The organism is Bacillus massiliigorillae (genome assembly GCF_000380245.2).
GTDB lineage: Bacteria > Bacillota > Bacilli > Bacillales > DSM-1321 > Bacillus_AD > Bacillus_AD massiliigorillae.
This window is the reverse complement of sequence record NZ_HG428748.1, coordinates 1-57,671: the sequence shown is the minus strand read 5'-3', so window position 1 is coordinate 57,671 and position 57,671 is coordinate 1. Positions and strand designations below refer to the sequence as shown.

Genomic DNA, 57,671 nt, shown 5'->3' with positions numbered 1-57,671 from the left:
AATCACTAACTCAATGCTCTTTTTTTGCATAGGTTGGCTATTTAACATAAATCGCTTCATCATATATACTTCTAGTTTTGCTTGCTTTATTTTTTCTTCGATTTCTTCATAACTTTTGTCCGTTGTAAAATGAGCAACGAAATGGAGACCTGCCGGAATATCCTCGATTTGAATTTGTTCGCCAAACTGATTGGTTAGTTCGTTTATTAGTATTTTTCGTTTTGTTTCGTAGTAATGATTCATTCTTTTTACATGTCGATTGTACTCACCGTTTTCAATGAAATAATGTAAGGTCAATAGATTGAGAGTATTGCTAGATTGCATTAAATCGGAATAATGGTTGCGATATTCTCTTAATAAATTAGGCGGCAATATCATGTAACTTATGCGTAAACCAGGCAACATCGTTTTTGAAAAAGTACCTGTATAAATGACTCGATGATTTCGATCTAAACTTTGTAATGATGGAATATTATCAGTTTCGTATTTAAACTCACTATCGTAATCATCCTCGACAATATACATATTATTAGAGACAGTTGCTTGGTTTAACAGTTCAATCCGTCTAGAAATAGGCATGATTGTGCCAGTTGGAAATTGATGTGAAGGGGTAACAAAAACAAAGTTTGCTTTTAAAGACTGGAGATCATCTATACAGATTCCTTTTTCATCTACATTTACAGGATGAATCGGAAATCCCATCCCTTTAAGCAACTTATATAATCGAAGGTATCCAGGATTCTCCACTACAACTACTGAATTTTTATTCTGTATCCACATTAATTGGCGTATTAATGACATTGTACCTGCCCCAATTACAATCTGCTCAGGCTCACAAATAACTCCACGTGTTAAGGAGAGCAACCGGCAAATGGTTTTTCGTACAATATAAGGACCTTGTGGATGGGGCATTTCTGAGAGCTCTCGTTGATGCTGGTCAATGGCTTTCTTTTGACATCGCATCCATTCTTTAAAAGGGAAAAATGAGATATTGGATGTCATATGTGAGAGGGAAAGCCATCCTTCTTTATCTTCAGCACTTTCTTTAAGGTCACTAGGCAAGTGAAAATTCATCGAGTTTTCTTGATGGATAAACTGTGTTATTTTTTCTACGTAATAACCTTTTCTTTCAGTGGTATAGATGTATCCCTCTGCCAGCAATTGGTCATATGCATTCATAACGGAGTTAACGCTGACACCTAACTGAGATGCTAATATTCGTTTTGGTGGTAGCTTCTCATCCGGATTCAGCCTACCTTTTAAGATATTCTCCTTTATTCCTTCATAGATCTGTTGATATATAAAATTCGTTTTTACGTTTTTATCGATTTTTAAATAAATCATGTTTATCCCTCAAATCTCTGGTACCTTTAATTTCTTCTCTTTGGTACTTTTCATTGTACCAAAATGATGTAAAAATATCATTAAATTCTTATTATTCTAATAATAAAACAGTGTGGGGGAATAACAATGACAACATCATTTTTATCTACTAAAGAGTTACAAGAAAAAAGAGTAAAATATGTTCCTAAAGGTGTAAGTAACGGGAACTTAAATATTGCCCATAAGGCTTCAGGAGCAACAATTACTGATATCGATGGTAACGATTGGATCGATTTTGCAGGGGCGATTGGAACATTAAACGTGGGTCATAGCCATCCTAAAGTAACGGCAGCTGTAAAAGAACAAGTGGAAAGATTTTTACACCCTGGTTTCAATGTAATGATGTACGAAGGCTACATTACTCTTGCTGAAAAATTATGCCAAATAACACCTGGTGATTTTGAAAAACAAGCAATCTTCTTTAATTCAGGTGCTGAAGCAGTTGAAAATGCGATAAAAATTTCTCGTCGTTATACTGGTCGTCAAGCTGTTGTTTCATTCGTTCGTGGTTATCATGGAAGAACAAATTTAACGATGGGAATGACAAGCAAGGTTAAACCATATAAATTCGGATTTGGACCATTTGCTCCAGAAATTTATCAAGCACCTTTCCCTTATGTATATCAAAAACCAAGTGAAATGACTGATGAAGCGTATATTGACATGAAAATTGAAGAGTTCAAAGACTTCTTCATTGCTACAGTAGCTCCTGAATCAGTTGCTTGTATCGTTATGGAGCCTGTTCAAGGCGAAGGTGGATTTATTATTCCTCCGAAAAAATTTGTTCAAGCGGTTAGAGAATTCTGTACAGAAAACGGAATTGTGTTTGTAGCAGATGAAATTCAAACTGGATTTGGTCGTACAGGAAAATTATTTGCGATTGAACATTTTGATGTTACACCTGATTTAATGACGGTTTCAAAATCTTTAGCAGCTGGTTTACCATTGAGCGGTGTTGTTGGTAAAACTGAAATCTTAAATGAAGCAGGACCTGGTGAATTAGGTGGAACTTATTCAGGAAGTCCAGTTGCTTGTGCAGCTGCATTAGCTGTTATTGATATTATGGAAGAAGAAAAGCTAGTTGGAAAATCTGAAGTTATTGGACAGAAAATAGAAGCAAAATTGCAAGAGCTTGCTGAAAAGTATGACTATGTTGGAGAGATTCGCCGCTTAGGTTCTATGGTTGCAGTAGAAATTGTTGAAGATCGTTTAAGTAAAAAACCGAATAAGGCTAAAACATCTGAAATTGTGACATATGCAAATGATAACGGCCTACTGCTTCTTTCTGCTGGTTTAAAAGGTAATGTTATTCGTTTCTTAGCACCATTAGTAATCACTGATGAAGAATTAGAAAAAGGATTTGCTATTTTAGAAAAATCATTTCAATAAAGTGTAAATGAAATCAGAATTGAGGTGTGCCCGGAAATGACAAACTATTTTAAAGTAAACAACCCAGCCACAGGCAAATTAATCTCAGAAGTAAGAGTTAACACTTTGGATGAAATACAACAAGCGTTGGAGAATGGCCATGATAGCTTTAAGAAATGGTCTAAAGTGAACGCTCATGAACGTTCAAGATTATTAAGAAAATGGTCTGATAAAATCCAGGAACAAAAAGAAGAAATCGCAGAAGTGATGACGCTAGAAAACGGAAAACCTCTTAGTGAGTCCTTGGGTGAAGTTGATTATGCAACGAGCTATATTGACTGGTATGCGGAAGAAGCAAAACGGATTTATGGACGTACAATTCCAGCTGCTACTGAAACAAAACGAATTATCGTAAGTAGAGAACCAATTGGATTAGTAGCTGCGATTACACCATGGAATTTTCCAGCGGCAATGATGACAAGAAAAGCTGCACCTGCTTTAGCTGCTGGATGTACATTCATTGTGAAGCCTGCGGAAGATACACCATTAACGACTATTAAATTAGTTGAACTTGCACATGAAGTTGGGATTCCGAAAGATGCAATTCAATATGTTATTGGTGATGGAAAAGAGGTAGGAGAGTTGTTCACAAGTAGTGAATTTGTACGGAAAATCACGTTTACAGGTTCTACTCCTGTCGGAAAGGCATTAATCAAAAATAGTGCTGATACTGTAAAACATGTCACGATGGAATTAGGTGGTCATGCTCCACTTATTATTGCAGAAGATGCTGATTTGGATGTGGTTGTCAATCAAACAATTATATCGAAGTTTCGAAATGCTGGACAAACTTGTGTGTGTGCAAATCGTATCATTGTGCATGAAAATGTAATCGAAGAGTTCTCCGCTAAATTGGCGGCAGAAGTTATGAAATTAAAAGTTGGTAATGGGCTTGAAAAGGACACGCAAATCGGACCAGTCATTAATGAAAAAGGATATACAAAGATTGTTGAGCAAATTCAAGATGCCGTTGATAAAGGTGCAGAAGTTCTAGTTGGAAATGAATATGATGCGAATAAAGAAAAAGGTTATTTCTTCGTTTATCCTACGGTTTTAAAAAATGTTAATGAAGATATGAAGATTATGCAGGAAGAAACGTTTGGACCTGTAGCTCCGCTTATCAGTTTTAAAGAAATCGAAGATGCGGTAGAAATTGCAAATAGCACTCCATATGGACTTGCTGCTTACTTCTTCACAAACGATTATAAAACAGGTACGTACTTACATGAACATTTACAATTTGGTATTGTCGGATGGAACGATGGTGCTCCTTCAGGTGCTCATGTACCATTTGGTGGTATGAAAGAAAGCGGAATTGGACGTGAAGGTGGTCTTGAAGGCATTGAGCCTTACTTAGAAACAAAATATTTATCCATTGGAAACTTATAAATTCTTATTTACACCCCTTTAATAAGAAGTATATAGAATGTTAAAGAGCTAACAACCAGTAGGTTGTTAGCTCTTTTTGTTTGGCATGGGTTTCGTATTTGATCTAGAATACGTCTACTTTTAACTTTTTTGGATATTAGTTTTATGGTGGTTCAGTTTTGTAAGTACGATATCCGATATTTTATTGGGTAAAATTATTTAACTCAAAAAATACAAAAAAACTTTTGACTAAAATGGTTAAAATGTATAAAATTACCTTAACTTAAAATGGAAATTGACAAGGTGAGCACGGTGATTAAATTTAAAAAGATTATTGGAGGGGTATAACATGGAACAAATTGAAGTAACAATGCTTGGGACAGGAAGTCCTAGACCAGATTTGGAGCGTAAAGGTCCGTCACAGCTATTAACAGTTGATGGAACGCATGTGCTGGTTGATAGTGGTGAAGGTGTTACATATCAATTAATGAAAGCGGGAATTTGTCCTAGTAAGATTAATTATTTATTTATGACGCACTTACACTCTGATCATTTGTTTGGCTATGGAAACTTCTTGTTAGGTGGTTGGGGATTAGGAAGAAGGGAACTAACGGTAGTTGGTCCTAAAGGAATGAAGCATTTTCATGACACTCTGTTAGATTTGTTTAAAGATGATATCGCTTACAGAATGTCATTGGGCAGACCAGGAAACGGTGTATTGGATGTGAAGATTATTGAGATTGAACAACCAGGAACTGTTGAAAATTGTGGATTAGATGTAGAGATTACGGCTGCTGAAATGATACACAATGTACAAACATATGCTTACCGATTCCAAATTGGAGATAAGAGTGTTGTATTTTCTGGAGATACTGCACCAACTAAGGAGATTATTAAATTAGCAGAGAATGCCGATATTTTGGTGCTTGATGCGAGTTTAACTTCAAATGAAATATATGAAAATGCCACTGACCCTGAATTAATCAAAATATGGAATGAACTGCAAAAAGAGCACTGTACTCCTTCTCAGGCTGCTACAATTGCGCAAGAAGCAAATGTAGAAAAACTGATATTAACGCATTTTTTACCCGGTATTGATGAAGAAAAAACATATCGTGAAGCGTCAGCAAAATTCCAAGGTAAATTGTACGTAGGGAAGGATTTAGAGACAGTACAGGTATAATAAAAGATTACTATTATTAGCCCAACGGAAAAGAAACATATTCATCCTTAGAAGTACTTAACATGTTTAAATCGTTATTTAGAAATCGTTGGTAATTTGATTGAGAAAATCACTTTTGTAAAAGGAGGAATTTGATGCGTTGGGTGATTGTGCTGTTTTTATTCTTTATTTATATCATCAATTATGCAGATAAAGCGATTGTTGGTTATGCGGCAGTTCCGATTATGTCAGATTTAAATCTGACATATGCGGAGTGGGGATTAGTTGGAAGTTCGTTTTATTGGTTATTTTCAATAGGAGGAATCTTTGGTGCTGCGTTGATTGATAAATTCGGTACGAAGAAATTGCTTATCGTTATGGCTATTGCATGGACTGTTGCTCAGTTCAGTGCATTTGCCATTCAAGGATTAACACTTCTTGTTATAACAAGGGTTATACTTGGAGCTTTTGAAGGTCCTTATCTTGCCACAGCGGTAAACCAAATTAGTAAATGGTTTCCTCCTGAGCGCAGGGCATTTGCATTGTCTTTAGCTAACTGTGGAAGTATGGGGGCGAAAGTAATAGCTCCTCTTCTGATTCTGATTGTTCATACTTATAGCTGGAGAATTGCATTTGGTTTCTTAGGAACGTTAAGCCTAATTTGGGTTATTTTGTGGACTATATTCGGTAAAGAACAGCCTAAAAAACAAAAAATAAGCGAAGTATCTAAGAACGAGTTACCGAAAATAAAGTGGTCTGTACTAATCAAACGATTGATGAAGAAAGATTTCATTTTTACAATCTTAGCTTTTTTCTCAGCATTTTGGATTTTAAGCTGGTCTTTTGTTTGGATGCCTATTTATTTAACGGAAATCATTCATTTATCTCCAACGTATATGGGATATACGGTTGCTGGAATAGGGATTTTTACTTCTGTTGGTTCCGTATTGGCAGCAATGTTATCTGATTATGTACTAAGAAAAACGAAAAGTCATAGAAAGTCTAGAGTTTTTGTAGCAGGGTATGCTTTAATTTTAGCTTCCATTGCTTTATATCTCACTACAGTTGTTCACTCAATCGTTGGAGCTGTCATTGCATTAGCGTTTGGGGTCATGCTTGTTAATACAGTATTTTCTATTGCCCCACAAATTGCGAATCAATTACTTCCTGAAAGACCAGGATTAGCTTCTGGTACGTTAATTGGATTAGCCAATTTAGCAGGAATTATTGGACCGCTTGTCACAGGTTGGGTAGTGCAATTAGCAAATGGCAATACAACGTTAGGATTCAATTATTCGATTACTGTAGGTGCTTCTGTTGTATTCGTTTTTAGCTTGCTCTTTATCATCTTTACAAACCCTGATCGAACATCCGTGAAAGAAAATCATCTTATTATAAAACAACCTTCAATTAAAAAATTATCATCTCAAAAACAATAACTTCAAGAATATAATAATCATTTGTTTGGCGTATTGTATAATCCCATAATCTAACAAAAACATAGATTTCAGTTTACTTTTTGGAATATGGTTTTATCTTCTTAACTATTAAAACGAGTGGATTCAAAAGAAAAGTTAATAGTTTAAATATTGATTTACCTGAATAAAAGGGATTGATATGTTAAAGAAGGAAGCTTTTTGTGCTTCCTTCTTTGTTAAATATACAGTTTATTTAGTGTTCCGTTACTTGCTGAATCTGCTAAAAAATGCTCCAACACTATTCGACCAGCACCAATTGCCGTGGCATTTTCTCCAAGCTGTCCTCTACTAAAAATGATTCTTTGATTACTATACATTTTTTCACAACGTTTTGAAGCAGTTGAAGTTACTACATCATAAAACAATTCCATATTAGTATAAGTAGGACCACTTAATATAATAAGATCTGGGAATAGGACTTGTGCTAAATTTGCAAGTCCAACACCTGTATAATAAGCAGCATTTTGAACAATACGTGTTGAGAGAGGATCACCATCGTTAACAGCTTGGCAAATATCATTGAAATCAATATCTTCTATATTTGATACTTTATTTGTGATAAGTGATGGCGCACCTTGTTGGATGGCGTCGATAATATCATTTTTCATAGCTGATATAGAGGAATAGGCGTTTATACATCCATTACTTCCACAACTGCATTTTCTTCCATATAAATCAACAATCATATGACCTTGTCCCAGACTGCTCAGTTTGTCCGTTCCTAAAACTAATCTACCATCCATAATGATACCAGTGCGTGTTCCAGTACCTTTAATGACATGAATAACATTGCGAAATTGATTAAAAGGTTCTTGACTATATTCTGCAAGAAGGGCAGTATTGGCTCCATATTCCAGAATTGTATGTAGTTGAAGTACATCATTTAAGCGTTCGCAAATTTTAATATTTTCCCATCCATCCGAGGGGAAGTTATTCGGGTTAATAATAATCCCTTTTTCACGATTAAGAGGGCCTATTGTTCCGATTCCGATACCTAAAATATCATCTTTAGTTAATTGATACAATTTCATCATCTTATTTATATGGGAGATGATAAGATCAATTGTAACATCTGGTGTAGTCGTTTCATTCATTTTGAATTTTGCTTGAGCAATAATGCTAAAACTTAAATCCATTAATAAAATTTTTGTGTATGTTCTTGATATATCTATTCCAATAACGTAGTTAATATTTTTATTGATTTCGTACATTAGTGGTTTACGCCCACCGCTAGATTCACCGTAGCCGCATTCCTTGATTAGTCCTGAAACGAGTAATTCATCAATTAACCGCGTACAAGTTGTTTGTCTCATTCCAGTTAGTTTGATTAAATCCCCTTTAGAGACTGAACCATTTTCAAAAATTAATTTATATAATTCTTTCAAGCTTTTCTCTTTTTGAGATAGATTGCCAGTGAATTTTTTTAACATGATTTACCCTCCGTATGTATTAGTACTATTATAGCTTCTTTGAATAGTTAGATTAATAGGTGAATCATTTTTAGTAGAAGGTTTGCATGTTGAAATCTGCAGCTTTTTTGATTGGAATTAAAGTGACACATGGTCGGGGCTATATAGTATGAATCTACTTTTTACATCCTCTAGATGTTTAGTCCCGATGTAAAGTGTGGTAAAGGGGAAGACGTATTTTAGAGGATTGTATAAATTTTCACGTATATGAAATACTGCTGGTATGTTATTTTGCTTATATAGTAATTTATATGTTTTTGAGAATATGGATTATGATCTGTTCATACAATAGAAATATAGGTAAGAGAAAGGAAAATAAAATGGAAAGCCAAAAAAATACAACAGTGAAAAATATAGTTAGAATAATTTGGTGGGCAGTCTTTCTCATCATTACGGCATGGAGTGCCTATATGCTGTTTGATGGTCGAGGAACGAAAGCGTTCATGGGCTTGTTAACAATTGCTAGTTTGATTGTTATTGGTGTTTGGCAGCGAAAATCACGCTATGCATTTCCTGATTTATTTGCAGGAATGACGTATGTTTTTATTTTTATTGCTGTAGGATTAGGAACGTTTGGTGGATTTTATAGCATTCATCATTTTGATGATTTTCTTCACTTATCTTCAGGTATCTGGATTGGCTATGGTGCTTGGATTTTAATGGGGTTAATTGTAGGAGATAATCTTGTCAAACAGCTTCCTAAGTTCTTTATTGGTTTGTATATTATTGTGTTTGCATTAGCGGTAGCAGGCGCATGGGAGCTACTTGAATTTGCTGGTGATAAATTATTTCATTTTACAGCACAAGGCCGAGATCCTGATGATACGATGTTTGATATGATTGATGGTCTCATTGGTGGTATCATTGCATCCATTTTTATAGTAAGAAGTCATAGTAAACAAACGAATAAATAAATAAATTTACTAGTATATAAAAGAGAACCACTGCGCTTGCAGTGGTTCTTAAGTTTGTGCAGATTTCTTCGGTTCTTCGGATTCTTTTTCCTTATCTTTTTCATGATAAGATTTATAGATTCCAGCTGAAATATTATAAAGAAACCCAAACATAATTCCAATTCCAGCGAAGATATATACAATAGAAAAGATTTTTCCGAAGGTAGTTTGTACAATTAATCCACTATCACCCACAGTTGTTAAAGTTAAAACAGAATGATAGAGAGCATCTATGTACGAGAAGCCTTCAACGGAAGAATAGAAGAATGTACCGGATATTAATAACATCACGATTAAAAATGTTAAAATCTTTGACTCCTCAGATTTAAATGCGTGTGCTAAACCAGATAAAAATTTCTTTAGTGTTAATAAAAAAGAAATCATGATTTTTCCCTCCTCATTTCTCATTACATGAAAAGAATAAGCAATAAGTTAATACCCTGTTTACAAATAGAAGTAACGTTACCTATATATGAAATGCGAGTAGAACAGTATAGACACTCATTTTTTTACAAAAACAGTACAAACGAATGATAAAAACGTTCTTTGGGGATGTTCATATTTCGGAAGTCCTGATTGTTGTGTTGGAATGGAGGTGTATTATACCTAAACCAATTTCTATTTACGAGAGTATGGCTAGAAAGTGGAACGTAAAATCATGCTTAATACTCATACAAATTTCGACATGTGTTTGACGAGAATTTGATTCAATGATACATAATTAAAGGAAATATTGACATAATTGCAGTTGTTTTTATAAGTAATGATTGGAATGAAGGATGGGATAATGATGAAAAGAGTGAAAATGCTTGGGATGGCATTATCAGCAATGTTAGTTTTGGCTGCATGTGGTAATGATGAAAAAACGTCTACAGATGAAAAAAAGCCAAAGGAAGAGGCAACACAAAAGACTACTGAGGAACAAAAGCCTGAACCAAACCCTGCAGTTGAAAAAGAAGATTCTTCTGATGCAAAGCAGGCAACAGAATTATTGAATCCGAATCTTGAAAAAGAAACCGGTGGGAAGGTAGAAGTTTTATACTCTAATAATGATGCGAAGTTTGTGAAGGATTTTGACGGTTTTAAAGTGTCTGTTGATGCTTATCAACTAGTTAAGGTAACGGATATGGATCAAGATGTAGCGATGCGCTTTGATAATCAAACAGACGGTTATGTGTTAACTTCTAAAGTGACGATTACGAACGGTACAAATGAACCTAAGTATTATAACAATACACATAATATTAGAATGACAGATAAATATACGTATATTCCTAGTAATACAAGAAGTTTCCTTGCGGACAAGGATATCATCGCTTCTAAAACAGAAAAAGAAATTGGTAAATTTGCGGCTAATGAAACTGTAACGGGTCTTTTGACATTTAATATCTCTAATGAAGAGTTTGCAACGATGCAAACAGTAAAGCCGAAATACGTTATTGAAGGTGGAGTAGCTAAAGATACTACATTTAAAGGTGCCACACTTGGAGAAGGCATTTTTGATTTTGTTTATAATGATGAACAGAAACAAGCGATAGCTGCTGATGCTAAATTCTATCAAGATCAATTAACAACTGGAAATTTAGCTGATAAAAAGATGATTTTTGAAAAATCGGGAATTAATGATACAAAGCAATTAGGTGAAGCAAGTATTACATTAGACGGAGTGCAATATACTGAAATTACTCCAACAGAAACGAATAAAGATAGATTTAGAAATTTTGGTGATAGTGGAATTGTGGCATTAACAATGAAATTCAATATTGATAATAAATCACAGTCACCTATTAGTCTTTCAAGTCTTATCTCAATCTTAAAAATAGATGATAATCGTGCAAGAGTTATGTCAGAAGGAATGGTAGAACCAAGAGAGCCTGATGTTATAGAGCCAGGAGCAAAAGGTGAGAAATATCATGTGTTCTTAATGCGAAAAGATGAATTTGGCATATATAAAAAGTTCAAGCTAGAATTTGGTCCTTTGGTTGATTCGAATGGTCAGCGTTTATTTAAAAGCAAGCAAGTATTATTTAGTGTACCTAGATAGAGAGATTAATAGCCGAAAGCTAATCATATAAAGTCTGTCTTCTTCATATTTTTATGTATGAAGAAAACAGACTTTTTTATTTCAATTGGTCAGTATGAAAGCCTTTGTCAATCAACTTTTTATTTTATTGTTGTATAATGATTGTACAAAAAAATACTAAGGGGTAGCTCAAATGTTTGAATTATTACCATTAATGCTAGAAAGAGTGGGGTTATTAATCATTCTAGCTTTTTTATTATCACGGCTAAAATCCTTTCGACAGATGATTCACAACGAGCATGGGAAGAAAGAAAAAGCAATATTGATTTTGATTTTTGGTATTTTTGGCGTGATTAGTAATTATACTGGTATTCAAATAGAAAAAGGCTTTATTAATGCCCAAGTTTGGCAAGTGAACGTAGAGCTTGAAGGAGCATTAGCGAATACAAGAGTGATGGGGGTGGCAATTGGTGGTTTACTAGGGGGCCCGATTGTTGGACTAGGTGTTGGTTTAATAGCAGGCTTGCATCGTTTGACACTTGGTGGTTTTACAGCAGTAGCATGTGGCGTATCTACCATCATAGCGGGAATCATTACGGGACTCCTCGGGAAAAAATTAGGGATTAAGAAAAGTCTTTCTTATAAAAGAGCGGTTGTCATCGGTATCGTAATGGAAGTATTTCAAATGGCATTTATTTTACTTGTTGCAAAACCTTTCTCATCCGCAGTTCATCTTGTAGAGATTATTGCTATTCCAATGATTGTGATGAATGGGTTTGGAACATTAATGTTTATGCTGATTATTAAAACCATGGTGTCAGAGGAAGAACGTACACAAGCATTGCAGACGCATAAAGCGCTACATATTGCGCAATTAACGTTACCACACTTTCGTAAAGGCTTGAACGAGGAATCTTGTCAAAAGGTAGCTGAAATTATTTACGATGAGACGAAGGCAGATGCTATTTCTATAACAGATAATGATAAGGTACTCGCTCATATTGGTGCTGGAGGAGATCATCATAGTCAAAAACAGAATATTTTGACTAAATTAACCAAAAAAGTACTAGAACAAGGGCGAATCATTACAGCAAAAAATCGAATCGAAATTGGATGTAACCGTGCGGATTGCCCGTTACAAGCCGCGATTGTTTTACCGTTAAATGCACATCATCAAACGGTTGGCTCATTGAAGATGTATTTTACCAATTCAGCTCGTTTAACTACCGTTGAACAAGAGTTAGCAGAAGGGCTTAGTAAACTATTTTCTACACAGCTTGAATTAGCGGAGGCAGAGCTACAACGTAAGCTATTGAAGGATGCAGAGATTAAAGCACTTCACGCCCAAGTGCATCCTCACTTCTTATTTAATAGCTTAAATACGATATCAAGTCTTGTGAGAATAGATGCTGATAAAGCTCGTAATCTATTAATTCAATTAAGTACATTTTTTAGAAGTAATATTCACGGTGCGAGACAGATGCTAGTACCATTATCGAAGGAATTGGAGCATGTAGAAGCGTACTTGTCGATTGAGCAAGCAAGATTTCCTGATAAATATTTGATATGCATGGACATTGATCCAGCCTTGAAAGAAGTACTAATTCCACCGTTTACATTACAGCCATTAGTGGAAAATGCCATTCATCATGCGTTTGTAAGAACAAAGAAGGGCAATGTGATTGTGCGTGTCTTTTTAGAAGAAGAGCAAATGGTAGTAATTACGGAGGACAATGGCATTGGGATTTCTCCAGAACATGTAGGTAATCTAGGGAATACAGCAGTACATTCTCCAAAAGGAACGGGTACGGCTTTACGAAATATTAAGCAGCGAATTGAAGAGTTATATGGAGATGAAGCATCATTTGAAGTAGTTAGCCAAGTTGGTAGAGGAACAAAAATCATAATTCGCTTGCCGTTAAAACAGAGTAAATGGAGTGAAGAGGATGTTAAGAGCCTTTATAGTGGATGATGAGCCATTAGCTAGAGATGAACTCAGCTATTTATTGAATAGATGTAAAGTCATTGAAATTGCCGGAGAAACTGACAATGTGAAGGACGCTATTGAACAATTACCTTATATGGACGCCGATGTGATATTTCTTGATATTCAACTTGCAGAAGAAAGTGGTTTAGAATTAGCAGAGCGTATTCAAAATATGGTTGATCGACCGGAAATAGTGTTTGCAACAGCGTATGACGAATATGCATTGAAGGCATTTGAGCTAAGTGCATTTGATTATATCTTGAAACCATTTGAAGAAAATAGAGTGCATCAAACGATCTTGAAGTTACAAAAGTCCGTTGAAGCGAAAAAAGGACAACAATTTTCCGAGGATAAAGTAACAAAAAAAGAAGGAAATGCTATTGAGAAATTGGCTGTTACTTTAGAGGATCGAATCGCACTAGTAAAGGTGAACGATATTCTATACTTAACATCAGAAGAAGGAAAAACAATCATTGCCACAAGCACGATGAAATATGAAGCGGCAGAATCATTAGTAGCATTTGAACGTAAGTTAACGAATACATCGTTATTTAGGGTTCATAGAGCATTTCTAGTAAATTTAGATCAAGTAAAAGAATTACAACCGTGGTTTCATTCTACTTATAATCTCATTATGCAGGACGGAGCGTCAGTGCCCGTAAGTAGAACATATACGAAAGAATTAAAAAAACGAATAGGATTATAGAGTTAGTGATTAAATCGTCTTTGTACTTCATTATGTAGTGATAAGGCGATTTTTTTCTGTTTTACACTATCTTCATGGTATTTTGTTTTTGTTTTTTGCATTTCAACTGACCAATCATGCTTTTCATCGTTCGTTTTTGACGTTTTAAATTGAAATTGATGTTTTCAAAGAATAGTAGTATATGCTTTTACTAACGAATGAATAAGGGGGTTGACCAATAATGAATGCGATTACTATTGTTATTGCTTCTATGTGTATATTAATGATTGCTTACCGTTTGTATGGCACATTCATGGCAATGAAGGTCTTAAAGCTAGATGATTCAATTCCAACACCTGCACATGAATTAGCAGATGGAAAAGACTATGTTCCAACAAATAAATGGGTAACATTTGGACACCATTTTGCAGCGATTGCAGCAGCAGGACCACTGGTAGGTCCAATCCTTGCAGCACAGTTTGGATATTTACCAGGATTAATATGGTTATTAATTGGAGCGGTAATTGGGGGAGCTGTACACGACGCGGTTGTTTTATTTGCTTCTATGAAAAAGAAAGGGAAGTCTTTATCTGAAGTAGCAAAGGATGAATTAGGACCAGTTGCAGGCTTTTGTACAGGACTTGCTATGCTATTTATCATTACGATTACTATGGCCGGTCTTTCAATGGTTGTATTAAATGCCCTGCAAAATAATCCTTGGGGTACATTTGCTGTAGCCATTACAATTCCAATTGCGATGCTAGTAGGTATTGCTTATAAAAAGACAGGTAATTTAGGATTAACTTCGACTATTGGTTTTATTCTTTTAATGGTAGGTGTTTTCTTAGGACCAAAAATTCAAGGTACAGCACTTGGCGATTTATTAACGCTTGATACAAAGACATTAGCTATTATTTTACCTATTTATGCTTTCTTTGCGGCTGCTTTACCAGTTTGGTTATTACTTGCACCTCGCGATTACTTAAGTAGCTTTATGAAAATTGGCGTGTTTATTGCACTTATTATCGGCGTATTTGTTGTTAACCCTGTTATTCAAATGCCTGGATTCACGGAATTTGTTAGCGGTGGTGGTCCAATTAATGCTGGACCTGTTTGGCCGTTTGTTTCCATCACAATTGCTTGTGGAGCTATCTCAGGGTTCCATGCCTTTGTAGGATCAGGAACAACGCCCAAAATGCTTGACCGTTGGACTGATATTAAGGTTGTAGGATTTGGAGCAATGCTTGTCGAGTGTCTTGTTGGGATCATGGCATTAATTGCAGCAACAGCTCTACATCCATCTGATTATTTTGCAATTAACTCTACACCAGAAGTGTTTAAAACATTAGGTATGACTGTAGAAAACTTACCAGCTCTTAGTAAAGAGATTGGCATGGATTTAGAAGGACGAACAGGTGGAGCGGTAACACTTGCAGTAGGTATGACTTATATCTTTACGGGGATTAAATGGTTTAGTCATCTTGCTTCATACTTCTATCAATTCGTTATTATGTTTGAAGCGGTATTTATTTTAACAGCAATCGATGCTGGAACTCGCGTAGCACGATATTTAATTCAAGATTTCTTAGGTGATGTGTATAAACCATTGAAGAAGACTGACTGGATTCCGGGTTCCATCTTTGCTAGTGCATTAGCCTGCTTCTTATGGGGATACTTACTCTATTCAGGAGATATTGGCTCTATTTGGGCATTGTTTGGAGTTTCCAATCAGCTAATGGCTTCTATAGGCTTAATTATTGGCGCAACTGTTATTCTGAAAATCGCGGATAAACGTTGGTATATGCTAACTTGTCTTGTTCCTCTAGCTTACTTGTATGTAACAGTAAACTATGCAGGCTACTGGATGGTGAAGAATGTTTATTGGAATAAAGCAGCGGCTGGATATAGTGCTTTAAACGGTACATTATCAATCATCATGCTTGCATTAGGATTAGTTATTATGATTGCTGCGCTTAAGAAATGGAAAGAGTTATGGAGCAATCCACATGTCAAACTAGATGGACCGAAAGTGACAACACCTTAAAGTAGGAACAGCAAAAGCGACGTATGAAATAAATTTCATACGTCGCTTTTTTATGCGCACAAAACATGAAATATATATACCAAATTTAGTTTTATGCACATTAGCCAGAGAAAAACATGTAATATGTATAAGATTATTTAATTATGTTAGTAATTTCCAACAATTGAATAGTAGAAAAATGGTATTATTGGTAGTGATTTAAATTTTCTTAATATTCATACACAAGGGGGCATATTAGTGTACGAACAAAAAAATAGTGTTATTGAAGCCATTTTACAAAATATAGATGGGGTAATGATTGGGAAAAGAAATATTGCTGAATTAAGTTTAGTCGCTTTATTAGCAGAGGGGCATGTGCTATTAGAAGATGTTCCAGGGGTAGGAAAAACAATGATGGTACGTGCACTTGCTACATCGATTGACGCTAGTTTCAAACGAATTCAGTTTACACCTGATTTATTACCGTCAGACGTAACAGGGACAAGCATTTATAATCCAAAGAATCAGGAATTTGTATTCCGTCCAGGTCCTCTTATGGGAAATATTATTCTGGCTGATGAAATTAACCGTACTTCACCGAAAACACAATCTGCTCTCCTCGAAGGGATGGAGGAAGCGAGTGTAACGATTGATGGCGTAACACATAAGCTAGAGCAGCCTTTTCTTGTTATGGCTACGCAAAATCCAATTGAGCATGAAGGAACATATCCTTTACCAGAAGCTCAACTTGATAGATTTTTATTGAAGTTGGAAATGGGATATCCATATCCAAGTGAAGAAGTGGAAGTATTAGAACGCTCACAAGTCAATCATCCTATAGAAGACATACATCCTGTTGTAACCATTGAAGAAGTATGTCAATTACAACAGCAAGCGAAGCAGGTGCATGTGGAAAAGGCGATTAAAGAATATATTGTGCAGCTTGCGAATGAAACACGTCATCATAATAGTATTGAATTAGGCGTGAGTCCGCGTGGGTCAATCGCTTTAATGAAAGCCTCACAAGCATATGCATTAATGCAAGGAAGAGATTATGTGTTACCGGATGATATTCAATATTTAACGCCATTTGTTTTTGCTCATCGTATGATTTTGAAGCCGGAGATCAAATACGGAGGAGTAAGTCCAGAATCGATTATTGAAAGTATTTTAGCTAGTGTACCAGTTCCTGTTCAAAGGCTAGTAAAGAAATGATGAAAAAGTTAAGAATGATGATGGCTCCCTATGTGAAAATCGGGTTAGTTCTTTTTCTTGTTTTAGCCGCATTCATATATGCTATGTTTCAAGGTGGCTTTGTAAGCTGGTTTGTTTTTTATAGTTTTATACCATTTGCTTTATATCCAATTCTATTAAGTGTATACCCTTTAAAGGATATAGAAATAAGTCGTCGTTTTAATAAATCAGATTATCGCGCTGGAGAACGCATGGAAGTGGAGTTAACAATCAAGCGTAGTAATAGCTTTCCACTGCTTTATTTAACAGTGGAAGATCAACTACCTGAACGTTTTCTTAAAAATAGTACTAACTATCCAAAAGGCATATTGTTTCCGTTCTTTCGTAAGGAAATGAAGCTAACCTATACGATTCCTAAGGCTGTACGGGGAGATTATGATTTTAAGCAAGTCGTTATTAAAGCAGGTGATTTCTTAAGCTTATATGAGAAAGAAGCATCTATTGAGTGCCAACATCAGTTGTTGGTATATCCAAGTTATCAACAGTTATCTTTTCGTCAGCTTGAATCAATGTACGAGGAAGGACAACAATCAGCATTTGTTCGAAAACATCATGATGCAGCTATTGTATCAGGTGTTCGAGAGTATTCACCAGGAGATAAGCAATCATGGATTCATTGGAAGGCATCTGCTAGAAGAAATGAAATGATGACGAAAGATTTCGAAGAGCGACAGAGCCAAGATGTTGTTATTATTCTAGACCAAAGCCCGAGCTCTTTGTTTGAAGAAATGGTATCATTCGCAGCAACAATAACCAATACATTGATTCAAAATCAAATAGGAATTGCGTTTGCAAGTACTGCACAAATGCACCAAATCATAGGTGTTGGGAGAGGTGAACATCAGAGGCAAAAGGTGTTTTATGCCTTAGCAACAATAGAAGAGAATGCTATGCAACCTTTGGCTTTTAATAAGCGCTCTATTCCATCTAATGCATCCTGTGTTTTTATTTCATCACAAATAACGAAAGAGTTACTAGCTTATATTTCTTCAATCAAAGGTCAGTCTACTTCTACTCTTTTAGTTATGAAGGGTAAGCAAAAGCTTGATCAGAATGAAAATAAAATTCAAGTCGATGCTGCCGTTAAAGGAATCAATTGCAAATATATCGATTCAACTTCATTTGAAGGGGGAGTAGGCAAATGAGACAAGTATCCATGCATCGCCTTTCTCAATTTGTCTTTTATATCATGGGATATTTGCTTCTATTAGAATGGCTATATCCACTAAAGGCGTTAACAGATATAGATAATATGTATATCTTTTTTATATTTCTTGCTCTACCTTTTCTGTTACATTGCTTAAAACTTAAAACATCGCTAAAGACTGTCTTATTAGTTCTATACATCATTTGGGCAACTTACTTTCTATATTACTCTGCTTTTTCATTCTTTAATATTCAGTGGATAATAGCGTTCATTTCAGACGTAAGTCAAAGCATTGTTTCGTTATTTCAATTGGACATAAATAATATGTCGTTTAGCTTTCAAACTTTGCTATTGTTTTTCTTACTATGGGTCATGACATACTTAATTCATTATTGGGTGATGATTCAACGCAGCATTTTTCTTTTCTTCTTTTTAAGTGTGCTATACGTAACGATTCTTGATACATTTACTCCTTACAATGGTGATTGGGCAATTGTTCGTTTATTTATTATCGGGTTGTTATTACTAGGAAATTTAACATTCTTCCGGCTAATTCAAAGGGAAAGCTTATTTATCAGTCCAAAACAATATAGCATTTGGCTGTTACCATTAGTTTTCATGATTGTGCTAAGTAGTATGTTAGGATTTGCTTCACCTAAGTTTCCTGCACAATGGCCAGATCCAGTACCGTTTTTTGTTTCTTATTCAGAAAAGTTTAAAGATGACAAGCCGTCTGTCAACAAAGTAGGGTATGGTCTTGATGATTCTACTCTAGGCGGCGATTTTATTGGAGATGACACAACGGTATTTGTGGCAAAGACAAGTGAAAAGCACTATTGGAAAGTTGAATCAAAATCGATTTACTCAGGTAAAGGTTGGTATGCAGAAGGAAATACTAGAATCGAGTCTTTTGATAATGGACAAGCGATTCCAGAGGGTTGTTGTAGTCAAAATGTGAAACAAAGTAAGCTGCTTGTTGATGAAGTAGATGTGAAGCTTCCATATGTGCATATTCCTTATGCTGAACCGATGGCTGAAAGTACGATTATTTCGCAAGACTCAGAAAGAGGAGCGAATGTATCCTTTCTATATACACCGATGAATAATCGAGTTGTTAGCTTGGACCTAGAACAGCAACATATCAAACTAGATCGCTATAGAACGGTATATCGAATGCCTGTTTTTGATAAAGCTAAGTTGCAAGAAGTGAAGGGGATGCCAGAGACCGAATTATTTCGAACATATACAGAACTTCCTGACTTCACACCAAATGATGAAGAAGTACAGTCACGATTGCGACAATTAGCTGAATCGATAACAGAAGGTAAAACAAATTGGTATGACAAAGCGAAAGCGATTGAAGATTATTTTGATAAACCAGAGTTTATATACGATCATGAAAATATTCCTTATCCAAAGGAAAATCAAGATTTCGTAGAGCAATTTGTTTTTGATACGAAACGGGGATATTGCGATCATTTTTCAACCTCAATGGCTGTTCTATTACGCACCATTGGTATCCCAACTAGATGGGTTAAGGGTTATACAGAAGGTGAGTACAAGAAGTATGAGGATGGAAAAATCGTATATGAAATCACAAATAACAATGCCCATTCGTGGGTAGAAGTGTTTTTCCCGAATATTGGTTGGGTTCCATTTGAGCCGACAAAAGGGTATAACAATCCTACACGTTTTGAGAATACTAAGAGTAACACAGCCACTCAGGATAAAACGCCAGAACAGGAAAAAGAAGCAACAAAGAAACCTGAGCCGAAAGAAACTGAGAAAAATACACCTAAAACGCAGACTAGCTTTAACGACAAGGTAAAGGTATTTATTGAGAAATGGTCTGATAATTGGCAAATGGTTGTTGCAAGTATCGGTTTGATTGTACTAATTGTAATGGCTTTGTTTATGAGTAGAAGAAGATGGTTACCTTACATATGGTTCTGGTACTTTAGCAGAAAAGATACAGAAGAAACCTTTGTGAAGGCATATGAGGTACTGTTGAAGCAGTTACAACGTTCTGGATTGAAACGAATGCAAAATCAGACGCTGAGAGAATATGCGAATTTCGTTGATGAAACCTATCAAATAAATGAAATGAGTGAACTGACCTTCTATTATGAAAAGGTTGTGTATCGAGGTGAAAACTCCATGGAGAATTGGAAGCAGGCAAAAATATTATGGAAGAAAGTTATGAAAACAACAATAACTTGACCTCTTTTTTATACTATTGTTACAATAGGATTTGATTTTATATATAACTAAATATCATTTCCTTCGTATATCCTCGATAATATGGTTCGAAAGTTTCTACCGGGTCGCCGTAAATGACCTGACTATGAAGTGGAATAAGCGCTATTTTGCGCTTATTTCTCCTTGAGGAACGATTGGAAATAAGACTAGACTACATTTGTATACCATAGCTATGCAAATGTAGATTCTAGTTTTTTCTTTATGCTTTTGTTATTGCTTTGAAAATCGATGTTCAAGTGATAAGATAGGTTCAAACTTTGTAGCTATGAATCAATCTGCTTATACAGGTTGATATTAATTTTATAAAATACAATTTAGAGGTGACTTTTGTGGCATTGAAAACAGAAATGCAAAATCAAGAGATTATTGTAGTACTTGATTTTGGTAGTCAATACAACCAGTTAATTACAAGACGTATCAGAGAATTTGGCGTGTATTCTGAATTACATCCGCACACAATTACAGTTGAAGAGCTACAAGAGATGAATCCAAAAGGAATCATTCTTTCTGGCGGTCCTAACAGCGTATATGATGAAAATTCATTCCGTTGTGATGAGCGTATTTTTGATATGGGTATTCCAGTGTTCGGTATTTGTTATGGTATGCAATTAATGACTTCACACTTCGGTGGAAAAGTAGAGAAAGCAGATCACAGTGAGTACGGTAAAGCAGAAATTAATATTCAAAACGTATCTTCTCTTTATAAAGAACTTCCAACGGACCAAGTGGTTTGGATGAGTCATGGTGACTTAGTTACTGCAACTCCAGAAGGCTTCGTAGTAGATACTACAAGTGCTTCTTGCCCAATCGCAGGTATGAGCGACGAGTCTCGTAAGTTATATGCTGTACAATTCCACCCAGAAGTACAACATTCAGAATACGGCAATGATATTCTAAAGAACTTTGCATTCAACGTATGTGGATGTAAAGGCGACTGGTCAATGCATAACTTTATCGAAATCGAAATCGAGAAAATCCGTCAAACAGTTGGCGACAAGAAAGTACTATGCGCACTTAGTGGCGGTGTAGATTCTTCAGTTGTTGCGGTTTTAATTCATAAAGCAATTGGCGATCAACTAACTTGTATCTTCGTTGACCACGGCTTACTTCGTAAAGGCGAAGCAGAAGGCGTTATGAAAACTTTCACTGAGCAATTCCACATGAACGTTATTAAAGTGGATGCAAGGGAGCGCTTCATGAACAAACTTGCTGGCGTTTCTGATCCAGAACAAAAACGTAAAATCATCGGTAACGAATTCATCTATGTATTCGATGATGAAGCGGCTAAACTTGAAGGTATTGAGTTCCTAGCACAAGGTACACTTTACACAGACATCATCGAAAGTGGTACTGCAACAGCTCAAACAATCAAGTCTCACCACAACGTAGGTGGACTTCCAGAAGATATGGCATTCAAATTGATCGAGCCATTAAACACATTATTCAAAGACGAAGTTCGTGCATTAGGAACTGAGCTTGGCATGAGTGACGAAGTAGTATGGCGTCAACCATTCCCAGGTCCTGGTCTTGGTATCCGTGTACTTGGTGAAATCACGGAAGAGAAACTTGAAATCGTTCGTGAATCAGATTTCATTCTTCGTGACGAAATCAAAAAAGCAGGTCTTGAGCGCGACATCTGGCAATACTTCACAGTACTTCCTAACATCCGTAGCGTAGGTGTTATGGGTGATGCTCGTACGTACGATTACACAATCGGTATCCGTGCAGTAACATCAATCGACGGAATGACATCTGACTGGGCACGTATCCCTTGGGACGTTCTTCAAAAGATCTCAGTTCGTATCGTAAACGAAGTAGCACACATCAACCGCGTTGTGTATGATATTACTTCTAAGCCACCTGCTACTATTGAGTGGGAGTGACCTGAGTATTTCTAGAGACAAAATAGTCTCTTGAAGCTTGTCATATCAAGGTTTTGTGGCGTTTTGAGTAATAAAACTGTTACATCACCTACAACTATTGAACTTTCAAAATGACTCTCTTTTTTACTCTAATTATGAGTAAGAAAGGGGGTCTTTTTTGTGTCTAAAATTATTGAGATGATTGATGATTTTAGATTCAATCAAGAAATTTTGGGAAGAAAACCAAAATATATTGAGAGTTGTATGTATCGTCTGAAGATGTTTAAGGATTTCTTAGAGACTTTAGAAGTGTTTGAAGTGGAAGATGTTAAACCAATTCATGTTAAAAAGTTTATCAAAGAGAGACAGAACTTAGGAAGAGAGAACAACAGGACAATTAATAACACTCTTTCAACTATGAGAGTATTTTTTAATTATCTAGTGGAAGAAGAATTTATAGGTGAATTTGAAAATCCGATAAGGAAGATTAAAAACTTGAAAGAGGATAATAAAGTCATTGTTACATTTAATGATGATGAGGTCTCACGAATTATTAATGGTATCAAAGAGGACACTTATTCAAATATAAGAGACAAGCTAATTTTAATATTTCTTTTCGATACGGGAGTAAGGGTTTCTGAGCTTTGTGATATTAAACAGAGTGAGGTATCAACTCGTCATATCCTAATTCATGGAAAAGGCTCAAAACAGCGTCTTGTATATATTAGTCGCATTATGAGGAAGTACATGAGACTTTACGAGAAAGCCAGAAATGAACGCTTTAAAAATAAACAACCTGATGAGATTGAAGACTATTATTTTTTAGACCAATCAGCAATGAGGCTATCACGTTCTCGAATTAATACAATTCTTAGAGAGAATTGTATTAGAGCAAAAGTAAGAAAAGATGTTCGTTGTTCTCCTCATGATTGTCGTCATTACTTCGCTCAAAAGCAATTAAGAAATGGAATTGATGTTTACAGCTTGAGTCGTTTACTAGGACATTATGATACTCAAATAACGTCTAAATACCTTAGAGGAATGGAACAGGATGACATTTTATATTTAGGACGTGTTCATAGTCCTTTGAGAGATGTTCATGTAAAACGAAACAAGACACAAAAATAAAAAGTCCCCAGCTGGAACTGGAGACTCAAAACTTCAACGTTTAAAACTGAATAAAGAAATCCTTATCAGCTTCTTGGCTATTCTATCATTTTTAAAAATTAGCTTCAAGAGGTCTAGTTTCCTATTGTCTTTTTTAGGAAAGATGAGGCAAGGTTGCCCATTAACTTGTTAAATATGGTCAGGGTTTAGCGTTCCCACTGCAAACAAAACGCTCCTTCACTCTGAGTTAAATTTCAGCCGTTTCCTTGTTTATGGTGAGTGGAGGTAGGTGATTGCGACCATTAACAGTGTAGGTGGATTTCTGAGTCTCTAAGGAGGCTGGAACACATAACGATAACAGACATTTAGGGCAGAAATTAAATGAGTTATGTGGTGCTGAGAAGCAATAGCTAAACAAGGTTATACAAAGAACTTCAGCCATGAACGAACGTTCAGTAATAAGCTATTCCCTATTGTCATTGATATTTCTTTTTGTATCTCTGACAGTAGGGAATAACTATGTCCAACTGCTTAGACCATTTCACTCACATTCAGTATATGATAGAGATTTTCTTGTAAATAATAAATGGCATTTTTTAAGTGCTAAAATTTAGTGATTATTGAACTGACATGATGGGGTCTGTTTTTATTTACCAATTAATGTACAATGGATATAAACACATTGAAGAAGCAGTAATTTATAGTATAAATATATAAATTTATTAAAGGGGTATTGGAATGATAGTAATTGAAAAGCTTGATGATTATAATGAGGAATTACTTGAACAAATGCGATTAGAAATAGAAAGATATATCAATGATAATTTTGCTAAATCCTTAAATTTAACAAGGTTGGATTGTCTGTATTTCCCTAATGACTTTGATAAAGCTATTCTTGATTTCCAAATAGCACATGGACTTGAGGAACGAGGATATACGAACAATGAAATGGGAACAGCTTTTGGCAAGACAATGCAGCTAATGGTAGATGGAGATGAGAAAGATCGTATTTTTATTAGGAAAGAGATTTTAATTGCTTTGTTTCTTGGAGATGACGAAGGAAAACAACTATCTTTAAATCTTATTCATCATGAACTTTGCCATGTTCATGAAAATCACGATCTGGCAAGTATGACCGGGTTTCAAAAAGAAATGGAAGAAGATAACGAAGGTCTTAATCATGTTCTAAATCTTCATGCGATGAATATTTTTAGTGAGTATGTGGTTCCTAAAATGGCTGTTACAACAAAGGCAATACAGAAAATTGTAAACGTTGATTTTTTAATAGAAATTATTGAATATACAAAGAATAATATGGATAATCAAATCCAAAAATTTGAAGATGGGGAAATTGAAATTTTAGCTGTTTTTGGTTCTGTACAGTTAACTGGAGGACATTTGATGAAAGTTTTAGCAACACTTATAGGTGAACTTGAAGGGTTGAATAAAAATTTTTCTGAGGTAGAAGAACAAATTGATTTATTTATGGATCAATATTATATCGGAGAGATATGGAGTGAATTAAAGAACGCATTACGAACATTAGACTCAACATATCCTAATTGGGATAGTTTAAATGTCCTTGAACCTTTGAAGGAGGTTATCTTAAAGATGTGGAATTGTCTCAGGGTTTATCCAACAAGAGATGAAATAAATATTTTGATATAATATTATATTTAGCGTGAAAAATGATATGGAAACCTGTGGTTTTTAGTTTTGAAACAATACTTCTAATTGAAATTTAGTGGAGGACTGGACTATAAAAAGCTAGTAGCTTTGTAAGTTGAAAAGAAATTAATTTTATTTATCTGAATTATTTAAATGTTGCGATTGGGGAGAAAGAGAAATGTATTATAGAATTGGTAGTATTGATCAGGTAAAAGAGGGAGAACACAAGGTAAATCTTATTAGAGAATTTACCCAACAAGAATATGATACTCATCTTGAGAAAGCACGATATCTTGGGGTACATCTTAAAAATAAACATTTATATCAACTCATTGTGAAAAATGGAGAGGAGTTAGAAAAATATTTAGAAATAATAAGAGATAAAGAAATGTCAGAGTTAGAAAGTCCCGACTCTCTTATCTTTGAATCGAATAGATTGTTTATGAATTACTTATCAATTCTTAGAACTTATGATGATCATATTTCTTCTGCTCTGTCAAAGACATTTAATTCGCAAGTGAAAGAGGAATTTAAATCTTTTTTATCGAAAATGTACGATCAATTTTATACATATCGTTTTATTGTTAGACTAAGAAATTTTGCACAACATTTTGATCTTCCTATTTCTTCTTTTACGAATAGTCAGAATGGAAAATTTTTCGTGATGAATAGAGAGCAATTATTGAGGTATGACGGATGGAGTACTGTAAAGCAAGAAATTCAAAGAATGGAAGAGAATATAGCTATTCAAGGGTTAACAGATAGAATGAATAGAATTATGCATAATGTATACTTATATGTAATGCAATTATATGCTGGTGAAATTATTGATGCGTGTAAATGGATTTCCTCATTACAAAAAGAATTCTTCGGCAAAGCAACGATAATTGCAACAGCAAATTCGTACGAGGAATATAAATCGGGAGAGATTAATTTTATTCCAATGAACAGCCAAATGTATATTGATGCAATACATGATTTGAATGAACTTCCAAATGTGAATATAAATATAAATTAATACACATTTCAATAAGGTTAGATATATAAATAGTGTAATAAAAAGGGAATCTTTTTAATTTAATATAGGGCAAGTTAGTTTAATAAAAAACCAAATTGGAGCTTTAAATGAAGCTCTTTTTTCTTTTGCCTATCAACAATGAAATTTAACAGTATTGAAATGACTATTAATCTGTGGGAAACAGACTCACCTTTATTACTCTACTCTAGCCTTTCTATGCTTTCTTTAAGAACGAACTACCATATTGATAAGCTCATTTAATTATAATTAATTGACACTATCATTATATACATATAGAATAAGGATTGTATAAGGTTCATTTAATCAGCTCATTTAATATTAGAGCTTATATAATGACATTGAGCCATAAAGAGCAATAATTGAATATCAAATAAGAACGGGATAGTACACACTCTCTCAGCTTCAGAAGGGGAGGGGGTGCTTTAAAAATGGCTCTGTATGGCACGTATAGGCAAGATATATATATATCTAAAATAGTAGCCGAGAAAACAGCTACAACAGGAGGAGACAACTATGGAAGTAGGTTACATAAGGGTATCAACAGTAGGTCAAGATTTAGCCACTCAAGAGCAATACATGAAGGACAAGGGAGTTACAAAGGTTTTTGGAGAGAAGCGTTCAGGTTCTGAAATGGAAGAGAGGAAAGCTCTTCAAGAGTGTATTGACTTTGTGAGAGAAGGCGACATTCTTCATGTTTCCAAACTTGATAGACTGGCAAGAAACACTAAGGACGCTTTGACAGTTCTGGAACAGCTTTTAAAGAAGAATATTACAGTAGTGTTTGGAGACATTGGAACAGTGGATAATACTCCAGCTGGTAAACTTGTATTCACTATGTTCTCAGCCTTTGCAGAGTTTGAGAGAAATAGAATTTTAGAACGTACCAATGAGGGAAGAGAGAAAGCCAAAAAGAAAGGTGTTCAGTTCGGACAGCCGAAAAAGACCAAGCTCTCTCCTGTTGTTCGTCATTGGATAGAAGAAGTAGAGAAGGGAACTATCTCACAGCCAAAAGCTTCTGAAATGGCTGGAGTAAGTTTGGCAACCTTCAAGAGACATTTAAAGAAGTATAGAGAGGGAGAGATGGTGTGAGAAATAGAGAGTAACGCTTTACCTCTCTTTTTTATTGGTGAGGTTATTTCAGTTGTATTAAATTAAGCCAACTAGATGTATTAAATTACTACAACTAGATGTATTAAATTACTACACAATCCAAACTAATATATCCAAACTAATATATCTAAACTAATAAAAAAAGATATTGTGCCGAAGCTAAAGCTTCTACACAGTAACTATAAAATCATTAGTAAATAAATATCCGTTATTAGTGGCTATAAATATATTATTCCTCTATTGTCGGCTATTTCCTTTAGAAAGAGTGTATAAGAGAGATGCCCCGCCGCTCCTCGCAAGCTCTCATGCCTCCCGTCCTCCTCAGAGAGTTTATAAAAAATATAGTAAAGGGCGTCCCAATTCTCCATTACAGACGGAACTATATACTGTAAGCAATAGAAAGTTGTTTCCCCAAACACTTCATTAGCTCACTCAATAACTTCATACAGTAGTTACAGGTCACTAGTCCACCTAGTATCTTTAAAGTCCTTAGAGAAAGTGTATTTATGTGGGGGTAAAAATTCTTTCTATTGGATAAGTAGCCACTGAAATATTTTTATAGTTATTTCCGAGTGAAACGAGGAAGTGTTTTAAAGAAAGAGTAAAAGAATAAAGAGAAAGGATTTCCGCTAAAGCGGAAGTAACTAATTATTCTAAATCTCTTTTAAACGGAAATTACTTCAATATCTAACCTTGACGGGAAGTTATTCTCTTTGCGGAAATGGCGGAGAGAGTAGCTTCCTTTTTTATGAAAGATTTTAATATTTTTTATCGTGAAATATGTCTCAAAAAAACAACAGGAACGGAACTATATAGTAAGGAGATTTATTCATTTCTCCTAATGTAGTGTTAGCCAACATACATCCTTTACCACACTAGAGAGCTGGTAACAGAAAGCCAGTTCTCTCCTTATTTAGTTTCATAGAGTTCTTGAACTATTCGAGAGTTCCATGAAGCTCGAAAGAGTTTCACATCATTTCATTTCATTTCACTTCAACTCCTTTCTTTATTTTTTACATTAATAGACCTATTAACTCATGTTAGAGATTATAAAGGGTACGCGCCTTTGTAGTCTCGATAGATGAGTTAACTTTCTCATCTATGTATATCTCCTATTTCTTTAAAAGTAGTCGGCAGCAGTCGACAGTAGAGGGAAGTAGTCGGAAAGCTGCTTCTCTCTTTTTTAAATAGGAGGTATAAAAAATATACCAAATAGAAATGGAGATACGAAAATTATGACGATCAGTTATCTTGAGTTTATTGACAGAAAAAGACAACAAGAAAGAAAGGCTTTAGAGGAAAGACTTCGAGAAGAAGAAGTACAACTTAAAGCAGAATATGAGGCATATCAAGAAGCCGAACAAAAACGTATTCGTGAAGCGAACGAGAGAACTTTCGGCAAAAATCGTAATGTAGAGGCTTTACGTGTGGTGGGAGGTACTCCCGTACTATTAAAAACGAATGATTTTTCGGAAGTTACAAATATAGAAATGGTTAGGAGCTTAGACCAACTAACTCACCAACAACGAAACGAACTTTATAGCCTAGAACGTTCAGTGTTTGGACGCTTACAAACGGGAATGACAAACTTTGAAGTTGACGAAAAACTTCTTTCAAAAGCTTTTACTATGAGGCTAGAAGAGTTTGACGGTTTAGTTGGAGCGTTTGAACTAGGTCGTAAGCGTGGATATACGGATAATGAAATTACACAAGCTATCGAAACTTCTCCCTCTATGGAGGATGTATATAAAAACTTTAGAAAGAATTAATGGAAGTAATCAAAGGGAGGAGCTAAATTAGCTTCTTCCTATTTTATTAATACGGATAGAAAGGAGAATTAACTCATGAGTTACGCCACTGACTATACAGTGAGGTTATTTGAAGACCTTCAACTTTTCAGAGACGACCACTCAGATATATATTTAAAATACTCCGAACAAATCGAACTAGAAATACTACGCCTAGATAAAGCCGAACAACTAATAGGGGCGGCTAGGAAGGCTCAAGTGAAGTTATGTGAGAGTCGATTAAAAATGATTCACAGTAATTTAAGAAAAGATATGAGCGATATTCAGGATAAAATATAACACCTTTTCAACAGGAGGAAATAAATAATGAAACAAACAAATAAAAGAACAACTGTATCGTTAAAGCCTGTAATTATTAAGAAGGCGGACGAACTTCTACAAGAATATAATATGAGATTTAATGTTTCACTTAATCGAACACAAGTTATAGAGTTACTAGTGAATGAGGCTTACGGAGAATTATTAGCCCGTAAATGAGAATTATAAGAGCATTATAAGGTCTATTAATTACACTTAAAGGAGAAATGAAAGAAATATGAATATAAAGATTGAAAGAGAAGTATTACAGCAGGAAGGTTTTGAGTTTGACGGAGATACAGGATTTCCGAAAGTAAGCATACACGACAATTTTAAGTTGTCTAGTAAATTGGCGAGAGTCTACCTTAAATATAAGATTATCCAGCCAGCAGACGTAGTGTTGTATGATGAAATAGCAGACCTCTATAGATTATCACATAAGGAAGCTATACATTATCATCATACGGCAACCTTTGAAGTGTTTTGTTACTACACTAGCAATACAGCACAAGAATATCTAGGATATACACGAACTCAATATACGGCTTCTATGAAACGATTAGAGAACGCTGGACTAATCAAATCAATAGGTAATGGCGATAAGAACGCTACTATGTATAGTTTACCTTTTGAGCAAACTATTAAAGCCAAGAGGGGAGAAGAATTTTGTGGAATACGTATTCCTTCGGACATTATTCTCCCAGCTGGAGACTTGAATAGGCTTATAGAATTTTTAAATACTTTTTCTGATACTCCTATTATAGTTCCTAACCATAACGAGGAATTGGAGCGAGTAGCTCAATGTATGGTAAAAGAGAAAGTGAAAGTAGAGTTACAAGAAATTGTTTTAAAAAGGCTAAAAATTAAGTTGGAGAGTATTTCTCGTCCTATACGGATGAAAGAGAGTTACGCTACAGCTTTAATTAAAGACGTAATGAAAGAACTACCTCAAGAAAAGAAACCCTCTTTAAATTTATCCTTAAAAGTATCACCTCAAAACTATTCACCACAACCCGATCGATTAGAAAAAAACCCAATATTTAATTCTTCAAAAGAACATACCCAAGAAGATACTTATCAAGACTTATTAAGCTCTTTCGGGATTAATAGTTATTTATTATCAGAGGAAGAAGCTCGCAATTTACCATTTTAAATTAAAGAAAGGAAGAAATAATATGCCAAGTGTAACGAGAAATCATGTAATGGAAGTACATGAGGTTTCCCCTGAGACAGTGGAAGCCTTAAATAACTTTAAACCATTGAATGATAGGCAACGAAAATTTGTTCATAACTACCTTTTAACGGGGAGCGTTCCCGAAGCTTCTAAACGTGCGGGATATAATTCTAAGCATGGTTGGGCACTTCTCAATCGTCCCGATATTAACAACTTCATTAAAGAACATCATAAGTATTGGACTAATGAAGAGATTGCCTCTGTAGAAGAGGTTCTTGTCCATTTATCCGATATTGTTCGTGGAGAAGCTACGGACGTTATTATAAACGCTAAGACAGGAAAGAGAGAGACTATTCCCGCCCCAACACTAGCACGTTTAAAGGCTTTGGAGCACCTTACAAAAGCGTATGGAATGAATAATAATAACATCACTATTAACGGCTCTATCAACCACATGGAAGCTCCTAAACGTGAGATTATTACAGCCGAAGAATTGAAGGATATTATAGAACTTTCTAAGGATGATTTCGAAATAGTGGAGAGTGAAGAAGAATGATGGAACTCATTGTAGAATTAGACGGACTAATGAATATAGAAGGTGTAGAGGGGGTTTCTCTCTACAATACAGAAGATGATTGTATTAAGGAAAATGAGGAAGGGAAATTATTTCTTCACCACGCTGGAGGTAAATTAGAAGTTCCAGTTTCTTCTTCCATGATGGCAACGGCTAAGAAGTATAGAGATGGAACAAAGCTCAAGATTAAGGGGAGAGAGTTTGTAATAACTCATTCAATTCTCCATTTCTCTAAAAAAGGAAGATGGAAGTTAAAAGCGTGTATTAATCCAAGCGAACAAAAAGGAGGCTGTCATTGTGAAGTTATTGTTCCTTTTGAGTTTATCTAATGTATTGGCTTATTATTTAGCGGAGAAGAAGGTGAAAGAATTTGAAGTATAAAATTAGTAAAGGTAATGAGAACGAAACGCCTCAAGTTTATTTAGAACGGGTAGACGATCGATATCAAATTGAAGCCGTACAAAATGCTAATGGAGAAGTGTATTATTTATCAATAACCCATGAACTTCAAGAAGCTGGATATACGCTTATAGATACAAAGAAAGTTATGAGGGTTAATTATTGCGGACAACATAAAACGAAGAAACTATATAAACTAGAGAAAGTTAAGTAAGGCAGAGGCTAATAAATAAGCTTCTGTCCTTTTTTTGTTTATGGGGTGTTGCTGAGAGGCTCTCATATTAAACGAAAATGATTTTTGTAGAAGTGGTGTTTTGTCGATGTAAGTGAAGAAAGGTATAAAAAATAATTCTGTTCAAAAGATGTGCTTATATTTACGCTCAAATCCTTGTCATATCAGTTGAAAGCGAGCTTTTAACGTGCTACTATTGAGATATATTAATTTAGGGTAAAATGAGAATTTGTAAGTTCTTGTCAATTGGTGTGAAAGAGCTAAAAACGTTGATATAGCAATGTTTTTACCACACATCAACCGCGTTGTGTATGACATTACTTCTAAGCCACCTGCTACTATTGAGTGGGAATAGAACTAATTAAACCTCGGAACCTCAGGCTCCGAGGTTTTTTGCTATTTAAAAAGAAATACGCCCATTGACATCCAAAATCTGTAGTGCTATCCTTTAAACATACCAGTGGTATGTTTGGAGGATAAGCACATGGTTCGCAATAAAAACCCAGAAAAAACAATTGAACAAATCCTTTCTATTTCATATCGTTTATTCTTGGAGAAAGGTTATGAACAAACAACAATCCAAGATATTATTAACGAACTAGGCATGAGTAAAGGAGCCATTTATCATCACTTCAAATCAAAGGAAGAAATTCTGCATGCGATTGGTGATAAAGGATTTAATGAAAGAAATACGTTCCAAAAGTATAAAAATGTCGAGGATTTAAACGGATTGGAAAAAATCAAAAAAATCATTTGTGAAGAATTCAAAGCTAATGAAAAACAGCTGTTTGATAAGATGTCAATCTCTTTAGCTGACAATCCTAAATTCGTTAGTACATTACTACATGGGACAATGAAATATGGTGTACCTCTCTTTCAAGATTTAATCGAAGAAGGTAAAAAAGATGGCTCTATAACTGTAGAAGACAGTAAGAGCGCCAGTGAAGTTATTTTACTATTAAATAATATTTGGCTTAGCCCGATGATTATCAAAGAGAATGAAGAAGAGTTAGAACGTAAAATCATGTTCCTGAAAAATTTAACGGATCAGATGGGTGTACCATTTATGGATGAAGAAGTTTTGCAAGCAATGCATAGTTATTTAAAGACTGTATTTAAAAAATAAGCTGCCTTATTAACGAGGCAGTATATTATTTAGTATATACATACCGCCGGTCGGTTTGTTAAGGAAAAAGGAGATGTTTTTTATGCAAAGTAAACTATTCCAAAAAGATTTTACATTATTAGTTATCGGACAGATTATATCGTTATTTGGAAACTCAATACTTCGTTTTTCACTATCATTGTACGTGTTAGATGTGACAGGTTCTGCTACTGCTTTCGGAAGCATTCTTGCAATCTCAATGATTCCGACGATTTTGTTATCACCAATTGGTGGGGTGTTAGCAGATCGGGTAAATCGGAGAAATATAATGGTTTGTTTAGACGCTTTAATGGCATTAGTGTGTATTGTATTTCTTACGGTAGTAGGAAGTGATCATATTGTTTTTTTAGTGGCTGGTGTGATGATCATTTTTTCTATCATTCAGTCGATGTATCAGCCAGCTGTTCAATCGAGTGTGCCTATATTAGTAGAGAGTGAACATTTGTTGCAAGCGAATGGAGTCGTTGCTCAAGTGAACGCATTAGCCACATTTTTAGGACCAATTTTAGGCGGTATGTTTTATGGTTTCTTTGATTTAAAGGCGATAGTAATCGTTAGTACTATTGCATTTGGTATATCAGCAATATTAGAAGTTTTTATTCGTATTCCGTTTACGAAACAAGCATTTAATGGGAACGTACTTGATATGGTTGTGACGGATTTAAAGCAAGCATTACATTTTATAAGCAAGGATAATCCGATTGTTTTTAAAGTGTTATTAGTAGTTGCTGGATTGAATTTATTTTTCTCATCAATGTTAATGATTGGTTTGCCTTATTTGATTAAAATACAGCTTGGATTAAGTTCTCAGTTATACGGTATTGCGGAAAGTATTTTAGCGATTGGTGCCATTGCAGCAGGTCTTTTAATTGGTGTAGTATCGAAGAAATATAGCATTCAAAACTCGTATGTATTCATTTTATTAGGCGGAATTGTCTTAATTCCGATTGCAATCGTATCAGGGCTAGATGTACATCCGATGTTTGCTTATGTTGTCATTTGTTTGAGTACATTTTTATGTTTAGCTTCTGTTGGTATTTTCTCGATTTTTGCGCAGACGTTTATTCAGACGGAAACACCTACTGCTATGTTAGGTAAAGTAAGTGCGCTAGTTGGAACGATTGTTATGTGTTCGTATCCACTTGGGCAGTCGTTGTACGGTGTGTTGTTTGATCGTTTTTCAAATCAAGTGTTTGTGATTGTGTTATTTGCGATTATTGTGGAAGTGTTACTAGCGATTTTGACGAAGCGCTATCTAGTGAAGCTACAAGCGAAACCATTAAATGCAGTAAATGAATAATAAAAGAGGGGGGCTGTCCGAAAAGTGATTTTTAATCACTTTTCGGAAGCCTCTTTATGCTTTTAAGATGCTACATCCAATCGGTCAGTTAGGTCACTTGAATAGTTGATTTTTAGTACTTTTGAACAGGGTAAAACTTAACCTTAAAAGATCAAAGCATTCTTTTCTACATTCACTAACCAATATTCTAGATTTGACTTATGGGCCATCCTCTTTTTATTTTTTCGTTTGAGATAAGTTTGTACAGAAAGAAATCGGGGAACTACAAATGTTGAATATGGTTATTAGGAGGAGCTGGATATATGACAAACGTAATTATTTCAACAAGTAGGTATATTCAAGGTAAGGGTGAGCTTGAAAAGATTTATAACCATGTAAGTGCACTAGGCGATAAAGTATTTATTCTTGTAGATGCTTTTCTCGTTGAAACATTAGGTGGAACAATAAGAAAAAGCTTTGAGGAAAATGGATCACCTTGTACGATTGAAAAGTTTAATGGAGAATGTTCGAAAGTAGAAATTAATAGATTGTTAGAAGTAGCGAAGGATTATGATGTGATTATCGGTGTTGGTGGTGGAAAGACATTAGATACATCGAAGGCAGTAGCGTTTTATAAAAAGTGCCCTGTCGTGATTGTACCGACGGCTGCGTCAACGGATGCACCATGTAGTGCGTTAAGTGTTGTGTATACGGAGGACGGCGTTTTCGAAGAATATTTATTTTTACCGAAGAATCCAGATATGGTTATTGTCGATTCACAAGTTATAGCTAATGCACCTGTTCGCTTGTTTATTGCAGGTATTGGTGATGCGTTAGCAACCTATTTCGAGGCGAGAGCAACATTGAATTCGAATGGGAATACAATTGTGGGAGCAAAACCAACAAAAGCCGGAATTGCACTTGCAAAGCTTTGTTATGAAACAATCATAGAAGATGGTTTAAAAGCAACTTTAGCAGTAGAAAATCATACAGTTACGAAAGCTGTTGATAATGTTATTGAAGCAAATACATATTTAAGTGGTGTTGGCTTCGAAAGTGGAGGTCTTGCTGCTGCTCATGCTATTCATAATGGAATGACAGCGATGCCAGAAACGCATCATATGTATCACGGTGAAAAAGTAGCTTTCGGAACGATTACGCAGTTGGTACTTGAAAATATTGGGTCTGATGAGCTAAACCGAGTGATTGAATTCTGTGTGAGCGTAGGATTACCAATTACGTTAGGTGAATTAGGTGTGAAAGAGTTAAATGTTAAGCAACTGCAACAAGTTGCTGAAATTGCATGTGCAGAGAGCGACACAATGGGAAATATGCCATTTGATGTAAAACCAGATGATGTTGTAGCTGCTATGATAGCAGCGGATGCTTTAGGCAGACACTATCATAAAAAATGTGCATGTAAATAATCGAATATAAATACTGAATAAGAGAATGTCAGATGCTTGAACAATGCTGACATTCTCTTTTTTTATTTGTATGAATCAGGTTTACAAATAGGCGTTAAGTGAAAAGAAACTATATTGACAGAAAAAATGTAGGAGAGGTTTTTATGAGAAATAGAAAATTGGTGAAAACTTTAAATCTCATTTTGTTATTTTTTACAGGAATTGGAGCATTAACTGCAGGTTTCGGTTTTATTGCTGATCCTTCAGGACATGCAGTTGGAATGACGACAGATATTTTACCAAAAGAGATTTTTCCTAATTACATGGTTCCAGGTTTATTTTTATTCATCGTTATTGGGTTAGGTCAAACAATAACCGCACTGATTGCAATTAAACAGAACTGTGTGGACGTATGGAAATATATTTTCTTCATGGGCTTTGTATTAGTTGTTTGGATTGTTATTCAAGTTGCATTAATTGGTTTATTATCCGTTTTACAACCTATTTTTTTCTTGGTGGGGGTATTAGAGATGATATTAGCTGTTATGTGGAAGAAAACAGCATGGAGACGAAGTATATATCATTTTTAATATAGAAGGTTCATATAGAAATGCACGATTGGATGGGAATATTTCTTTAGGGAAGCTCATAAAGTAGTTCGTGACATTCCTAACATATACAAAAAATACCGTTTATTGGGTGGCTTGTTTGTGTCTGAATTGTGTGAAATAGAACAGAAGACGAACTTTAAAAGTTTCGGAACATTTAATGTTCGTCTTTTTGCTTGACTTTTAATTTTTGAGTTGGTACTATGATAACAGAAATTATATCAAACTATATATTTAGTCGTATATTCTTGGGGATATGGCCCAAAAGTTTCTACCAAGCTGCCATGAACGGCTTGACTACGATGAAATGTCTACCTATTATTCTAGTGATTTTCAATATATGAATCTCTCTATCGATAGGTATGTTTACTTTTTCATTGATTGTCATGCTCCGTTCTAGTTATAGACGGAGCTTTTTGTATGAGAAAAGGGATTCCAAAAGTATCTTAACGACAAATTTTCGGAGGGAAACGGAAAATGAAGAAGTATTTTGAATTTGATAAGCTAGGCACTAGTTATAGCCGCGAGATTATCGGTGGTTTTACAACTTTCTTAGCAATGGCATACATTCTTGTAGTAAATCCTAATGTATTAACATTAGCAGATATTGCGGACTTTCCAGATGCGCTTCGCATGGATAAAGGTGCCGTATTCGTTGCAACAGCACTAGCGGCTGGTGTTGGTAGTATTTTAATGGGATTGATTGCTAGATTCCCAGTTGCTCTTGCTCCTGGTATGGGTCTTAATGCGTTATTCGCTTACACAGCGGTATTAACGCTTGGTATACCATGGCAAACAGCTTTAACAGGCGTTTTAATTTCTGGTGTAATCTTCGTTCTTTTATCTCTTTCTGGTATTCGTGAAAAAATTATTAATGCTATTCCAATTGAGTTGAAAAATGCAGTAGGCGCAGGTATTGGTCTTTTCATCGCATTTATCGGTTTACAAAGTGCAGGAATCGTTGTTGCAAATCCTGCTACATTAGTAGGTATCGGTGATTTAACAAATGGTAATACATTATTAGCTATTTTCGGTGTTGTTATTGCGGTTGTTTTATTAACAAGAGGATTTAAAGCAGGTATCTTCATTGGTATGATTATTTCAACGATTGTTGGTATGTTTTGTGGCCTTATTCAAGTTCCTGGTCAAGTTGTTGGAGCTGTTCCTAGCATTAAACCAACATTTGGCGTAGCTTTTGAAGCATTTAAAGATCCTTCACAATTATTAAATGGTGATGTTTTAATTGTAATTTTAACATTCTTATTCGTAGCATTCTTTGATACTGCAGGTACATTAGTAGCTGTTACAAAGCAAGCAGGTATTATGAAAGGTAACACATTACCACGTGCCGGTAGAGGTTTATTAGCGGATTCACTTGCAATTGTTGCTGGTGCAATCTTTGGTACATCAACTACGACTTCATTCGTTGAATCAACTGCTGGTGTTGCAGCAGGTGCACGTACAGGGTTTGCGGCAATTGTAACAGGTATTTTAATGCTGTTATCATTGTTCTTCTTCCCATTATTATCAGTTATTACTTCTGCTGTTACAGCGCCAGCATTAATTATCGTTGGTGTTCTAATGGCTACATCATTAAAAGATATCGAATGGGATAAATTCGAAGTAGCAGTACCAGCGTTCTTTACAGTGGCAATGATGGCATTAACATATAGTATCGCAACAGGTATTGCAATTGGATTCTTATTCTATACTGTTACTATGGTTGTAGCTGGTAAAGCGAAGAAGGTACATCCACTTATGTACGTTTTATCATTAATATTCCTGGCTTACTTCATTTTCTTGAAATAAGTTTACTAGTAAAGCTCTTCTTATAGTCCATGGTGACTTTAAGAAGAGCTTTTTTGTTTCGCTGCCCAACCTTACACCTACTATGCTCGGTCATGTGCCATGCTCTTTGTTGATTTGAATTATAACAATAAATTACATTCAATGGTACAGTTTTGTAGACTTTTTACTGAAAATTGAAGTACTATAACGGAATTGCCAATTATACCAATAACTCATAGCGTTTCCTTATTGTAATGCGTGAAAATCAAATATCGTTCTGTTACAATGAGGAAGGATTAATTGTTACATACTTCACAATATTAAAAAGAGAGAAAGAAATCCAAAGCAAAAGAGGCGAAATTCATTGGTTGAATTATCTTTAAGTGCTTTATTAATTCGATTCTTGCTAGGGGGATCGGCTGTCGTGTTATGTACAATTGTCGGTAAGAAGCTAGGAGAACGAGCAGGGGGAATCTTTGCGGCATTTCCAGCTGTATACTTGGCTGCTTTGTTAACCGCTGCATTTGATTTTGACGGAGAGGCTTTGATTAATCATTCGATTGTATTGTCTAAAGGAGCCCTAATTGGCATGGCGATTAATATAGTCATTGCTATAATTGCTGGCCAATTATTAGTGAAGCAAGGCTGGAAGAAAGGTTTAACAAGTGCCATGATGTGTTGGGCAGTGTTTTCAGCTACAGTTGTAATCATAACATCACAGTTATAGGAGGGGCTTGTCGTTATGGATAATCGAGATTTAGTCATTCGTTTTCTACTCGGAGGAACGGCTGTGATGCTTAGTTATGTAATTACGGTTGTTTCACCTTGGAAATTGCTTGCTGGTATTTTTGCGTCTTTTCCAGCTGTTATGATTACAGCTGTGTTAATGGTTGGAATTAAATCAGGGTCGAAGAAGGCTTCTTATATCGCGAAAGGCTCTGTGTATGGAATGATTGGGTGCCTCGTATGTGTCATTACTGTCTTGGCTATTTTACAAGCAGGCGGTAGCTTTGCAGCTAGCATTATTATAGGTCTTATTTTTTGGTTAGGAAGCTCTGTTGGTATATCTTTCATAAAGTTAAATCGAAAGAGAGTTGTTGCCAGCAGTGCTAGGAAATAAAAAAACATCCAAATGATACATGTGCTTCGCATGCATCATTTGGATGTTTTTTTAGTAGATATGTAAGTGATTTAAACGGTGAGTGGTCATTATGTTAATTGGTGTGTATCCTCCATATATTGATATAGAATAAGCTCCATAATAGCGATGGTTGAAATACGGGAAGTGATATCTAATTGATTCATTTCAATTTCATCGGTGAAAATATATAAGTTAATATCACTTAAGTTTTGAATGATATTATTATCTGCTCCTGTGATAGAGATAATAAAAGGGCTGTTTTTAAGTGCTTGCAACTTTTGAGCTATTTGAATGAGTTCGCTATCCTTACCGTCATATGTAAATATAAATACAATATCCTCTTTGCCAATGTGTGGAATGACCGCTTGACGGTATTGTTGATCTTCAGGAAATTCCACTAGGAAACCGCTTGTTGAGTATAGATATTTCACGTAACGAGCTACTGTCTTACTTAGTCTTTTAGCAAAGATATAGATTTTAGGATGATTGCGTAATTTTTTTGAAATGGTGTCAATTTTTGTTGTTTCCAATACGCGCACAGATTCTATAATATTTTTTAAATACTCCTCTCGATATTTTTTTTGATCTACTACAAATGGAGAGGGCTTTACTTCTACTTTATTAAATAAAGTAAACTTTAAAACAGTTGTAAATTCGCTATAACCAGAAAAACCTAATTTTCGGACAAAACGAAGGAAAGTTGTCGTTGAAACAAAACACTCTGCTGAAACTTCACGAATACTTTGATTTTTAATAGCGTCCATATTTTTAACAACAAAGTCGAATAAAGCTCTTTCATTTCTTGTTAAGGTTTCTACATTTTTGCTAGAAATTTCAAAGAAATCCATTCTAGCCCTCCTTAATATAAATACATGATATCATTCTCATGTTTCTGTTTAAGATAAAACTTCTATTAAGATAAAACTTCTACTTGGATGTGTAGCCGTTTTTGAAAAGGTTTCAAAAACGGCTTGTTTTATTGTGCCTCGCATTATTTCGCTCTTTTTGGTACGTTTTGTGTAATGCAGTGTATGTTTCCGCCACCAAGTAAAATTTCTCTTGCCTTTACACCCATTACTTTACGATCAGGATAGAGTTGTTCTAATAATTTTTGTGCATCTTCATCCTTCGGGTCATCGAATAAAGGGAAAATAATCCCCCCGTTAGCTGTATAGTAATTTACGTAACTTGCAGCTAACCGATCTCCTGCTTGTCTAGGGAACGTACCATTAATGGCATCAATCCCTTTACTTTCTTCTTCTGTAATCAGTACAGGTGTTGGACAGTGCAGTTTATGTATAATAAATGGTCGACCTTGTGCATCTACTGAATTCATCAAAATGTCTTCACATTCTTTAGATATCTCATATTGTGGGTCGTTTTGGTCATCTGTCCAAGATAAGACGACTTCACCAGGTCGTACATAGTTGATGATATTATCAACATGCCCGTTTGTTTCATCTAAGTAGCAACCATGTTTTAACCAGATGATTTTTTCGACGTTAAAGTATTCTTTTAAGACAGCTTCGATTTGTGATTGTGATAGCTGACCATTTCTTCCTTCTGATAGAAGGCATTCTTCCGTCGTGATGAGAGTACCTTCACCATCTACATGGATGGAGCAGCCTTCTAGAATAAAATTCTCTAAAGAGTAGCAGTCAATATGTTCTAATTCGCAAATTTTTTGCGCCATTAAATCATCTTTATCCCAAGGAAAATATAGGCCATCTAATAAACCACCCCATGCATTGAAACGCCAATCAACACCGCGGAGCTCTCCATGATGGTTGATAAGAAAGCTAGGACCATAATCACGAATCCAAGAATCATTATTGCTCATTTCAACGACGCGTATATGATCAGGTAACATGTTTCGTGCATTTAAATATTGATGGTGAGAGGTTAACATCGTTACGGGTTCAAATTGACTTATGGCACATGCAACTTCTACAAAGCAATGCTGTGCCGGCTTGCCTCCTAACCTCCAATTATCTGGACGCTCTGGCCAAATCATATAACATGCTTCATGTTGTTCGAATTCGCCGGGCATCCTAAACCCATCTTTTTTTGGTGAGCTATTTAATAGCATAGTGAATCTGCTCCTTCCAAGCCTTCTGAACATTTTCTATTTTAGTATAATAATAGTTTTTTAGAAAAAAATAGAGATTTTATGAATAAAAAAGGACACTATGGAAGTGTCTTTTAAAATACGGAGCACGCGGCCCTTTTTCTTTTCTATTGAAAAAGGACCGGTGTCATTTTTTTCTTTAATACAGAGTAATAACTGTTCCTGCTCCTTCATTTAACATAGCTTCAATATTTTCAAGAGATGTAATAATTGCTTTTCCTTGAGGACGATTTCTTACAAATTCAATGGCAGCTTCTACTTTAGGTAGCATACAGCCAGGTGCGAATTGGTTTTGTCTAATATATTCTTCTATTTGTGCGACTGTTACATGCTCTAGTTTTTCTTGGTTTGGTTGATTGTAATTGATATAAACGTTATCAACGCCTGTTAAGATTACTAATAGGTCAGCATCTACTAGTTCTGCTAGTTTTTGTGACGCAAAATCTTTATCGATGACAGCTTCTACACCTACTAAATCGCTTCCATCTTGGATAACCGAAACGCCACCTCCACCTACAGAGATTGTTACGATGCCATCTCTTACAAGTTGGTCGATAACGCGATGTTCATGAATGCTGTGTGGGCGAGGGGAAGGAACGACTTTTCTCCAGCCACGACCAGCGTCTTCTTTGAAGATGGATCCGTTTTTTTGCATTTCGTATTCAGCTTCTTCTTGTGTAAAGAAAGGGCCGATAGGTTTAGTTGGATTTTGGAATGCAGGGTCATTTTTATCGACAATGACTTGTGTAATAATCGATACAGCATCCTTTTGGATGCCATGTTTTTTCATTGCTTTACCAATTGCGTTTTGCATCCAATAGCCGATGCTTCCTTGTGTCATAGCAACACATGAATCAAGCGGCAGGGGAGGGTTTTTCTCAGATTTACCGGCTATTTGTTGGAGTAATAAGTTACCCACTTGTGGTCCATTACCGTGAGAAATGATTAAGTCATGACCTTCCTTAATGAATTGGACTAAATACTCGGCTGTTTTATTTAGAGCTTCTTGTTGAGCCTGAGCGGATGCATCGGTTGAAAGAATGGCATTTCCTCCAAGAGCAACGACAATTCTTTGTGTTACTGTTTGTACTTTAGGTCTTTCTGGAGCTATAGCTGTAGCAGTTGGTGTCATAATGAAGCCTCCTAATTTGTATTATGATTAAATGAACCATCAGTGAAGGACACTGATGGTTATTGGTATTTTTATTTAGTTAGTTGAATTAACCCAGTGGCACTTGCTGTGTAATACAGTGAATATTGCCTCCACCAAGTAAAATTTCGCGTGCAGGTACACCTATAATTTCACGGTCTGGGTATAGTTCTGCTAATTTTTGACGTGCTTCTTCATCTCTAGGATCATCGAATAATGGGAAGACTACGCCGCCGTTTGCAGTATAGTAATTGATGTAACTTGCTGCTAAACGGTCTCCTTCTTCTCGTGGAAGGGTACCATCAACAGCATCGACACCTTCACTTTCTGCTTTTGTAATTAAAATTGGTTTTGGTACATGAATTTTATGAACTTCTAATTTACGGCCTTTAGCATCTGTTGAATTGCTTAAAATGTCATAGCATTCTTTCGAGATTTCATATTGTGGATCATTCACATCGTCTGTCCAAGCTAACGCTACGACACCAGGACGAACATAGTTAACGATATTGTCGACATGACCATTTGTTTCATCTAAATAAATACCTCGTTTTAACCAAATAACTTTTTCAAGATTTAAGTATTCTTTCAATACTTGTTCAATTTGTTCTCTTGAAAGTTGAGGGTTTCGACCTTCAGATAATAAGCATTCCTCTGTTGTAATTAGTGTACCTTCACCATCAACGTGAATAGAACCACCTTCAAGAACGAAATCTGGTAGGCGATAACGATCGCTCATTTCTAACTCACAGATTTTTTGGGCAACTTGATCATCTTTATCCCAAGGGAAGTATAAGCCGTCTTCAAGACCACCCCATGCGTTAAATGTCCAATCAATTCCACGAACATCGCCTTCATCATTTACAACAAAAGTAGGTCCGGAATCACGTACCCATGAATCGTCATTGTCGATTTCAACTACACGTACTTGTTCAGGTAACATGTGACGAGCATTAGCATATTGCTCGCTTGATGCTCCAACTGTAACTGGTTCGAATTTAGAAATCGCTGTTGCGACATCAACAAATACTTTTTGTGCTGGTTTTCCACCTAGACGCCAGTTATCAGGGCGTTCTGGCCAAATAATGTAACAACCACGGTGTTTTTCAAATTCTCCTGGCATGCGGAATCCATCTTTCTTTGCTGTACTATCAATGACTTTCATGTTCTACCTCTCCTTTTACCTGATCTTTTGTCTCAACGCTTTGTTTTTGTCTTCTTGCAATCTTGATGCAGATTTCACCTATAATTACGGCTAAAACAGAACCAATTAAAATCGGTATTTTTTCATCCATTTCGGCAGCTGATCCGTTTAAAGGTACTGCAGAGAAAATCAATGTAATGATTAATAACACCATTGGTACGTATGTCATTAGTCTAATTAGAACTGGCCCACCAGGAACTTTAAATGGACGTTCTCTGTCAGGGTCAATTCGACGTAATTTAAGGAATGCAGGGAACATCATAATATAAGATGCTAGAAGTGCTACTACATTCAATGCGAAAAATGCCCAGAAAATATTTTCATTCGGAATTAAAGGAGCCGTTACAATTAATACAGATGCAACGATACCGTTGATGATACTTGCTCCAACTGGCATATCATTTTTCTTGCTTGTTTTTCCAAATGCTTTAGGTAAATCATTATGACGAGCTGCATACATTGCTACATAGTTTACTCCAAGTGCCCAAGAGATAAGGTTTGCTGCAAGTGTATACATAAACATAATACCTATGATGATGACAAATGGGTTAATGCCACCAAGCATAATGATGAAGCTATCAACTAAACCACCAGAAGTAGAAAGTTCGCTTGTAGGAATAGCTGCTCCCATACCGAATGCTGCAAGTAAATAGAAAACAGCAATTAAAACTCCACCATAGATAATGGCTTGTGGAATTTGTTTTTTGGGATTTTCCATACTGCTTGCGAATGAAGTTACTACTTCAAAGCCTAAGAAATTAAATAGAATAACAGAAATGAAAGACAAACTTGTTACATCAAAACTTGGTAATAAAGCTGCACCAGAGAAATCATTAGCAAGTCCATTTGTGAATGCGAAATAAATACCAATTCCACCAAGGCTAAGCATAATGATTAATTTACAGAATGCAGCAGCATTCAGAATCCATTTACTGTCGCTGACTGGATAGCAGCTAACCATAACAACAGCCCAAACAAAGATTAACTGAATGGCAATATTAACAGGCGTGCTAAGATTAATTGAGAAAATCTGCTTGAATACTTCCATAAATAGAACAGCTAAGCTTGCCATCCAAAGCGGGTAGTTAATCCAATATAGCCAAGCAACGCGAGCGCCCCAACTTTTACCGAAGGCTCTTTTTACCCAATCATAAATTCCACCTTCGTCATCGTATGTAGTTCCAAGTTCAGCGGAAATTAAACCATAAGGTAGGAAGAATAGTCCTAGCATGGCGATCCACCAGAAGAATTGTGAAGAGCCGATTGCAGCTGCTGGTGCGGCAGATTCTACAACTAAGATAACAACAACGGCCATTAATACAGCATCAAATAACCTAAATTTTTTCTTTTGCAAAATGCCCACTCCTTTTTTAAGTGGGGGGAGGGAAGTGTAGTTTCCCTCTCCTCATTATTTGTGATAGAAAGCGTAAAATTAAGTGTGGTGTCTAGCTCCAGCCTCCAGCAACTAGTGGACTTCACACTCCTCCTTACGATAAGTCAACATCGAATCGCTTATCAGCTCTTCGTGTATCCTTTATCTCGTTCGGTATGCTCCAGTCCATACGTTGCTAAACGGAGGCTTTCGCATTTCAATTTAGCTCATCACCAGTTCTTTCACTTTAGGTTCTTCATTCTTTGTGTAATAAGAAGGGTTCATGAAGTAAACCAGTAATGCACGCATTGCAGTTAGACGGTTTTCAGCTTCATCAATAACGATTGAGTAGTCTGCATCTAACACTTCATCTGTTACTTCTTCGTTACGAGTTGCTGGTAAGCAGTGCATGAATTTTACATGTGGAGCTGCTTTGCTAATCATTTCAGCATTTACTTGGTATTTAGGGAAGAATACGTTCATACGTTCTTCTTCAGAAAGCTCAGCTTCGTATAAGCCATACCAAACGTCTGTATAGATGAAGTCTGCTCCAGCAAGTGCGATATCAGCATCTTCTGTTACTAAGCAGCTACCACCAGAGATTTTGCAGTTTTCTTCAGCGATTTTTAAATGCTCTTCACGTAATTGGAATCCTTTTGGTCCGAAGTGAACGAAGTCCATACCAAGTTTCGTAGCCATGAACATTGTAGAAGCACAAACTTGAGTAGCGTCACCTACGAACACGATTTTGCAATCTTCAATCTTTTTACCTGCTGGTAGATGCTCGAACATTGTGATTGCATCACCTAGTTCTTGTGTTGGATGGTTATAATCAGACATACCATTGATTACTGGAATAGTTGAGTTTTCAGCAAGTTCAACAACTGTTTCATGGCGTTCTACACGAGCCATCATAATGTCTACTAAGCGGGAAAGTACGCGAGCTGTGTCAGCAACTGATTCATGTCCGCCAAGTTGGATTTGACCAGGAGCTAAATATTGTGCGTGGCCACCAAGTTGAGTCATCGCTGTTTCAAAAGAAACACGAGTACGAGTAGAAGACTGTTCAAAGATCATACCTAATGTTTTATTTTTTAATAATTCAGGATAATAGCCGTTTTTAATAGATTGTTTTAATTCCAAACCAAGTTCAATTAACTGTACAATTTCTTCTTTCGTAAAATCTTTAGTATCGATGTAATCTCTTTTCATAACTTCTGTCACCTCATTAAGTATTTTTGTGAATCTCTTAACATACGTATGTACTAACTTGCTACAACTAGAGTATAGGCTAGATGCAAGCTATTTTGGAATAGGAAAACGGCTTTTAGACACAGACGGTATGAAGCTGTAACCTGATACATTTTGTGTAACAGAGTAACAAATTTCACGATAAGAGGTTATTAATTTATGAGAGTGGGTATAAGATGCCTTTGCTTGATTGGAAAATTATGATAGGGTAAATAGAGTTAGTTTCTTAATATTCGGAAATATTAAGGTTGGTAAGGGGGAGGAGTAGTATGGTGGAATTTCGAAAAAAAGTTTCTCGTTTTCAAAGGCAGATAAGTGAAGAAACCACATTTGAAGAAGCTGCTGCTTTATTACTAGGGCAGAAATTCACCCTATTGCCGGTAACAAATAAAGAGGGCATATTGCAAGGTGTGTTTACGAGACGAAATATGCATCAAATGATTATGGATGAAGTAAAACTCACTACTCCAATTCGAAAGTATATAAAAAACCATGTTATAACGATTAACATCGAAACCCCGTTTGATGAAATAGTGGAATTAGCAAAGACGAGTGAGGTTGGAACAGCAGTTGTCGTGGATGAGGATAATAGAGTGATTGGGTTGTTTTCCAAAACAGATATGGTATTGTCGCTTTTTGAATCAACGAACTTTTTAAAAGAGCAGCTTGAAACCATTATTCAACATGCTCATATAGGTGTCATCATGACAGATGAACAATTACATATTACGTATGTGAATGATCTTTTGCATCGAATGAGCGGAAAGAATGCTAATCAAATGCTTGGAAATCAACTTCATTATGTTTTTCCTGAATTTAAAGCTCCATTACAATCGAGTCAAAATTATATGTCTATAACACTTCGTAATAGTAAAGCGATTGCTTTCTTATCTCCTTATCAAAGAAATGCTATGGAGAAAGGATTTATTGTACTATTTCAAGAGACGCCCGAATTAGAAAGAATGGCGGAAGAGCTAGAAACAGTTAAAAGCTTAAAAACAACGTTACAAACAACATTAAATCATGCTTATGATGGCATTATTACAATAGATGAAAAACGGATTGTTCAGATGGTGAGCCCGTCATTGTTACAGTTATTTCGTTTACAAGAGAAAGATGTATTAGGTAAAGTTGTTTCAAAGGTTTTGCCAGAATTACAGCTAGCTCATGTATTTGAAACACAAGAAGCAGATTTCAGCGATTTTGAGGAAGAGCAAGGTATTAAGTACATTGTCCATCGCATTCCAATTATTCATGATGGAAAAGTCATAGGTGCGATTGGTAAAGTGATGTTTCGACAATTAAATGAAGTAGGTCAACTATTTAAGAAATGGCAGAAAGCAGAGCGTAAAGCGGACTACTACCATAAACAATATAAGCAGACAGAAACAGCTAAGTATACATGGGATCAAATCTATTCAGTTGATACTCAAATGGATAAATTGAAGAAGAGTGGAAAAAAAGCTGCCAAAGGTCGGTCGACTGTTCTTATCCGCGGTGAAAGCGGAACGGGTAAGGAATTATTTGCCCATGCGATTCATTCGAGTAGTGCAAGAAGAGATGATCGTTTTGTAATTGTTAATTGCGCGGCCATTCCTGAGGATTTGCTAGAATCAGAGTTTTTTGGTTATGAAGAAGGAGCCTTTACAGGAGCCAGACAGCGAGGGAAAATTGGGAAGTTTGATTTAGCTAATGGAGGTACGTTATTTCTAGATGAGATTGGTGATATGTCTCTTACGCTACAAGCGAAACTACTTCGTGTCTTACAAGATCGAGAGTTTTATCGTGTAGGTGGAACTGCGAAAATTCAAGTAGATGTTAGGATTATAGCAGCAACGAATCGAGACTTAGAACAAATGGTGAAGGATGGTTTGTTCCGGGAAGATTTGTATTATCGCTTAAATGTTATTTCGTTACACGTACCACCACTTCGTGAAAGAAAAGCCGATATTGAGCATTTGATTGTGCATATTATGGAAGAATTAAATCGTGTTCTTGAAACAAGTATTACGGGCTTTGATCAAGAGGCTAAGAAAACGATGTTATCTTATCATTGGCCAGGTAATGTTAGAGAATTAAAGAATGTGCTAGAGCGTGCGATGACATTCGCTGAACATGGAAGCATCCAAATTGAAGATTTGCCAGAGTATATGCTTAAACAAATCGAGAGAAAGCAATTAGAGCAACCAGATACGACGATGTTTGAGGATGCGGAGATTAATGCAATTAAGAAAGCGTTAAAGCAAACAAAAGGGAATAAAGCAGAAGCTGCTAGATTACTAGGAATTAGTCGATCCAGTCTTTATGAGAAATTAAAAAAATATCAATTAACGAATGCAGGTGTCCTATAAATGGACACCTTTTTTCATGCATGTATTTGGGATAAACAAGTTAGGTGGTATGAGGTAGCGATAGAATGACTATATATGCTTTGGCATAGGAATTGCATTTTATGAATAAAAGATTTTTATAGAAGCGAAGGAGTGTATAGTGATGAAACATCCATATTTAAATGAAGAACATGAAATTTTCCGCGCATCTTTTAGAAAATTTTTAGAGAAAGAAGCGTATCCATATTATGAGCAGTGGGAAGAGGATCGTATCATTCCACGATCATTTTGGAAGAAGATGGGTGCACAAGGTTTTCTATGTCCGGATATTCCAGAAGAGTACGGTGGCAGTGATGTGGACTGGGGTTTTTCTGTAGTTATTAATGAAGAAATCGAGCGTGTTGGCTCAGGGACAATTGGGATTGGGCTGCATAACGATATTGTTGTTCCTTATATTACGGCATATGGAACGAAAGAACAGAAAGAACGCTGGCTACCGAAATGTGTAACAGGGGAATGTATTACAGCGATTGCTATGACAGAGCCAGGTGCTGGTTCTGATTTAGCTGGGATTAGTACAACGGCTGTATTAGATGGAGATCATTATATTGTAAATGGTCAAAAAACATTTATTACAAATGGTATTCATTCGGATTTAATTGTTGTAGCGGTGAAAACCGATACGAAAGTAGTTCCAAAACATAAAGGTGTAAGTTTAATAGTTATTGAAAGAGATACACCTGGTTTTTCACGCGGTAGAAAATTAAATAAAGTCGGCCTACATTGCCAAGATACTGCAGAGTTAATATTTGAAGATTGTAGAGTTCCTAAAGAGAATCTACTAGGAGAAGAGGGAAAAGGTTTTATTTATTTAATGGAGAAGCTACAGCAGGAACGACTTCTTGTTGCGATTGGCGCACAAATTTCGTCCGAAGAAATGCTTTCTTCAACTATTGAATATGTAAAATCACGTAGTGCTTTCGGTAAGAATATAAGTCAATTTCAAAACACGCAATTCAAAATCGCTGAAATGGCGACGGATATTCAAATGAGTAGAGCGTTTCTAGATTCTTTAATAGCAGAGCATATAGCAGGAGAAAATGTTGTAACAAAAGTATCGATGGCAAAGTGGAAGTTGACAGAGGTGGCAAGAGAAATAGCGACTCAATGTATGAAATTGCATGGTGGCTATGGATATATGGAAGAATATCCGATTGCTAGAAGATATCGTGATATTCCAGTAGCGAGCATTTACGCAGGAACGAATGAAATTATGAAAACGATTATTGCGAAAAATTTAGGCTTATAGAAAGGGAGAGAACAAGAATGAGACAAGCGGTCATTGTGGAAGGTATAAGAACACCTGTTGGAAGACGAAATGGTTATTTAAAAGATTTTAGAGCGGATGATTTAGGTGGGCTTGTTATTAAAGAGTTGGTTAACAAATCTGGAATCGATCCTCATTTAATAGATGATGTCATTTTAGGGTGTGTGACTCAGGTCGGAGAGCAAGCGAATGATATTGCAAGAGTAGCGGCGTTAATTGCTGGTTTACCTATCGAAGTTCCAGGAACGACGATTGATCGTCAATGTGGTTCTAGTCAGCAAGCAATTCATTTCGCTGCACAAGCCATTCTTGCTGGTGATATGGATATTGTGATTGCTGGAGGCGTGGAAAGTATGTCACGCATTCCAATGGGATCGAATTTTCAAGGTGTGAAACCGAGCGAACAATTACGTAGTCAGCACGAAATTATTAATCAAGGATTATCAGCGGAAAGAATAGCAGAACAGTACGGGTTTACAAGAGAAGATCTTGATGCTTTATCTGTTGAAAGTCATGAAAAAGCATTAAAGGCACAAGAAGCGGGCTATTTTGATAAAGAAATTATGCCTGTATCTGTAACTGTTGGAGAGGGAGAAATAGAAATTGTCCGACATGATGCAGGTCCACGAAAAGGAACAACAGTAGAAGTGTTGAGTGGATTAAAACCAGCATTCCTAGAAGGTGGATCTATTCATGCAGGTAATGCTAGTCAAATTAGTGATGGAGCAGGAGCGCTACTTATTATGAGTAGAGAGAAAGCTGAAGAACTTGGAATGAAGCCTCGTTTCCTTATCCATACGAGAGTGGTCGTAGGTTCTGATCCAACCTTAATGTTAACGGGTCCTATTCCAGCAACACAAAAAGCATTACAGAAATCAGGTTTATCGATTGATGATATAGATGTATTCGAAGTAAACGAAGCCTTTGCCTCTGTTACTCTTGCATGGCTGAAAGAAACAGGTGCTGATCCGAAGAAATTAAATCCTTGTGGAGGGGCTATTGCACTTGGGCATCCACTAGGGGCAAGTGGTGCGAGATTAATGTTAACTATGATGAGTGAGCTAGAAAGAACAGGTGGTCGCTACGGATTACAAACGATGTGTGAAGGCTATGGCATGGCAAATGCAACGATTATAGAAAGATTAGATTAATAGACGGGAGGCAATTAGAATGAGTATGACAATTGGGAGTATCTTTGAATTAACGGTACGCAATTATCCAAACAAAGAAGCGTTATATGATATTAGAAGTAATAATCGCTACACATATAAAGAGTGGAGTGAGGAAGTGACTCGACTGGCAAATGCGTTAAAGGGGCAAGGAGTGAAGAAAGGAGACCGTGTTTCTACATTTCTTTATAATCGTGAAGAGTTGGCAACAACCTTCTTTGCATGCGCTAAGCTGGGGGCGATCTTTAACCCAATTAACTTCCGTTTAATGGCAGAGGAAGTAGCTTATATTTTGGAAGATGCGACGCCGAAAGTGGTACTTTTTGAACAAGCTTTAGAAGACGTAGTAGCAAAAATTGAACATCGTTTCCCTCATATATCTTTCTGGTATACCGACGATGAGGCACCAAACTATGCAGTAGACTATGAAGTGAAAGTAAAACAAGCTCCCACTGAAGAAATTATGGAAGATATGAATGAAAATGATGATTATGCGATTATGTACACTAGTGGTACAACTGGAAGACCTAAGGGGGTTATTCATCGTCATCGTGATATGGTCGAGCAAAGTATGCTAGCGATTCAAAATACGAAAATAACGTTTAATGATCGTGGTTTAATTATTGCTCCAATGTTCCACTGTGCGGAATTACATGTTGCTTTTTTACCACGCGTTCATTCAGGAGCTTCGAATGTAATAATGCACCAATTTAATCCAGTTAAGACTCTTGAAACGATTGAGAAAGAGCGCATTACTAAGTTTTTTGCCGCTCCAACTATGTGGAATATGTTACTGCAAGAGAACTATGAGAAATATGATCTATCTAGTATGAAGCTAGGGCTGTATGGTGCGGCTCCAATGGCTCCAGTTTTAGTAACAGCTTGTCGTGAGAAACTAGGCGTTCAACAAGTACAAGCCTATGGTATGACTGAGATGGGACCAGCTATTACATTTCTAGCTGAAGATGATCAGATAAGAAAAGCAGGTTCAGCAGGAAAAGCCTGTCTCAATCACGAAATACGAATTGTGAGACCAAATGAAGATGGTCCATCAGAACCAGATGATGTAGTACCAAATGGTCAAACAGGAGAAATTATCGTTCAAGGTCCATGTGTTATGAGAGGATATTTCCAAAGAGAGGAGGATTCTAAGAAAGCGCTTTATAAAGGTTGGTATCATTCTGGTGACATTGGTTATCTGGATGATGAAGGCTATTTATGGGTGAAAGATCGAGTGGACGATATGATTATTAGTGGTGGCGAGAATGTATATCCAAGAGAAGTAGAAGATTTGCTTTATGAATATCCAGGTGTTCTAGACGTTGCTGTTATTGGTCAACCAGATGAGCACTGGGGAGAAATCGTAACTGCCTTCATTGTGACAAAGGATGAGACGATGACAGCGGAAGATTTAGAAGCTTATTGCAAGAACAGTGAGAAGCTCGCGAATTATAAGCGACCTAGGAAGTATATATTCTGTGAAACAATGCCTCGTAACGCGAGCGGGAAAATACAAAAGTTCATACTGAGAAAGCAATTAGAAGATATTCTTTCGAGTGATAATGCCGCACGTTAATCTATAAATAAGCAAAGAGGGTAATTGTGTTAGCTACTTTGATGTCACCAGCATCGTGAATATGCAATATATTGAAGTTCTTATAAAATTGAAGGGAGTAAGGCTCTATGATGAATGTGCCTTTAACAGTTGGATCGCTTCTAGAAAGAGCAGAAAAATATTTTGCGAAGAAACAAGTTATTTCACGAACACACTCAAGGATTCACCGATTGACATATAAGGAAATAGGAGAACGTACTCGTAAACTAGCTCACGCTTTAGAAGGATTAGGGGTGAAGCGAGGAGAGCGCGTTGGAACACTTGCTTGGAATCATCACCGTCATTTAGAGGCTTATTTTGCGGCTCCTGGAATGGGTGCAGTCCTGCATACAATTAATATTCGTCTCTCACCGGAAGATATTACCTACATTATTAATCACGCGGAAGATCAAGTGTTACTAATTGATGAAGATATCCTACCTCTAGTAGAAAAAATACATCACCATTTTAAAACAGTTAAAGCATATGTGATTATGACTGATCAAGAAGAATTGCCAGAAACATCCCTCAGCCCTGCTTACTCCTATGAGAAACTAATTGAAGATAAAGATCCAAACTATGCATTTGCTACAGATATTGATGAGAATGAACCAGCGGGTATGTGCTATACATCTGCTACAACTGGTAAGCCAAAAGGAGTTGTATATACACATCGTGGTATTGTGCTTCATACTTTTGCTTTAGGATTGACTGATACGGTAGGTTTATCTGAAAGTGATATTGCGATGGCTGTAGTACCAATGTTTCATGTGAATGCGTGGGGAATGCCATTTGCATGTACATGGTTTGGAAGCACGCAAGTTTTTCCAGGACCTCAGTTTCATCCGAAGTTACTAGCTGAGTTAATTGAACAAGAAAAAGTAACAGTAACGGCTGGTGTACCAACAATATGGATTGGGTTACTACAAGTGTTAGAGCAAGGAAACTATGATACATCTTCTTTGCGAGCGGTTCTTTGTGGAGGTTCAGCTGCTCCGAAAGGAATTATTCGTATCTTTGAAACAAAATATAAAATCCCATTCCTTCATGCGTACGGCATGACTGAAACAACGCCAATTGCTTTATTATCTAGAAGAAAAAGCTATCAAACTGATTTAAGTGAAGAAGAATTATTAGATCTTCGTGCAAAACAAGGCATGTTAGTGCCGGGGCTAGAAATGAAAGTTATTGGTGATAAAGGAGAAGTAAAGTGGAATGGCGTTGAAATGGGTGAACTGCTCATTCGTGGTCCATGGATTGCCAATGAATATTATAAAGATGATCGTACGAAAGATGCGTTTAAGGATGGGTGGCTTCACACCGGAGATGTCGCTGTTGTTGATGAAGAAGGAGTGGTCAAGCTAGTTGATCGCACGAAAGATTTAATCAAGAGCGGCGGTGAATGGATTTCATCCGTCGACTTAGAAAATGCGCTAATGGCACATGAAGCTGTTCTTGAAGCGTGTGTAATAGCGGTTCCACACCAAGAATGGCAGGAGCGGCCGATAGCTTGTGTTGTATTGAAGGATGCTTATAAAAACAAAGTAGAGAAAGAAGAACTGCAAGAATTTATAAGACCTCAATTTGCGAAATGGTGGCTACCAGATGATGTCTTATTCTTAGATGAAATTCCGAAAACATCTGTTGGTAAATTTCAAAAAATGGCTCTTCGTAAGCAAGTGAATGAACAATTGAATAATATGGCTTAATTATAGATAGACAAATTAAAGAGAGAAGAGGATGATAGAATTCTTTTCTCTCTTTTTTTGAGGTGGTCAGAATGAATAAATAGCTTTATATGGCTACTTATCGTATATTATTGATAGATTTTTAGAATGGTGGTAATATCTATCAAGGAATCTCTGCGTTAGATGATATACAGAATAGTTGTATAAAATACGGAATTTTTTAATTATACAGAAATATTGCGGACTGAGTCAGAAAGTGGGGTATTCAAATCCGGGATAGTAAATGTTGATCTAGCTAAGGGGTTTTGTGTTCTTACAATACTGAATATTCGACATATTCAAGACCGAAACAAAGTGAGTGATGGGATTGTTATTTAATTCGTTTGAGTTTATCTTTTTGTTCCTTCCAATTGTTTTTAGTGGGTATTTTCTGTTGAATCATTTCAAGCAGAAGCAGCTATCTATTTATTGGTTAGTGGTGTCGTGCTTATTTTTCTATGGATATTTTAATCCAAGTTATTTAATTTTAATTGCATTTTCGATTTGTTTTAACTTTTTGATGGGACGCTTAATAATCGATACTTCGGTGTTGAAAAGGCGTAAGTTATATTTAACGATAGGGATTTTATTTAATGTAGGTTTATTGGGTTATTACAAATATGCAGATTTCTTTATTAGTAACGTAAATGCGGTTGCAGGTACAAACTTTCACTTGCTACATTTAGTTCTTCCTCTAGGATTAAGTTTTATTACTTTCCAAAAAATCGGCTATTTAGTAGATGCTTATCGACATGAAACGAAGAAATATAGTTTTTCTACATTTGCTCTTTTTGCAACATTTTTCCCACAATTAATTGCTGGACCAATTGTGCAACATAAAGAGATTATTCCTCAGTTCGAAGAGGAGAAGAATCGACGTATTAACTGGAATAATGTTTCTATGGGGCTTTTTATTTTCTTCATCGGTTTGGTTAAGAAAGTAGCTATTGCTGATACGGTTGCTATTTGGGTAAATGATGGCTATCTACACTATCAAGCGTTAACGTTTGTCGAGTCATGGATTACTTCACTTTCATATACTATTCAGCTTTATTTCGATTTTAGCGGTTACTGTGATATGGCAATTGGTTTAGGGCTACTCTTTAACATTAAACTACCAATTAATTTTAACTCTCCTTATAAATCAAGAAATATAAGAGACTTCTGGAAAAGATGGCATGCAACGTTAGGGAGATTCCTTACACAATATTTGTACATTCCATTAGGAGGAAGTCGTAAAGGTGAAGTTTTAACATATGTGAATCTATTTTTAGTTTTCTTTGTTAGTGGATTTTGGCATGGAGCGGGTTGGACCTTCATTATTTGGGGAACGCTACATGGTTTGGCTTCCATAGTTTTAAGGTTATGGTCAAAAACAAAGATTACACTGCCTTATTGGGTATCGTGGTTTATTACTTTTCAATTTGTAAACATTGCGTGGGTATATTTTCGAGCTACGACTGTTGAACAAGCGAATACAATTCTCTTAAAAATGTTTCAACCAAACTGGCATGAAATGACTACATTTTTTACACATCCGATGAGACATTTCGTTCAGTCTGCAACATTTGATTTTAATCTTTTCACACTGAATAACCCAAAAGTTGCGATTCTAACGATTATCCTTCTGTTACTTGTTGCTTTCTTTGCGAAGAACTCTATTCAATGGCTAGAACAATTTAAATTACAATGGCGTTACATCTTCACATGTCAATTGTTGCTGTTATTTGTTTTGGTCACTGTATTTTATATGCAAAGAAACAGTGTGTTTCTATATTTCAATTTCTAACTAAGGTGTGATTACATGAATTCGAAGCAATGGATGATACGATTGGTTCTTACAACAATTGTCGTTGTAGGTATACCGGCTTTTGGGGTAATGGGCTTTAATTACTGGATAGACCCTCTTTGGAATTTTGAGCACAAAAATGATTATAATGATTATCAAGTGGGCTTTGATGAAAGACAACAAAAAACAAATTATATCAATAGTAGAAAGTTCGATTATGACAGCTTATTAATAGGAACTAGTCGAGTAACGTATATGGATTCTCGTGAATTTAAAGGTGAGAAAGTATTTAACTATTCTCTTAGCTCTTTGCATATTGATGAGTATTTACCTTTCATACAATATGCAGCGAAGAAGAAGGGAGAAGATTTTGATACGATTTATATGGAACTCTATCAAAATTCATATAATGCAGGTGAAGTTACTAACACAGGAAGAGCAGCGTCTATATATATAGATATAGCAGAGAACCCTTTTTATAAATTCACATCGCTATTTTCTGAGAAAACACTAGAATCGGCTATTACCAATTATGAGATTTCGAAAGAGAACAAATACGATGGTCCAAGAAGCTATACAAGAGATAATGTAGCTCAAACTTCTTTTTCGAATGAGCGTTTGCCTATTATTTTAGATAAGTTCGAGGAGTCCTTTAATAAGAGAGCGAATCAGCCAGTCGCCTATAATGAAAATTATAAGAAACGTTTAATAGATTTGAAGAATGCTTTTCCAAATACAAAATTCGTTGTGTTCACCGATCCAATGCCTGAAGAAAGGTTGAATACTATTCTATCAAGTCCTTATCATAGAGATGCGTATAATCGTTGGTATAAGGAAATGGTAGATGTATTTGGGGAAGTATATAGCTTCCAAGGAAGCACACCTGTAACTACTAATATGGATTACTTTTTTGATGCATTTCATTATTATCCAGTAGTAGGTGATATGATGATGCAAGCTATGCAACACCCAAAGGAACATACCGATATTCTTCATATCGTAAATAAGAATAACTTAACTACTTATTTACAAGAAGTAGGACAGGAATAGTGATAATTATCTTCTATAGAGCCTTGCGGTGAAGCAGGGCTCTATTTTTCTATATTAATCTAGTAATTTTTTTGAAAAAATACTTGTGCTTCTTAAGTCAGCGTGGTATATTTATATTCGTTGCTGCTGAATGACAGCTTATCATCATGAATATGTTGAAAAAAGTCATTGACACGCGAGTGACGAAATGTTATATTATAAAAGTTGCTTCTGATAGCAACGAAAATAATATTAAAAAAGTTATTGACAGTGAATAACTTAAGTGATATTATATAAAAGTTGCCACAACAGCAACGGAATGATC

At 35.9% G+C, this 57,671-nt stretch carries 47 protein-coding genes, 1 pseudogene and 2 riboswitches (1 of these 50 running past the window's edge); of the genes and pseudogenes, 39 read left to right on the top strand and 9 right to left on the bottom strand.

Features of this window, described 5'->3' with window-relative positions; all coding sequences use genetic code 11:
- On the bottom strand, positions 1 to 1,344 hold the 5' portion of the coding sequence (gabR, locus tag TX86_RS24690) for a MocR-like transcriptional regulator GabR (RefSeq protein ID WP_042353083.1). Its footprint begins 72 nt before the window's first position; 1,344 of the gene's 1,416 nt are visible here — the first part of the coding sequence; its start codon is at positions 1,342 to 1,344; the stop codon falls past the left edge of the window.
- Positions 1,345 to 1,470: 126 nt separating this feature from the next.
- Here gabR and gabT point away from each other — a divergent pair, with 126 nt between their 5' ends.
- The 4 genes from gabT (at position 1,471) to TX86_RS24670 (ending at position 6,780) form a co-directional block, all read left to right on the top strand.
- The gene (gene gabT, locus TX86_RS24685; RefSeq protein ID WP_042353082.1) at positions 1,471 to 2,772 is read left to right on the top strand and encodes a 4-aminobutyrate--2-oxoglutarate transaminase; all 1,302 of its coding nucleotides are present in this window, start codon (positions 1,471 to 1,473) and stop codon (positions 2,770 to 2,772) included.
- Between the two features lie 36 nt (positions 2,773 to 2,808).
- Entirely contained in the window at positions 2,809 to 4,200 is a 1,392-nt protein-coding gene (locus TX86_RS24680; protein ID WP_042353081.1) for an NAD-dependent succinate-semialdehyde dehydrogenase, read from the top strand.
- A 328-nt stretch (positions 4,201 to 4,528) separates the two neighbouring features.
- On the top strand, positions 4,529 to 5,362 hold the full coding sequence (locus TX86_RS24675) for an MBL fold metallo-hydrolase (protein ID WP_042353080.1): 834 nt from the start codon (positions 4,529 to 4,531) through the stop codon (positions 5,360 to 5,362).
- Positions 5,363 to 5,496: 134 nt separating this feature from the next.
- Positions 5,497 to 6,780 carry an MFS transporter gene (locus tag TX86_RS24670; protein ID WP_052343899.1) on the top strand — a complete coding sequence of 428 codons (1,284 nt, stop codon included), beginning with the start codon at positions 5,497 to 5,499 and terminating at the stop codon, positions 6,778 to 6,780.
- A 215-nt stretch (positions 6,781 to 6,995) separates the two neighbouring features.
- Here TX86_RS24670 and TX86_RS24665 read toward each other — a convergent pair whose 3' ends face one another.
- Positions 6,996 to 8,249: an ROK family protein gene (locus TX86_RS24665; RefSeq protein WP_042353077.1), complete on the bottom strand. Its 1,254-nt coding sequence runs from the start codon at positions 8,247 to 8,249 to the stop codon at positions 6,996 to 6,998.
- A gap of 359 nt (positions 8,250 to 8,608) precedes the next feature.
- Between TX86_RS24665 and TX86_RS25990 the strand changes: the two genes are divergently transcribed.
- The gene (locus tag TX86_RS25990; protein WP_052343897.1) at positions 8,609 to 9,202 is read left to right on the top strand and encodes a DUF2238 domain-containing protein; all 594 of its coding nucleotides are present in this window, start codon (positions 8,609 to 8,611) and stop codon (positions 9,200 to 9,202) included.
- A gap of 48 nt (positions 9,203 to 9,250) precedes the next feature.
- Here TX86_RS25990 and TX86_RS24655 read toward each other — a convergent pair whose 3' ends face one another.
- Positions 9,251 to 9,625 (bottom strand): potassium channel family protein, encoded by a 375-nt coding sequence (locus TX86_RS24655; protein ID WP_042353076.1) that lies wholly within the window; start codon positions 9,623 to 9,625, stop codon positions 9,251 to 9,253.
- Between the two features lie 403 nt (positions 9,626 to 10,028).
- Here TX86_RS24655 and TX86_RS24650 point away from each other — a divergent pair, with 403 nt between their 5' ends.
- The 27 genes and pseudogenes from TX86_RS24650 (at position 10,029) to TX86_RS24530 (ending at position 39,255) form a co-directional block, all read left to right on the top strand.
- Positions 10,029 to 11,285, top strand: coding sequence for a DUF5068 domain-containing protein (locus tag TX86_RS24650; RefSeq protein ID WP_230203718.1), 1,257 nt, complete (start codon positions 10,029 to 10,031; stop codon positions 11,283 to 11,285).
- Between the two features lie 172 nt (positions 11,286 to 11,457).
- Positions 11,458 to 13,236, top strand: a complete 1,779-nt coding sequence (locus tag TX86_RS24645; RefSeq protein ID WP_042353072.1) for a sensor histidine kinase — start codon at positions 11,458 to 11,460, stop codon at positions 13,234 to 13,236.
- Positions 13,211 to 13,957, top strand: coding sequence for a LytR/AlgR family response regulator transcription factor (locus TX86_RS24640; protein ID WP_042353070.1), 747 nt, complete (start codon positions 13,211 to 13,213; stop codon positions 13,955 to 13,957). Before TX86_RS24645 ends, TX86_RS24640 begins: the two co-directional genes overlap by 26 nt.
- Positions 13,958 to 14,177: 220 nt before the next feature.
- Complete coding sequence (cstA, locus tag TX86_RS24635) at positions 14,178 to 15,980, top strand: carbon starvation protein CstA (protein ID WP_042353069.1); 1,803 nt, start codon at positions 14,178 to 14,180, stop codon at positions 15,978 to 15,980.
- A gap of 237 nt (positions 15,981 to 16,217) precedes the next feature.
- Positions 16,218 to 17,174 (top strand): AAA family ATPase, encoded by a 957-nt coding sequence (locus TX86_RS24630; protein ID WP_268258274.1) that lies wholly within the window; start codon positions 16,218 to 16,220, stop codon positions 17,172 to 17,174.
- A complete protein-coding gene (locus TX86_RS24625) occupies positions 17,171 to 18,358 on the top strand; it encodes a DUF58 domain-containing protein (protein ID WP_052343895.1) in 1,188 nt (395 codons plus the stop codon). The genes TX86_RS24630 and TX86_RS24625 overlap by 4 nt, the downstream gene beginning before the upstream one ends.
- On the top strand, positions 18,355 to 20,580 hold the full coding sequence (locus TX86_RS24620) for a transglutaminase-like domain-containing protein (protein WP_042353066.1): 2,226 nt from the start codon (positions 18,355 to 18,357) through the stop codon (positions 20,578 to 20,580). Before TX86_RS24625 ends, TX86_RS24620 begins: the two co-directional genes overlap by 4 nt.
- A gap of 43 nt (positions 20,581 to 20,623) precedes the next feature.
- Positions 20,624 to 20,725, top strand: a riboswitch (purine riboswitch).
- 241 nt (positions 20,726 to 20,966) lie between these two features.
- Positions 20,967 to 22,502 carry a glutamine-hydrolyzing GMP synthase gene (guaA, locus tag TX86_RS24615; protein WP_042353112.1) on the top strand — a complete coding sequence of 512 codons (1,536 nt, stop codon included), beginning with the start codon at positions 20,967 to 20,969 and terminating at the stop codon, positions 22,500 to 22,502.
- A 159-nt stretch (positions 22,503 to 22,661) separates the two neighbouring features.
- On the top strand, positions 22,662 to 23,609 hold the full coding sequence (locus TX86_RS24610) for a tyrosine-type recombinase/integrase (RefSeq protein WP_042353065.1): 948 nt from the start codon (positions 22,662 to 22,664) through the stop codon (positions 23,607 to 23,609).
- A 717-nt stretch (positions 23,610 to 24,326) separates the two neighbouring features.
- Positions 24,327 to 25,256 (top strand): hypothetical protein, encoded by a 930-nt coding sequence (locus TX86_RS24605; protein ID WP_042353063.1) that lies wholly within the window; start codon positions 24,327 to 24,329, stop codon positions 25,254 to 25,256.
- Between the two features lie 178 nt (positions 25,257 to 25,434).
- Positions 25,435 to 26,274, top strand: coding sequence for a hypothetical protein (locus tag TX86_RS24600; RefSeq protein WP_042353062.1), 840 nt, complete (start codon positions 25,435 to 25,437; stop codon positions 26,272 to 26,274).
- 534 nt (positions 26,275 to 26,808) lie between these two features.
- Positions 26,809 to 27,384: a recombinase family protein gene (locus TX86_RS24595; protein ID WP_042353060.1), complete on the top strand. Its 576-nt coding sequence runs from the start codon at positions 26,809 to 26,811 to the stop codon at positions 27,382 to 27,384.
- 1,256 nt (positions 27,385 to 28,640) lie between these two features.
- Positions 28,641 to 29,174: a hypothetical protein gene (locus TX86_RS24590; protein ID WP_042353057.1), complete on the top strand. Its 534-nt coding sequence runs from the start codon at positions 28,641 to 28,643 to the stop codon at positions 29,172 to 29,174.
- A 75-nt stretch (positions 29,175 to 29,249) separates the two neighbouring features.
- A complete protein-coding gene (locus tag TX86_RS24585; RefSeq protein WP_042353054.1) occupies positions 29,250 to 29,492 on the top strand; it encodes a hypothetical protein in 243 nt (80 codons plus the stop codon).
- Positions 29,493 to 29,519: 27 nt separating this feature from the next.
- Positions 29,520 to 29,690, top strand: coding sequence for a hypothetical protein (locus tag TX86_RS26920; RefSeq protein WP_154663224.1), 171 nt, complete (start codon positions 29,520 to 29,522; stop codon positions 29,688 to 29,690).
- 58 nt (positions 29,691 to 29,748) lie between these two features.
- Entirely contained in the window at positions 29,749 to 30,663 is a 915-nt protein-coding gene (locus tag TX86_RS24580; protein WP_042353053.1) for a hypothetical protein, read from the top strand.
- Between the two features lie 22 nt (positions 30,664 to 30,685).
- Positions 30,686 to 31,240 (top strand): terminase small subunit, encoded by a 555-nt coding sequence (locus TX86_RS24575; RefSeq protein ID WP_042353052.1) that lies wholly within the window; start codon positions 30,686 to 30,688, stop codon positions 31,238 to 31,240.
- Positions 31,237 to 31,587 (top strand): hypothetical protein, encoded by a 351-nt coding sequence (locus tag TX86_RS24570; protein WP_042353051.1) that lies wholly within the window; start codon positions 31,237 to 31,239, stop codon positions 31,585 to 31,587. The genes TX86_RS24575 and TX86_RS24570 overlap by 4 nt, the downstream gene beginning before the upstream one ends.
- Before the next feature lie 41 nt (positions 31,588 to 31,628).
- Positions 31,629 to 31,871 carry a hypothetical protein gene (locus TX86_RS24565; RefSeq protein ID WP_042353050.1) on the top strand — a complete coding sequence of 81 codons (243 nt, stop codon included), beginning with the start codon at positions 31,629 to 31,631 and terminating at the stop codon, positions 31,869 to 31,871.
- A gap of 307 nt (positions 31,872 to 32,178) precedes the next feature.
- Positions 32,179 to 32,244, top strand: a pseudogene (locus tag TX86_RS27665) (GMP synthase (glutamine-hydrolyzing)); the annotation flags it as partial.
- 129 nt (positions 32,245 to 32,373) lie between these two features.
- Positions 32,374 to 33,015 (top strand): TetR/AcrR family transcriptional regulator, encoded by a 642-nt coding sequence (locus TX86_RS24560; RefSeq protein ID WP_042353049.1) that lies wholly within the window; start codon positions 32,374 to 32,376, stop codon positions 33,013 to 33,015.
- 82 nt (positions 33,016 to 33,097) lie between these two features.
- The gene (locus TX86_RS24555) at positions 33,098 to 34,354 is read left to right on the top strand and encodes an MFS transporter (RefSeq protein ID WP_042353048.1); all 1,257 of its coding nucleotides are present in this window, start codon (positions 33,098 to 33,100) and stop codon (positions 34,352 to 34,354) included.
- 302 nt (positions 34,355 to 34,656) lie between these two features.
- Positions 34,657 to 35,760, top strand: a complete 1,104-nt coding sequence (locus TX86_RS24550) for a glycerol dehydrogenase (RefSeq protein ID WP_042353047.1) — start codon at positions 34,657 to 34,659, stop codon at positions 35,758 to 35,760.
- A 143-nt stretch (positions 35,761 to 35,903) separates the two neighbouring features.
- Positions 35,904 to 36,329, top strand: coding sequence for a hypothetical protein (locus TX86_RS24545; protein ID WP_042353045.1), 426 nt, complete (start codon positions 35,904 to 35,906; stop codon positions 36,327 to 36,329).
- 236 nt (positions 36,330 to 36,565) lie between these two features.
- Positions 36,566 to 36,667: riboswitch (purine riboswitch) on the top strand.
- A 157-nt stretch (positions 36,668 to 36,824) separates the two neighbouring features.
- Positions 36,825 to 38,156, top strand: coding sequence for an NCS2 family permease (locus TX86_RS24540; protein WP_042353044.1), 1,332 nt, complete (start codon positions 36,825 to 36,827; stop codon positions 38,154 to 38,156).
- Between the two features lie 343 nt (positions 38,157 to 38,499).
- Positions 38,500 to 38,862, top strand: coding sequence for a DUF3147 family protein (locus tag TX86_RS24535; protein ID WP_042353043.1), 363 nt, complete (start codon positions 38,500 to 38,502; stop codon positions 38,860 to 38,862).
- A gap of 15 nt (positions 38,863 to 38,877) precedes the next feature.
- Positions 38,878 to 39,255, top strand: a complete 378-nt coding sequence (locus TX86_RS24530) for a DUF3147 family protein (protein WP_042353041.1) — start codon at positions 38,878 to 38,880, stop codon at positions 39,253 to 39,255.
- An 89-nt stretch (positions 39,256 to 39,344) separates the two neighbouring features.
- Here the strand turns inward: TX86_RS24530 and TX86_RS24525 are convergent, their stop codons facing one another.
- The 6 genes from TX86_RS24525 to ptcA all read right to left on the bottom strand — a co-directional run bounded on the left by TX86_RS24525 (position 39,345) and on the right by ptcA (position 46,342).
- Complete coding sequence (locus TX86_RS24525) at positions 39,345 to 40,124, bottom strand: MurR/RpiR family transcriptional regulator (protein ID WP_042353039.1); 780 nt, start codon at positions 40,122 to 40,124, stop codon at positions 39,345 to 39,347.
- Between the two features lie 143 nt (positions 40,125 to 40,267).
- Positions 40,268 to 41,365, bottom strand: a complete 1,098-nt coding sequence (aguA, locus tag TX86_RS24520) for an agmatine deiminase (protein ID WP_042353036.1) — start codon at positions 41,363 to 41,365, stop codon at positions 40,268 to 40,270.
- A gap of 178 nt (positions 41,366 to 41,543) precedes the next feature.
- Complete coding sequence (gene arcC / locus TX86_RS24515; protein WP_042353034.1) at positions 41,544 to 42,536, bottom strand: carbamate kinase; 993 nt, start codon at positions 42,534 to 42,536, stop codon at positions 41,544 to 41,546.
- A gap of 88 nt (positions 42,537 to 42,624) precedes the next feature.
- Entirely contained in the window at positions 42,625 to 43,719 is a 1,095-nt protein-coding gene (aguA, locus tag TX86_RS24510; RefSeq protein ID WP_042353033.1) for an agmatine deiminase, read from the bottom strand.
- A complete protein-coding gene (locus TX86_RS24505) occupies positions 43,706 to 45,115 on the bottom strand; it encodes an APC family permease (protein WP_042353111.1) in 1,410 nt (469 codons plus the stop codon). Before TX86_RS24505 ends, aguA (TX86_RS24510) begins: the two co-directional genes overlap by 14 nt.
- A gap of 237 nt (positions 45,116 to 45,352) precedes the next feature.
- Positions 45,353 to 46,342 (bottom strand): putrescine carbamoyltransferase, encoded by a 990-nt coding sequence (gene ptcA, locus TX86_RS24500; RefSeq protein ID WP_042353031.1) that lies wholly within the window; start codon positions 46,340 to 46,342, stop codon positions 45,353 to 45,355.
- 308 nt (positions 46,343 to 46,650) lie between these two features.
- On the opposite strand from ptcA, the gene TX86_RS24495 reads away from it, so the two are divergent.
- The 7 genes from TX86_RS24495 to TX86_RS24465 all read left to right on the top strand — a co-directional run bounded on the left by TX86_RS24495 (position 46,651) and on the right by TX86_RS24465 (position 57,367).
- The gene (locus TX86_RS24495) at positions 46,651 to 48,732 is read left to right on the top strand and encodes a sigma-54-dependent Fis family transcriptional regulator (protein WP_042353029.1); all 2,082 of its coding nucleotides are present in this window, start codon (positions 46,651 to 46,653) and stop codon (positions 48,730 to 48,732) included.
- Between the two features lie 142 nt (positions 48,733 to 48,874).
- Positions 48,875 to 50,020, top strand: coding sequence for an acyl-CoA dehydrogenase family protein (locus TX86_RS24490; protein ID WP_042353027.1), 1,146 nt, complete (start codon positions 48,875 to 48,877; stop codon positions 50,018 to 50,020).
- Positions 50,021 to 50,037: 17 nt separating this feature from the next.
- Entirely contained in the window at positions 50,038 to 51,189 is a 1,152-nt protein-coding gene (locus TX86_RS24485; RefSeq protein WP_042353025.1) for a thiolase family protein, read from the top strand.
- A 19-nt stretch (positions 51,190 to 51,208) separates the two neighbouring features.
- Positions 51,209 to 52,783: a fatty acid--CoA ligase gene (locus TX86_RS24480; protein WP_042353024.1), complete on the top strand. Its 1,575-nt coding sequence runs from the start codon at positions 51,209 to 51,211 to the stop codon at positions 52,781 to 52,783.
- 107 nt (positions 52,784 to 52,890) lie between these two features.
- On the top strand, positions 52,891 to 54,510 hold the full coding sequence (locus TX86_RS24475; protein WP_042353023.1) for a long-chain fatty acid--CoA ligase: 1,620 nt from the start codon (positions 52,891 to 52,893) through the stop codon (positions 54,508 to 54,510).
- 346 nt (positions 54,511 to 54,856) lie between these two features.
- Positions 54,857 to 56,317, top strand: coding sequence for an MBOAT family O-acyltransferase (locus tag TX86_RS24470; RefSeq protein WP_042353022.1), 1,461 nt, complete (start codon positions 54,857 to 54,859; stop codon positions 56,315 to 56,317).
- A 15-nt stretch (positions 56,318 to 56,332) separates the two neighbouring features.
- Positions 56,333 to 57,367 carry a hypothetical protein gene (locus TX86_RS24465; RefSeq protein WP_042353021.1) on the top strand — a complete coding sequence of 345 codons (1,035 nt, stop codon included), beginning with the start codon at positions 56,333 to 56,335 and terminating at the stop codon, positions 57,365 to 57,367.
- The last annotated feature ends 304 nt before the right edge of the window (positions 57,368 to 57,671 follow it).

Excerpts from the sequence above, each read along its gene's own strand:
- gabT (WP_042353082.1), top strand. The coding sequence starts at position 1,471 with ATGACAACATCATTTTTATCTACTAAAGAGTTACAAGAAAAAAGAGTA.
- TX86_RS24680 (WP_042353081.1), top strand. The coding sequence starts at position 2,809 with ATGACAAACTATTTTAAAGTAAACAACCCAGCCACAGGCAAATTAATC.
- TX86_RS24675 (WP_042353080.1), top strand. The coding sequence starts at position 4,529 with ATGGAACAAATTGAAGTAACAATGCTTGGGACAGGAAGTCCTAGACCA.
- TX86_RS24670 (WP_052343899.1), top strand. The coding sequence starts at position 5,497 with ATGCGTTGGGTGATTGTGCTGTTTTTATTCTTTATTTATATCATCAAT.
- TX86_RS24665 (WP_042353077.1), bottom strand. The coding sequence starts at position 8,249 with ATGTTAAAAAAATTCACTGGCAATCTATCTCAAAAAGAGAAAAGCTTG.
- TX86_RS25990 (WP_052343897.1), top strand. The coding sequence starts at position 8,609 with ATGGAAAGCCAAAAAAATACAACAGTGAAAAATATAGTTAGAATAATT.
- TX86_RS24655 (WP_042353076.1), bottom strand. The coding sequence starts at position 9,625 with ATGATTTCTTTTTTATTAACACTAAAGAAATTTTTATCTGGTTTAGCA.
- TX86_RS24650 (WP_230203718.1), top strand. The coding sequence starts at position 10,029 with ATGATGAAAAGAGTGAAAATGCTTGGGATGGCATTATCAGCAATGTTA.
- TX86_RS24645 (WP_042353072.1), top strand. The coding sequence starts at position 11,458 with ATGTTTGAATTATTACCATTAATGCTAGAAAGAGTGGGGTTATTAATC.
- TX86_RS24640 (WP_042353070.1), top strand. The coding sequence starts at position 13,211 with ATGTTAAGAGCCTTTATAGTGGATGATGAGCCATTAGCTAGAGATGAA.
- cstA (WP_042353069.1), top strand. The coding sequence starts at position 14,178 with ATGAATGCGATTACTATTGTTATTGCTTCTATGTGTATATTAATGATT.
- TX86_RS24625 (WP_052343895.1), top strand. The coding sequence starts at position 17,171 with ATGATGAAAAAGTTAAGAATGATGATGGCTCCCTATGTGAAAATCGGG.
- TX86_RS24620 (WP_042353066.1), top strand. The coding sequence starts at position 18,355 with ATGAGACAAGTATCCATGCATCGCCTTTCTCAATTTGTCTTTTATATC.
- guaA (WP_042353112.1), top strand. The coding sequence starts at position 20,967 with ATGCAAAATCAAGAGATTATTGTAGTACTTGATTTTGGTAGTCAATAC.
- TX86_RS24605 (WP_042353063.1), top strand. The coding sequence starts at position 24,327 with ATGATAGTAATTGAAAAGCTTGATGATTATAATGAGGAATTACTTGAA.
- TX86_RS24600 (WP_042353062.1), top strand. The coding sequence starts at position 25,435 with ATGTATTATAGAATTGGTAGTATTGATCAGGTAAAAGAGGGAGAACAC.
- TX86_RS24595 (WP_042353060.1), top strand. The coding sequence starts at position 26,809 with ATGGAAGTAGGTTACATAAGGGTATCAACAGTAGGTCAAGATTTAGCC.
- TX86_RS24590 (WP_042353057.1), top strand. The coding sequence starts at position 28,641 with ATGACGATCAGTTATCTTGAGTTTATTGACAGAAAAAGACAACAAGAA.
- TX86_RS24585 (WP_042353054.1), top strand. The coding sequence starts at position 29,250 with ATGAGTTACGCCACTGACTATACAGTGAGGTTATTTGAAGACCTTCAA.
- TX86_RS26920 (WP_154663224.1), top strand. The coding sequence starts at position 29,520 with ATGAAACAAACAAATAAAAGAACAACTGTATCGTTAAAGCCTGTAATT.
- TX86_RS24580 (WP_042353053.1), top strand. The coding sequence starts at position 29,749 with ATGAATATAAAGATTGAAAGAGAAGTATTACAGCAGGAAGGTTTTGAG.
- TX86_RS24575 (WP_042353052.1), top strand. The coding sequence starts at position 30,686 with ATGCCAAGTGTAACGAGAAATCATGTAATGGAAGTACATGAGGTTTCC.
- TX86_RS24570 (WP_042353051.1), top strand. The coding sequence starts at position 31,237 with ATGATGGAACTCATTGTAGAATTAGACGGACTAATGAATATAGAAGGT.
- TX86_RS24560 (WP_042353049.1), top strand. The coding sequence starts at position 32,374 with ATGGTTCGCAATAAAAACCCAGAAAAAACAATTGAACAAATCCTTTCT.
- TX86_RS24555 (WP_042353048.1), top strand. The coding sequence starts at position 33,098 with ATGCAAAGTAAACTATTCCAAAAAGATTTTACATTATTAGTTATCGGA.
- TX86_RS24550 (WP_042353047.1), top strand. The coding sequence starts at position 34,657 with ATGACAAACGTAATTATTTCAACAAGTAGGTATATTCAAGGTAAGGGT.
- TX86_RS24545 (WP_042353045.1), top strand. The coding sequence starts at position 35,904 with ATGAGAAATAGAAAATTGGTGAAAACTTTAAATCTCATTTTGTTATTT.
- TX86_RS24540 (WP_042353044.1), top strand. The coding sequence starts at position 36,825 with ATGAAGAAGTATTTTGAATTTGATAAGCTAGGCACTAGTTATAGCCGC.
- TX86_RS24530 (WP_042353041.1), top strand. The coding sequence starts at position 38,878 with ATGGATAATCGAGATTTAGTCATTCGTTTTCTACTCGGAGGAACGGCT.
- TX86_RS24525 (WP_042353039.1), bottom strand. The coding sequence starts at position 40,124 with ATGGATTTCTTTGAAATTTCTAGCAAAAATGTAGAAACCTTAACAAGA.
- aguA (WP_042353036.1), bottom strand. The coding sequence starts at position 41,365 with ATGCTATTAAATAGCTCACCAAAAAAAGATGGGTTTAGGATGCCCGGC.
- arcC (WP_042353034.1), bottom strand. The coding sequence starts at position 42,536 with ATGACACCAACTGCTACAGCTATAGCTCCAGAAAGACCTAAAGTACAA.
- aguA (WP_042353033.1), bottom strand. The coding sequence starts at position 43,719 with ATGAAAGTCATTGATAGTACAGCAAAGAAAGATGGATTCCGCATGCCA.
- ptcA (WP_042353031.1), bottom strand. The coding sequence starts at position 46,342 with ATGAAAAGAGATTACATCGATACTAAAGATTTTACGAAAGAAGAAATT.
- TX86_RS24495 (WP_042353029.1), top strand. The coding sequence starts at position 46,651 with ATGGTGGAATTTCGAAAAAAAGTTTCTCGTTTTCAAAGGCAGATAAGT.
- TX86_RS24490 (WP_042353027.1), top strand. The coding sequence starts at position 48,875 with ATGAAACATCCATATTTAAATGAAGAACATGAAATTTTCCGCGCATCT.
- TX86_RS24485 (WP_042353025.1), top strand. The coding sequence starts at position 50,038 with ATGAGACAAGCGGTCATTGTGGAAGGTATAAGAACACCTGTTGGAAGA.
- TX86_RS24480 (WP_042353024.1), top strand. The coding sequence starts at position 51,209 with ATGAGTATGACAATTGGGAGTATCTTTGAATTAACGGTACGCAATTAT.
- TX86_RS24475 (WP_042353023.1), top strand. The coding sequence starts at position 52,891 with ATGATGAATGTGCCTTTAACAGTTGGATCGCTTCTAGAAAGAGCAGAA.
- TX86_RS24465 (WP_042353021.1), top strand. The coding sequence starts at position 56,333 with ATGAATTCGAAGCAATGGATGATACGATTGGTTCTTACAACAATTGTC.